The organism is Mesorhizobium sp. M0904 (genome assembly GCF_040319475.1).
Lineage (GTDB): Bacteria > Pseudomonadota > Alphaproteobacteria > Rhizobiales > Rhizobiaceae > Mesorhizobium.
The window spans coordinates 1-54,229 of the sequence record NZ_JAMYOC010000018.1 but is presented as its reverse complement, the minus strand read 5'-3'; the positions used below and the strand labels follow the sequence as shown (position 1 = coordinate 54,229).

Genomic DNA, 54,229 nt, shown 5'->3' with positions numbered 1-54,229 from the left:
CATGCCGCCGAAGAGGCGGCCAAAGCTGCCCGGCCCAACCTCTTCCGCAAGCCGGAGCTCGACGAAATGGGCGCCGACGGCGCCGTGCCGGTCAAGAAGCCGCTGTTCGCGAAACCTTCGCTGGACGATATGGGACCTGGGACCGACATGCCGACGCCGTCAGGCGCGGTCTCCCGTTCGCTGTTCAAGAAACAGTCGGCGCAGGAAGCGCACGGTTCGGATTTCGGTATACCGGGTGAACCGACCAAGCCGCTGTTCAGGAAGAACTCACTGGACGAGATGACGGTGCGGCGGACCGAGAAGCCGGTCGAGGGAAAAGCGCCGGCGAAACCACAGCCAATCTCTCCCCTCGTGGGGGAGATGCCAAGTGGTGGCAAAGAGGGCAGGGCAGAGGGGGGCGCGAAGGAACACGACGTTTCCGCCAAACCCATTGTCCGTCAGCGCGCCGGCATCGGCTCCTACGAAGATCCCGCCGACTCTCGCCGCGAAAAGCGCCGCCCCGGCAAAACTGGTCGGCCGGGACGGTAGAGAGCTTCCCTTCTCCCCTTGGGAGAAGGTGGATCGGCGCGCAGCGCCGAGACGGTTGAGGGTGTTGGACGGAGCGCCGTCGATGCCAAGCTGGAACACCCCTCATCCGACCGAGCTTCGCTCGGCCACCTTCTCCCACCAAGCAAGGGGAGAAGGGGGAGCCTAGCCACTTGCCATGGGCCCTACCCTTGGTGTAGCCAGTTTCTACAACTTGAACGTCTTGAAAGGAGGGCTGCGTGTTATTTTCTCACCACCGTCAGCGCGGCCCTGTCTCTGCCCTGCGAGCTTGCTTGCAGGGCTGATCAGAGACGGTCCGGGTTCTTCTTCCCGCTTCGATTTTTTTGGTCTGCCCTTCGTGGTGCTGCAACGCTGAGCCTGATTGCCAGCCTGCGCACCGTCAAAGTGCATTGAACCGGAGCTCACTCCGGCCAGACCAGAGAAATCGATATGGCCCTGATCAGCCTCAAGTCCCTCGGCGTCACCATGAGTGCGCCGCTCTTCTCCAACCTCGACCTCAGCATCGGCACCGGCGACCGGCTCGGCATCGTCGCCGCCAATGGTCGCGGCAAATCCACTTTGTTGAGGTGCCTGACAGGCGAGTTCGAAGCCACCACAGGCGACATCACCCGCACGCGTGGCCTGCGCGTCGGCTATGTCGAGCAAATCATCCCCGCAGCGCTCGCCGGGCGCAGCTTTCATGAAGTCGTGGCCGACGTCTTGCCGGCCGAGCAGGCCGAAAGCGAACAATGGCGCGTCGATGTGGTCCTCGATTCACTCGATGTGCCGCAGCCGATGCGCGAGCGGCCGATGCGAGCCTTGAGCGGTGGTTGGCAAAGGCTGGCGCTGATCGCCCGCGTCTGGGTCACCGACCCCGACGTCCTGCTTCTCGACGAGCCGACCAACCATCTCGACCTCGGCAAGATCAGCCAGCTCGAAACCTGGTTGAACGCGCTGTCGCGCGAGGTGCCGGTGGTGATCGCCAGCCATGACAGGGCGTTCCTCGACGCCACGACCAACCGCACGCTGTTCCTGCGTCCCGAACAATCGCCGGTGTTTTCGCTGCCCTATTCGCGGGCGAGGCTTGCGCTGGACGAGGTCGACGCCTCGACCGAACGCAAGTTCCAGCGCGACATGAAAGTGGCGCAGCAGCTGCGCCGGCAAGCGGCCAAGCTCAACAATATCGGCATCAATTCCGGCTGCGACCTTTTGACGGTCAAGACCAAGCAGCTCAACCAGCGGGCAGAGCGCCTGGAAGACGCGGCAGCGCCGGCGCACCGCGAAAGATCGGCGGGCACGATCAAGCTCGCCAATCGCGGCAGCCATGCCAAGGTGCTGATCACGCTCGACGATCTGGTGGTCGCAACGCCTGACGGCACGGTTCTGTTCGGCACCGGCAAGCGCCATATCTGCCAAGGCGACCGCATTGTCCTGCTCGGCCGTAACGGCGTCGGCAAATCACGGCTGATCGGCCTGATCCGGAACGCCATCGTCGAGCCGGAAACGGTGGCGCAAAGCCTGAAGGTGACGCCGTCGACGGTGCTCGGCTATAGCGACCAGGCGCTGTCGGGCATCGGCGGCGATGACACGCCGCTGGCGATGGTCGCGCGCAGATTCGATGTGGGTGAGCAGCGCGCCCGCTCGCTGCTGGCGGGCGCCGGCGTCAGCATCGACATGCAGGAGCGCAGGATCGGCGTGCTGTCCGGTGGGCAAAAGGCGCGGCTGATGATGCTGGCGCTGAGGCTCGCCAATCCCAATTTCTACCTGCTCGACGAGCCGACCAACCACCTCGACATCGACGGCCAGGAAGCGCTGGAAGCGGAATTGCTGGAACGTCAGGCGAGCTGCCTGCTCGCCTCGCACGACCGCTCCTTCATCCGCGCGGTTGGCAACCGCTTCTGGCTGATCGAGAAACGGCGGCTGACCGAGGCCGACAGCCCGGAGGAGTTCTTCCAGGAGGTTGCCGAAGCGGGCGGTTAAAAAATTGCGGAAAAAAATTCCGGCGCTCTGTCGGATGATGATCGCATGCCACGTCCTTGGGACGCCGACACGGTGATGCCGGCGCCAATCGAGGAGAAAGCATCATGTCTATTCTGTCATCCATAGGTCACGCCGTGACCCGTTACTCGGCGGCTCGCGCCCGTTATCGCAGCGAACGAGCCATCCTTTCATTGCCGATCGAGCTGCGCAAAGATATTGGCTGGCCGGAAATCGTCGTCGACGCGCAAAACAGCCCGCGGATTCGCATCGAAGGTTGAAAGGTGGCAGTTGGCCGTCGCGGCAGACGCCATTTCGAATCCAAAAAACCATCGGCCGTGTAGGATCGTCGCCGTTCCGTTCGTCCTGTGGTTCGCAAAGGCAAACCAGACGCAAAGAGGAGCATGACATGAATGACCAGCCGCAGACCCAGCCCGCCGCCAAAGTGCTTGGTGGATTGACGCCCTACCTTCAGCTGGACGGCGCTTTCAAAGCCGCAGAATTTTACCAAAAGGCCTTCGGTGCCGAGCAGGTTTTTGCCTATCCGCCGGATGAGCAGGGCCGCACCATGCATATCCATCTCCACATCAACGGTTCGACCCTGATGCTTTCCGACTTCTATCCCGAGCATGGAATGGCCGCTGTGAAGCCGCAGGGCTACACCATGCAGCTCCATCTCGGCAGCGATGACATCGACGCCTGGTGGAAGCGGGCCATCGAGGCGGGCTGCAAGGAAGTCATGCCATTGCAGGTGATGTTCTGGGGCGACCGCTGGGGCAATATGCGTGATCCGTTCGGCGTCGAATGGGCAATGAACGCAGCGGTGAAAGCAGCTTAACATCCAACACAGGCTGTGTCTGAAATCACCTCTCCCCGCTCTAAAGGGAGAGGAAAACGATCACATGGAGGAAGTCAGATGTCCTATGTCGACGGTTTCGTACTGGCCGTGCCCAAGGCAAATCTCGATGCCTACAAGAAAATGGCGCAGACGGCCGGCGCCGTCTGGAAGGAGCATGGCGCGTTGGCCTATGTCGAATGCATTGGCGACGACGTACCCTATGGCGAGCTCACCTCGTTCCCGCGCGCCGTGCAGGCCAAGGAAGACGAGGTCGTCGTCTTCTCCTGGGTCGTCTATGAATCCAGGCAGCATCGTGATGCGGTGATGGCCAAGGTGATGGCCGATCCGCGCCTCAAGCCGGACTGGGAGACCATGCCGTTCGACGGCAAGCGCATGATCTTTGGCGGTTTTCAGCCCTTCATCGAGCTGTAGGCGCCCCTCGATCAAGTTTATTGAGCAGCGGCTTCAGCCGGTCGCCATAGCGCTTCCACAGATCGACCGAGCCCTGATACATCGGCTGGCGCACTTGCGCGGCCGACGCGGTGCGCACCGGCCGGTCGGTCTGGTGAAACGACAGCACGGCGTCGTCCCATGGGAGGCCGAGATGGGCGATCAGCGCCCGCGACTGGCCTTCCTGGTCGGCGACGAAATCCTCGTAGCGAACGTCGTGCACGACATCAGGCAGCACGGCGTGCCAGTGCGCCATGATATCGGTGTAGAGGTTGTGGAAATCGGCGAGCTCGTCGAGATCGTAGCCGTAGCGATGGCTGTCGCCGCGAAAGTGCACCTTGTAGATCGACAGGCAGGTCGCCGCCGCATCGCGCGCGCAATGGATGATCTTGGCCTTCGGCAGCATCATATGGATGAAGCCGACCAAGAGGAAGTTGCCGGGCATCTTGTCTGTGACGTGCCGAAAACCTGGATAGCGGGCGCGCAGCATGTCGAGATACGCCTGGCCGGCCTCAGCATAGGCCTTGTCGGGCATGTCGGCGATGCCCCAGGGAAAGCCGCCCTTCATGCTGAGCGGAAACTGCTTACCGACCGCCGTCTTCAATATGCTGAGCTCGCCGGCGCCAAAGACCTGCGGATGGCTGGCGATGATCTGCTCGACCAGCGTGGTGCCGGATCGCGGCATGCCGACAACGAAGATCGGCGTGTCGTCGGCGATCCCGCCCGGCCTGTGTTTTTCAAAAAAGGTCTTGTCGAATACGGCCTTCATCGCCTCGAACTCGCCGCGCGTCTTGCCGGCGTCGTAGTCGATGCCCTGGCGGCGGATCGCGTTGCCTTCGGCGAAATAGTCGAAAGCGCGGCCATAATCCCTGAGGTCGTCGTTGGCCTTGCCGAGGCCGAAGGAAAGCTGCATGCGCGCCAGGCTGCCTTGCGGCGCCTTGGCGTGCTCCGCCTCCATACGGGCAAGCTCGGCGTCGCGCTCCTTCTGGCGCTTGACCTGGGTGAGCATCAGCCAGGCCCTGGCCATGCCGGGGTCCACGGCCAGCGCCTGCCTGAAAAGATCCGCAGCCTCGTCGAGATTGCCCTTTTCCATCAGCCCGACGCCCAGGCCGTGCAAAAGATCGGCATCCTTCGGCCGGATCGTCAGCGCCTCGCGAAAAACAGCCAGTGCTTCATCCAGCCGGCCCGCTTCCTGCAGCGTTTCGGCAAGCCCGACGCGGGCGCGGACATGGAACGGGTTGCGGCCGATCGTGCCGCGATAAATATCTTCGGCGCCTTCGAATTGGCCGAGCTGCTTCAGCGACGAGCCGAGATTGTCGCGCGCCGCCAACTGGTCCGGCCGAATCGCCACCACCTTGCGGAAGAGATCGGCGGCGGCCGCTACCCGGCCGAGGTCGCGCAGCACGGTGCCGAGATTGTTGAGGAAATCCGGATTGTTCGGCTGCAGACGCACCGATTGTTCGATCAGCGCCAGCCCCTCGGCGCTGCGCCCGGTCTGGTGCAGCAGAAGCCCGAGGAAATGCGCAGCAGCGGGGTGGTTGGCCTTTTGCGCCAGCACCTGACGGTAAAGCGCCTCGGCTTCCTGCCGGCGCCCCGCCTGGTGCAGCTGCAGCGCCCGCTGCACGTGCTGGTCGAGCCCCAGCGGCGGCTGTCCGCCTGAGCCGTAACGTGTGCCTGCCGGTTGTCTCGGATCTCTGTTGATGGGAAACCTGCCGTGTTGTCCGCCTGCCGCGATCTAGGCCATCGCTGCGGCACGTGCAAGAGCAGACGGCGGTCGCTACGAAGCAAACCTCCGAACCCGGGGAACTTACCGAAAGTCGGCCGGCGTCAGCACATACATGTTCTTGCGGCCGTGCGAGTAGGCTTCGCGCGCAATATCGTGGATCGACGAACGCTTGGCGTCGAAAGCACTGAGGAATTCGGCTTCGGCTCCGCTTGCAGCCGGGTTTACCGTCGAAAGTGCCGTAACCTCGATAAAGAACGGGACTTCGAACATGCCATCATGCCCGACGAAACGAACGCGCTTGGCTGCAGCGTCGTAGGACCGGCTGGGATTGGGAAAATTGAGTGTCATGGCTTGCGCGTCAAATCAGGCGGTTGCTTTCGGCAAGCTGGCGCGCCCGCCGCACCGTGCCGTCGGTGTCGGCAATCCTTCGCCTTGCCGCCTCGTCGCTTCTTATCGTGAGGCGCGGCGATATGACCTTTGTCGGCTTGACGACAGGATCGACTGCAACTGTCGGGACATTCGCTGTTCTTACGGAACTCATGACTCTATTCCCTTCATACCTAAATAAACACAAATGCCGGAGGAACTCTTCCGGAACTTCTCCAAACAATTTTTGAGATGCCCGGCACAGTATCATCGTTTCGCAAATAACCATAGAAAAGTAATTTTACGTTGGTAGCGGCAAAAAGCCGGAATCTTCTTGAATAAGCCGCATTTTCAGAATATTGGTATGGAACCGTTTTTGGGCCGTGCTTGGTCCCCTCGCGGCGTCAGGGGTTCTCGGCCCGCCAAAACTCATTCAAATCGCCGATACCCGATACCGCAATGCGGGCCCCGTTTTCAGGGCCAGGCCGGAAAGAAACTTCAAGGCACAAGAATGTCTGCCCGCACCACTCATTCCATCGCGCATTTCGCGGCACCTTTCGTGCTTGGCGGGCTAGATGGCGTGCAGCCGGCCGGCGACTATGACATCGACCACGACGAGGAACTGATCGACGGCATGTCGTGGCTTGCCTGGCGGCGCGTCGCCACTTTCATCCATCTGCCGTCAAGGACGGTGAAAAGCCCGACCAGCCAGCTTGTCGCCGTCGACCACGCCGAACTCGAAGCAGCGCTTCAGCACGATCAGGAGAATGCTACATGATCCGCTTCCAGCAGAGTGCGCGGCGCACGGATACGCCGTCGCATATCTTCACCGTCGGCCAGACCGTCCGCATGAAGAGCCGCATCGGCCTTGTCCAAAAGACCGCGGAGCTGTTCCAGATCAAGAGCCGGCTGCCGGTCAAGGACGGCTCGCCGCAATACCGCATCCGCAGCGAGCAGGAGACCTACGAGCGGGTCACCACGGAAGACAATCTCGAACCGGTCGACAACCCGGCCGGCTGAGCGATAGCACTCTTACCACCACGCACGAGGGATCAGAAATGGCCAAGGGTCAACAGCGAAGCAACCGCGAGACACGCAAGCCCAAGAAGGACAAGGTGGCTGCAAAGCCGGCCTCGCCATTCGGCTCGGCGGTCAAGCAGGCGGAGACCGGTACGAAACCCAAGTCCAAAGGCTAGGGTCGATCACAGACAATCTGCTGGAGGCGTGCTTGAATTTCGTCATCGAGTTCTACCGCTCGCGCGATGCCGACGAAGCGACACTCGACCGGGTGTCGTTGGAGGCGCCGAACCTGCGCGCCGCCCTGCAAGGCGCCGCCACGCTGCTTCACACGTTGATGATGCCGCAGATCCCCGATCGCCTGCGCATCTCCAACGAGGACGGCGCCGAGCTCTACGTCGGCCCCGCCGATGGTGCCTATCCGGACGAACAGTGAGGCCGGTGCGCTAGCACGGCCCATCATCGACGACCCTATAATCAGCCGCGCGGGCCTCGCATTCATTGGGGAACGTGCGCAGTTCGCCATGGCGACGGGCACAGACCGGGCGGTATTCGCGGGTACAGAATGTCTGCCCCCCGCCGCCACCACCGCGACGGCACTCGCCTTCACGGATGATGCGGTATCCGGCGCGTTCGGCAAGGCAGGCGTTGGCGAAGGTCTGGCGGTCGCCGCCGCGCCTGGCGCAGACCGGGTCATATTGCCTGGTGCAGAATTGCGGTCCCGGCCGTGGCGGGCGCGGCCCCGGCCCCTCATCGACCACGACGGTGCAGGCCGCGAGAATTGCCGACAGGAACAGGATGGAAAAACCCTGCCGCGAGAAGATTGCCGCAAGAAACCGCATGAATGTTCCCTCCCTCGAAGCTCGTGCCTGCACAAATGGTGCCTGCGTCCGGCCGATCCTCGTCATTCCGCCGCCAAATGCAACCCCTGTTTGCAACGGGCGGCATGGCCAACCAAGGCGGTATGCCGGCGCAAAGGCAAAACAGCACCGGCCCTGCTTGCTGGACCATGCCTGGGCTGCGTCTGGCCGATGACCGCGCGGAGAACCGGGACTATCGGTGCGATGCGTCGGGATGCGCCTGTTGGGCCGCCCGCGGCTCTATCTTGCAAGCATCACGTTTCCGTGCGATAAATTTTGTGTTCGGGCATTTGCGACCCGGAGAGCGGAACGTTTTGGACGACCTTTCCCCGATACTGTGAATCTCTGACAGCCCCGTTTTCGGCGGGGGGTTTTACCATGCGCCAATGCATGACTGCCGAAGCAACCACCGGGACTTGCCCACGGCGCCAGGCGGCGGGCGGAACCACCAAGACTGACACGGGTGAAGGAGTTTCCCCAATGGCCCAGACCGGCACCGTTAAATTCTTCAACGCTACCAAAGGCTTCGGCTTTATCACGCCCGATGGCGGCGCCAAGGATGTGTTCGTCCACATCTCGGCGATCGAGGCTTCCGGGCTGCGCACGCTCGTCGACGGTCAGAAGGTCACCTTCGATGTCGAGCCCGACCGTATGGGCAAGGGTCCGAAAGCGGTCAATCTCCGCGCCGCCTGAACGGCGGCGTGCCGCGCGTCCTTTCGGGTGTGAGGATGCTGCAAGGCTTTGGTGTGACGTGAATTTTATAAAGGCGCGGCGGTTTTCGTCGCGCCTTTTGTGTTCTGGGATGCTTGCCGGCACCGCAAAACTTTCTCTTGCCGATGGCACTAAAATAAAGGACAAATTTCCGTCCGGGCATTTGCCGGCCCGAGACTGGACTTGTGGGATCAAAGGAGCTTCCCATGCCGCAGACCGGCACCGTCAAATTCTTCAATCACGCCAAGGGCTTCGGCTTCATCACGCCGGACGACGGGGCAAAGGATGTCTTCGTCCATATTTCGGCCGTGCAGGCGTCGGGTCTTCCCGGTCTTGAGGATGGGCAGAAAGTGACATTCGACACCGAGCCGGACAAGCGCGGCAAGGGTCCGAAAGCCGTCAACCTGTCGATCGGCTGAACCGGCCCTGAACAGAATGGACGTGGGCCGGTCTGGCCTGCGGTGTTTGCCGCACGCTTGAATCGCCCGGTTGGATGAACCCGCCTGGCCAAATTTCGTTCAGCCCCCGTTCAGCCACGGTCCCATATTAATCTTCGTTAAAGCCGGACCGCATCCCCCGAAAACGACCCGGGCCGGCACGAAGGAGACCGACATGAACCGAATTTTCAAGACTGCCATCCTGTCCGCCGCGGTCGTTGCGACCACGCTTGCGACCTTGCCCGCGGCCAGTGCCGATGAATGGCACCATCACCGCCGGCACCACGGCAACGGCGACGCCGTTGCGGCAGGCGTGCTCGGCCTTGCGGCCGGTGCCCTGATCGGCGGTGCGCTCGCCAGCCCGCAGCCCCGCTATTACGACCCGGCCTATGATGATGAATACTACCGGCCTGCCCCGGTGCGCCGTTATTACGTGCAGCCGCGAGTGGCCTATGCCGAAAGCTATGCGGAGCCCTGGACCCGCGGCTGGTACGAATACTGCTCGGACCGCTACCGGAGCTTCAACGCGCGTACCGGCACGTTCACAGGCTATGACGGCGAACAGCATTTCTGCACCGCCAATTAACGGAGGCAGTTTCCTGCCGGAAAAAAGCGCGGTCGCACAGGCCGCGCTTTTTTGTTTCCGGCAAGCGGCTTCAGATCAGGAACGGATTGCTCCGCCGCTCCTCCCCAAAACGGCCGCCGGGACCGTGGCCGCAGATGAAGCCGATGTCGTCGCCCAACGGCAAAAGCTTCTCCTTGATCGAGGCGATCAGCGCGGCGTGGTCGCCGCCCGGCAGGTCGGTGCGGCCGACCGAACCGCGGAACAGCACGTCGCCGACATGCGCGAACTTCGCCGCCCGGTCATAGTAGACGACGTGGCCCGGTGCGTGGCCCGGACAATGGAGCACCTCGAACACGTGTGAGCCGAACGAAACGGTCTCGCCTTCGGCAAGGAACCGGTCGGGGACACAGTTGCGCACGGGATCGGTGATGCCGTAGCGCTTCGCCTGGTTCTCGAGATTGGCGAGCAGCGGCCGGTCGGCGGCATGCGGGCCGATGATCTCGATACCGAGCGCCTCCTTCAGCTCCATGGCCCCGCCGGCATGGTCGATATGGCCATGCGTGATCCAGATCGCGCCGGCAGTGATTGCATTGTCCTCGAGCGCCGCCAGCACCTTGTCGATGTCGCCGCCCGGATCGACGACAACGCCTTGCCTGTCGTCCATGTCGAAGAGAATGGTGCAGTTCTGCTGGAACGGCGTGACCGGCACGATGCCGGCGTTGAGCTGACCCATATTCGTCCTTTCACGCGGTCGGAGCGCTGCGCGCCCCCTCGAACGCGTCAGGAAAGCCCTAACCTTACCCTGATGTAGAGACACACGCGAACGGCGTCCACCGCTCCACAAACGGCAAACGGCAAACGGCAAACGGAAAAACGCAAAACGGAAAACGGAAAACGGAAAACGGAAAACGAAATGGGCGGCCGAAGCCGCCCATTTAAACCCTGAAACGTCAAAGCTTATTTCTTCATCGCGTTCATGACCGCACCGATGATGCCGGTCAGGATGGCGCCGCCGCCGGCACCGCCAACGATATTTGAAATGTTCAACGCGCTGCCTGCCCCTGCCGCCGTGGCCGCGGCTGTCGGATCGACCGCACCACCCAGCAGACTGTTGAGGATGGCCGCACCGCCGACGCCGCCAACAGCGCCGCCAAGGATTTTGGTAAGCTGCCCCATCGCCGCCGTCTTGATAGCCGCGCCAACCGCCTGACCACCGATGATACCCGTAATCACCTGAATAATGATCGGAAGAAGCGTGTTCATATCCATATTTCCAGTCCCTCCATAGCTGCCAGCCTCCCGGGCCGACCCCATCATGAGACGCCGAATTGTGTGAAAGTCAAATGCAGAAGCGCTTAAATAAAAAGGGCGGCCCGAAAACCGCCCTTACTAGTTAAAAAAGCTGTGACTTTCGTTATTCTGCTGCGATTGCGTGCTTCGGCTGAACGGCCGCAGAATAGTCATTCATCAGCGTCTTGGCGATTTCGCCGACCTCGAATCGGTATGGACCGATCTCCGAAACCGGCGTCACCTCGGCTGCCGTCCCGGTGAGGAAGCACTGCTGGAAGCCTTCAAGCTCTTCCGGCATGATGGCGCGCTCGATCACCTCCAAACCGCGGTCCTTGGCAAGGCCGATGACCGTGCGGCGGGTGATGCCGTCGAGGAAGCAATCGGGCTTGGGCGTATAGATCTTGCCGTCCTTGACGAAGAAGATGTTGGCGCCTGTCGCTTCCGCCACCTGGCCCCGCCAGTCGAGCATCATAGCGTCGGCATAGCCCTTGGCCTCGGCGGCATGCTTGGACATGGTGCAGATCATATAGAGGCCGGCCGCCTTCGATTTCGACGGTGCGGTGCGCGGGTCGGGGCGGCGCCATTCGGCCATGTCGAGGCGGATGCCCTTGAGCTTCTGCGCCGGGTCGAAATAGCTCGGCCACTGCCAGATGGCGATGGCGCAGTTGATCCGACTGTTCTGTGCGGAAACGCCCATCTGTTCGCTGCCGCGCCACGCGATCGGCCGGACATAGGCGTCCTGGAAACCTTGCTTCTTCAACAGCGTACGGCAGGCGTCGTCGATCTCGGCGACCGAGTAGGGTATCTTGAAGCCAAGCAGGCGCGCCGATTCATGCAGGCGTTCGGTGTGGTCGGTCAGCTTGAAAATTTCGCCCCCATAAGCGCGCTCGCCCTCGAATACCGCGCTGGCGTAGTGCAGCCCGTGGGTCAAGACGTGGATCTTGGCGTCGGCCCATTTGACGAATTCGCCGTTCATCCAGATAAAGCCGTCCAGTTGGTCGAAGGGAACGGATGCCATGGTAACCTCCCGCGGGCGGCAGCCCGCACAGTGTCGTTGCGTGTTTCGCCTCGGCCGCTGCGGACGGCCATTGTCTCAAAGCGTAGGCGGATATTTAAGGTCTGGCAAACTCAGGAAGTTCCGGAAAAAACGGCTTCGCTTGCCTTTTCGTTCGCAATCCGCCGAAAAGCTTGCCAAAAATTACCATCGCGCGGAAAATACGTCAATAGTGCTGACATAATTTCCTGCTTCACACGGAGAAAAGATGACGAGCCACGCAGCCGCGGAGCCGATCAGGACGGCGATCACCGACGAGGACGGCATCGATTTCGCCATCATCGAGTTGTTCTTCTTCGCCTATCGCGACTTTACCTCCGATCCGGACCAGATCCTGGCCGATTACGGTTTTGGCCGCGCCCATCATCGGGTGTTGCATTTCGTCAATCGCCGGCCCGGCCTGACGGTCGCCGAGCTCCTCGACGTGCTCAAGATCACCAAGCAGAGCCTGGCGCGCGTGCTCAAGCAACTGATTGACACCGACCATATCGTGCAATTGCAGGGCCCCCGCGACCGCCGCCAGCGCGAGCTTTATCCGACGGCCAAGGGCCGTGCGCTGGCGCTGGCGCTGGCGCGGCCACAGTCGCGCCGCATCCATGCTGCATTGGAAGATTCCGGAGCCACCGAACGCGCCGTTATCGAACGGTTCCTTGAAGCGATGGTCAATCCGGAACTAAGGGCGCAGATCGACATTGTGCCCGCAAAGATGTCAGGGAAAAGCCATGGAGACCATTGAGAGGGTTGATCATCCGACAGCACCGGAAGACGACGCGCCGCATCTGCTGGTGGTCGACGACGACACCCGAATCCGCAATCTTCTGAAACAGTATCTGACCGAAAACGGTTTTCGCGTCACCGTCGCCGGAAATTCCGGCGAGGCGCGGCGCAAGCTCGCCGGCCTCGACTTCGATCTGATCGTGCTCGACGTCATGATGCCGGGTGAAAGCGGCGTCGATCTCACCAAGGCGCTGCGGGCGGAGAAAAACGTACCGATCCTGATGCTCACCGCACTGTCCGAAACCGACAGCCGGATCACCGGGCTCGAGGCCGGCGCCGACGACTATCTGCCTAAACCGTTCGACCCGCGTGAGCTGATCCTGCGTATCAACAATATCCTGCGCCGCGGCGGCCCCGCGACGACGCCCAAGGTCGAACAGCTGGTCTTCGGTCCCTATACGTTCCAGATCGCCAGGCGTGAGCTGAAGCGCGGCGGAGAGGCGCTCAAGCTGACCGACCGCGAGCAGGAAATCCTGGCGATCTTCGCTGCCCGTGCCGGCGAGACGATACCGCGGCATGAGCTTGTCGGCGACGAATCCGAGGTCGGCGAGCGCACGATCGACGTCCAGATCAACCGGCTGCGCCGCAAGATCGAACGCGATCCGTCCAATCCGGTCTGGCTGCAGACCGTGCGCGGTATTGGGTATCGGCTCAGCGTGGAATAGAATGCCGCCGACAGCGGACCTTGCCGTGTCCCGGTGAGCGAAAAGACGAATGGCGACCACGCACCTCGAACGGCCGGGAGATGGCGGCTTCAGCGCCCGCGCGACGCGGGCGCTGAAGGCCGTGCCGCGCGCCTGGAACCGTTTCTGGCGCCTGGTGTCGCTTTACATGCCGAAGCGGCTCTATGCCCGCTCGCTGATCATCGTCATAGCGCCAATGATCATGCTGCAGTCGGTCGTCGCCTTTGTCTTCATGGAGCGCCATTGGCAGACCGTGACGCAACGCCTGTCACAGGCCACGGTGCGCGACATCGCCGCCATCATCGACCTGATAGAGACCTATCCGCATGACGCCGACTACGCGAACATCATCCGCATCGCCCAGGATCGCATGCAGCTGAAGGTCGACCTCCTCCCCCCCGACCCGCTGCCGCCACCCGGGCCAAAGCCGTTCTTCTCGATCCTCGACGAGATCCTTTCGTCCGAGATCACCCGCCAGATCAACCGTCCGTTCTGGATCGATACGGTCGGCAATTCCAATATCGTCGAGGTCCGCGTCCAGCTTGAGAACAAGGTGCTGCGGGTCTTCGTGCGCCGCAGCCAGGCCTATGCGTCGAACACCCATATTTTCCTGATCTGGATGGTCGGCACCTCGCTGGTGCTGCTGATGATCGCCATTCCCTTCCTGCGCAACCAGATCCGGCCGATTCTGACGCTGGCCGAGGCGGCCGAGAGCTTTGGCAAAGGCCGGCCGATGCCGCGCGATTTTCGCCCGCGCGGCGCCGAGGAAGTCCGCCGCGCCGGCTTTGCCTTCATCCAGATGCGCGAACGCATCGAACGCCAGCTCGAGCAGCGCACCGCCATGCTGAGCGGCGTCAGCCACGATCTGAGGACCATCCTCACCCGCTTCAAGCTGCAATTGGCACTGGCCGGGACCAAGGCGGCCGACACCCAGGCACTCGACCAGGACATCGACGACATGCAGTCGATGCTGGAAGGTTACCTTGCCTTTGCACGCGGCGAAGCATCGGAAGATGCCGGCCGGTTCGACCTCGAAGCCTTCTTCGACAAGCTTCGCGAGGAAGCCGCGCTCCGCAAGCGCAAGCTGTCGACCGTACTTACCGGCGATCCGCACGTCCACGTGCGCCCCAATGCCTTTGCCCGGCTGCTCTCCAATGTCGTCGGCAATGCATTCCGCTATGCCAAGACGGTGGAGATCAACGCCAATCATGGACGCGGTTCGCTGCTCGTCACCATCGACGACGACGGTCCGGGCATTCCGCCCGAAAAGCGGGAGGATGTATTCAAGCCGTTCGTGCGGCTCGACGAGGCCCGCAACCTCGACGCCAGCGGCACCGGCCTTGGCCTCTCCATCGCACGCGACATTGCCCGCAGCCATGGCGGCGACATCGTCCTCGAACGCAGCCCGCTCGGCGGCTTGCGGGCGGTGATCAAGGTTCCGGCTTGACGGCAGCGAGACCCGGCCTTCATTCGCCCGTCATGAAACCATGGTGAAGAGCGCCAATGAAGCGCGCGATCCTGATTGATTCGGCCCTGCGGCCTCATTTCGACCCCGCGCCTGCCCGGGTGCGCCGGTGCGACGCCAGAGCTGCGGCGTGGTCGCCGCTCAGGCATCGCGGCAAGCCAATCAAGCTTGCCGCCAAGGGACCGCCATGCGCATCCTGATGGTCACCGACGCCTGGCGCCCGCAAGTCAACGGCGTCGTCCACACGCTGGAGCGCCTCTCGGAGACCCTGAAATCCTTCGATGTCGAGACGGATTTCCTGACGCCCAACATCTTTCGCACCCTGCCTCTGCCGACCTATCCCGATATCAGGCTGGCGCTGACGACGCCGCACCGCGTGGCGCGGCTGATCGAGGCGCGCAAGGTGGACCACGTTCATATCGTCACCGAAGGACCGCTCGGCATTATGGCCCGGCGCTACTGCCGCAACGCCGGCCGCCCGTTCACGACCAGCTATCACACACGTTTTCCGGAATATCTGAGCGCACGCCTGCCGGTGCCTGAAGCATGGGCCTATCGCTGGCTGCGCGATTTCCATAATTCAGGACAGGGCACGCTGGTCGCCACCCAGTCGCTTGCCGACGATCTTGCGGCGCGCGGCTTCACCAAGCTCCGGCCGTGGACGCGCGGCGTCGACACCGATCATTTTCGGCCGGATAAAAGAAAGGACCTGGGATTTCCCGGACCGATCTTCCTCTGCGTCGGCCGCGTCGCGATCGAAAAGAACCTGCCGGCCTTTCTCGACCTCGACCTGCCGGGCAGCAAGGTGGTCGTAGGCGAAGGGCCGGAATTGGCGAAGCTGAAGGCCAGATATCCCGATACCCATTTCCTCGGCCATCGTCCGAATGACGAGCTGGCCGAGATCTACGCCTCGGCCGATGCCTTCGTCTTCCCCAGCCGCACCGACACATTCGGCAACGTCATCATCGAGGCGCTGGCCAGTGGCACGCCGGTCGCAGCCTATCCCGTCACCGGACCGATCGACATCGTCGGAGACGGCATCGGCGGCGCGGTATCGGACGACCTGCGGCAAGCAGCGCTCGCCGCCCTTCACGTCGACCGCGCCGAGGCGCGGCAACGCGCGATGCGCTACAGCTGGAAGGCCTGCGCGGAAATGTTCATGGAAACGGTTGAAGAGGCGCTGGGCACCACGCGTAAACTGGCTGCGTGAGCAACAGCGCAGCTAGAACAACCTGCCTCCGTCCGGCACCTTGCGCTCGATCGCGCCAAGCACGACGGCGCCCTCTTCATCGGGAAAGCCTAGCGTCAGCACTTCCGACATGAATGGCCCGATCTGGCGCGGCGGGAAATTGACTACAGCGAACACCTGCCGGCCGATCAGGGTTTCGGGCGTATAGTATTTTGTGATCTGGGCCGAGGATTTCTTCACCCCGATCTCGGGACCAAAATCGATTTTCAACTTAATCGCCGGCTTGCGCGCCTCGGGAAAAGGCTCGGCCTCTACGATCGTGCCGGCGCGGATGTCGATACGGTCGAAATTGGCAAAGCTGATCTCGGGTTTTCGCGTGTTGCTCGAACTCATCGACGGTCAGGCGTTTCCGTAGGTTTCGAACAGCACGCCGGCCAACGCATCCTTGGCCGAAGTCCCCGACCAGACGACGAACTGGAACGCCTGGAAATAGCATTCGCAGGCTTCCAGCGCCGACGACAGCAGCACCTCGACCTGCTGGCTTGACGGCTCGACCCCACCGGCCAGCAGCAGCGACTGGCGGAACATGATGGCGCCTTCCTGCTCCCAGAGATCGAAATGGCCAAACAGCATCTGCTCGTTGATCAGCGAAAGCAGCCGCATCACCTCGAGCGCGCGCGCCTCCGGGACTTTGATGTCGAAGGCGCAGGCCAGGTGCAGCGCCTCGTAGTCCTCCATCCAGGAGAATGAAACGTGGTAGTCGGTCCAGCTCCCGGCAACCGAAATCGAGATCTCGTCGTCGCCGGCCCGTTCGAAGGACCAGTCGTTGTTGTGCGCCACCTGCTCGATAACATCCACCGGATGGATTTCGCGGGAGAATTCGAGTTCGAGAAGTTCCATGAAATGCTTCCTGTCGTTCTGGGAGCGCCACCACACGCTCCGCGGGAGAGGCACACTCGAACAATTCTGCCTAGAACTCGGACGGCCAGGACTTCGTCAACGCAAAGACCCCGGACCGGACCCCACCGCCCGGCGCATGACCCTGCTCCGAATCATGCAACAAATTCAGTCTATTGATCGGGAGTCGCGTGACCAGCCAAATTTTTCGCACTGCGTCATTCGCATGTGGAAAGGCGATGTCACAAAGATTCACGCAGTACCGGTAAGCGATTCACGACAAAGCGCTTTTTACGATCCGGCTTTGTGGAAAAGTTTAACGATTTATTTCTGATTATTTTTTTGCACGCGGCTTTGCCGCAGCCACAGGCGCTGCTTGACCGGTCAATTCGGCAAGCCTGGCCTCGAGCGCCTCGATGCGAGCGGCGAGCCGGATGTTTTCTTCCCTGGCCTTCGCCGCCATGTCGCGAGCAGCGTCGAATTCCTCGCGCTGCACCACGTCCATGGAGTTGAGTATGCGCTCGGCCTGGCCCCTGAAGGCGGTCTCCACCTCGCGCCGCACGCCCTGCGCGGCACCGGCTGCATCGGTCATCAGCTTGGCGAATTCATCGAGAATGCGGTTCGGTCCGGTCGCCATGGCAAATCCTCGCTTGGTTGAATTGACGTAGTGGCGCACCATTCGGAATGCAAGCATATGCTTGCCTTGACCGCGCCAAAAGCCTGCCGCATGGTCCGCGCCCGAACCTGATTGGAACCCGGAGACCCTGTTGAGCGAATATTTGCTGCCGCTGGCCGCCCTGCCCTTTCCCAACATCGACCCGGTCATCGTCCGGATCGGACCACTGGCGGTGCATTGGTACGGCGTCGGCTATATCGTCGGCATTCTGTTCGCCTGGTGGTATGCCAAACGCCTCGTCACCAACCCCAAACTTTGGCCCGACGGCATCCTGCCGATGAAGCCCATCGACCTCGACGACTTCATCGTCTGGGCAGCCATCGGTGTGGTGCTCGGCGGACGCACCGGCTACGTGCTGTTCTACGACCTGCCGCGCTACATTGCCAATCCGCTCGATATCGTCGCCGTCTGGCAGGGCGGCATGTCGTTTCATGGCGGCCTACTCGGCGTCATTCTCGCCATGACGCTGTTTTCCTGGTCTCGCGGCATCCGCACATGGTCGCTGTTCGACGTGGTTGCCGCCGGCGTGCCGGTAGGGCTTGGCCTCGTTCGCCTGGCAAACTTCATCAATTCCGAACTATGGGGCCGGCCGACCGACGTGCCATGGGCATTCGAATTCCCCAATGGCGGCCCATTTGCACGCCATCCGAGCCAGATCTATGAGGCGCTGCTCGAAGGCTTGGTGCTGTTCCTGGTCCTGCGCTTCCTCACCCATTCCAGGCTCAAGCTGAAGACGCCGCGCTTAGTCGGCGGCGCCTTCATCGCCGGCTATGGCGCCTCGCGCATCTTCGTCGAATTCTTCCGCGAGCCCGACCAGCAGCTTGGCTACCTCCTTGGCACGAGCTGGCTGACCATGGGAATGGTGCTGTCACTGCCGATGGTGCTGGCCGGCATCTGGGCGATGGCTACAGCCAAGCCGGTGACAAAACCGCAGCCGGCATGACGCGGCTGAAGACCCGCATCGCCGAGCTGATCGGTGCGGTAGGACCGATCCCCATCAGCGAATACATGGCGCTCTGCCTGTTCGATCCGCAGGACGGCTATTATACGACACGCGAGCCGTTTGGCGCCGCCGGCGACTTCGTCACCGCGCCGGAGATCAGCCAGATGTTTGGCGAGCTGGTCGCCATCTGGCTCTACCAGGCGTGGCTGGCGATCGACCGGCCGACGCCGGTCGCCATCGCCGAAATCGGCCCCGGCCGCGGCACGCTGATGAGAGATATGCTGCGCACGCTTTCGCGGCTCGATCCGACGCTTACCGCCAGCGCATCGTTCGCCTTGATCGAGGCCAGTCCGCGGTTGACCGAGGTCCAGAAACGGACGCTTGCCGGGACGTCGGCCACCATCGCCTGGCATGAGGCCGTCGACACGCTGCCGCAGGGGCCGCTTCTGATTGTTGGTAACGAGCTGTTTGACGCCGTGCCCATCCGCCAGTTCGTCCGCGCTGGAGCCGGCTGGAGCGAACGGATGATCGGTCTCGACGACGCGAACCGGCTGCGCTTTTTCGTCGGCGCCGGCTCGCTTGACCCGATGCTGCTGCCGGAGGGTGCCGAGAATGCGACGCAAGGTGCCATCGTCGAGGTGGCGCCAGCCCGCGCCGCCCTGATGGCGGCCATCGCCGGGCGACTTGCCGGATTTGGCGGAGCCGGCCTGTTTCTCGACTACGGTCATCTCCAGCCCGGGATCGGCGACACCTTGCAGGCCTTGCGCAAGCACGGTCATGAGGACGTGCTGGCCAATCCGGGGCAGGCCGATCTCACAGCCCATGTCGATTTCGCTCCCCTCGCGGCAACCGTTCGGGCACACGGCCTCGATGCCCACCTCTCAACGCAAGGTGAATTCCTGCTCAAGATGGGGCTTCTCGAACGGGCTGGCCGGCTCGGCGCCAACGCCGATGAGGCAGCTCGCGAAAAGATCGCGGCCGACGTCGAGCGCCTCGCCGGCCCGCAGGCCATGGGCGAACTCTTCAAGGTGCTTGCCGTCCTCCCTGCCGGCATTGCCGTTCCGCCGTTTCCAAGCACGGATTGACTTTTCGCTGCCGCCTCTCTCACTCTCCCGTCTCCGACTAGCGCCCGACATCAACTTCGCCAGCCTTCAACCGACCAGCCTTCAACTGCGCCCCTTCAACTCGCTTGACGAAATCGCCCATACGGACAACAAAGCCGCCATGCTGAATCAGACCAAACCGGATCCCGTTCGGTCGCCCTTGCTGGAAACGGCGCAAGGCATCCGCCACGGCTACTTCACGCGAGTCGGCGGCATTTCCAGCGGCATCTACCGGGGCCTCAACATCGGGGCCGGTTCGAACGATGACCAGACGCTGGTGCGCGAAAATCGCCGCCGGGTCGCCGAATGGATGGGCGTGCCCGCAAACCATCTGCTGACCGCTCACCAGGTTCATTCGCCGGACGTCGTCATTGCCAGGGAGCCTTTTGCCGGCGAGCGGCCCAAGGCCGACGCCATTGTCACCGACCGGCCGGGCATTGCCGTCGGTGCCTCGACCGCCGACTGCGGACCGGTCCTCTTCGCCGACGCCGAGGCGCGCATTATCGGCGCCGCCCATGCCGGCTGGAAAGGCGCTTTCACCGGAGTGCTGGAAAACACCATCGCGGCAATGGAAAGCCTCGGCGCCCGGCGCGACTGCATCGTCGCAGTGCTCGGTCCTTCGATCGGCCCACGGAATTACGAAGTCGGACCGGAATTCGTCGCCCGTTTCGTCGACGCCGATACCGGCAATGCTCGCTATTTCGCGCCTTCAGCAAATGCCGGACACGCGATGTTCGATCTCAACCGCTACACGGTCGACCGGCTGACCAAGGCTGGCGTCAACGCCGAAGGACTTGGCCGCTGCACCTATGCCGAGGAAGAGCTTTTCTACTCCTATCGGCGCAGCACGCATCGCAACGAGCCCGACTACGGGCGGCAGGTTTCGGCAATCGTTTTGGAGGCTGACTGATGGCGCTGCATTTCGAACGCTCGGAATTCGACGCGCGGCGCGATCGACTAATGATCGAGATCGCCGAAAAGAAGCTCGACGCCGTCCTGCTGTTTGCCCAGGAAAGCATGTATTGGCTAACCGGCTACGATACCTTCGGCTTCTGCTTTTTCCAGTGCCTGGTGGTCAAGGCCGACGGCTCGATGGTGCTGCTGACGCGTTCGGCCGACTTGCGCCAGGCGCGCCACACCTCGATCATCGACAACATCGTTTTGTGGACGGACCGCAACGGCGCCAATCCGGCGGTAGACCTGCGCAACCTGCTCAACGAACTCGACCTGCTCGGTGCCCGCATCGGCGTCGAATACGACACCCACGGCCTGACCGCCTATAATGGCCGGCGCCTCGACGAGCAGTTGCAGACCTTCGGGCAGATCGCGGATGCCTCCGGCATTGTCAGCCGGCTACGGCTGTTCAAGAGCCCGGCAGAAATCGCCAAGGCGGAAAAAGCCGCAAATCTGGCCGACGACGCGCTGGACGCAGCACTGCCGCTGATCAAGCAGGGCGGCGATGAGGCGCTGATCCTCGCCGCCATGCAAGGTGCCATCTTTGCCGGCGGCGGCGATTATCCGGCCAACGAGTTCATCATCGGCTCCGGCGTCGACGCCCTGCTTTGCCGCTACAAAGCCGGCCGCCGCAAGCTCACCAAGAACGACCAGCTGACGCTCGAATGGGCCGGTGTCTTCCACCACTACCATGCGGCAATGATGCGCACGGTGTTGACCGGCAAGGTATCGAAACGCCACCAGGAATTGTTCGATGCCGCCCGCGCCGCGCTACTTGCAGTCGAGAAGGCGATGACGCCCGGTAATACGTTCGGCGACGTGTTCGACGCCCATGCCCGCACCCTCGAAGCCCACAATTTGACCAAGCACCGGCTTAATGCCTGCGGCTATTCGCTCGGCGCCCGCTTCACCCCGTCCTGGATGGATATGCCGATGTTCTATCAGGGTAATCCCGAACCGATTGCGCCGAACATGACGCTGTTCGCCCATATGATCATCATGGACTCCGAAACCGAAACCGCGATGACGCTTGGCCGCACCTATCTGACGACCGAATCCCAGCCGAAGCCGCTGTCCCGCCATGATCTCGACTTGATCGTGCAGTGAATCCATAATGCAAAGAGTGTGAGGGGCGTTCATCGCCAAGGAGTTTTCAGGCTAATGAGACGATCGCATGTGACGACCGTGTCATTGCTCGTGGCGCTGGCGCTGGCGGCCTGCACCAATGCGAAGGACGTTCTCGAACCGTCGGCCATTGCCCCGCAATCGACGCAATCGCTCTCCGGAGCCGGAAGTGCCGCAACGCCCCCCGCAACTCCGGCTCGGCCTGCCGGCACCGCGCAAACTGCAGATACAGCGCAGCCTTCGGCTGCAGTAGCCGTGCCGCCCGCCAAAAGCGCGGCTGCCATTGCGCGGACCCGGCTGCAGGTGGCGCCGATCGTCGGCGCCTCGGTAGAAGCCGCGACACCGCTGACCACCGAGCTTCAGACACGCGCCAGGCAGCGCGGCATCACCTTGGCCGGCAGCACCGACCAGACCCCAACGCATGTGCTCAAGGGCTATTTCTCGACCATGACGGAAGGCAAGGACACCACCGTCATCTACGTCTGGGACATCTATGACCCGGCCGGCAACCGGCTGCATCGCATCAACGGCCAGCAGAAGGCGCCCTCTGTTGGCGGCGGCGAAGGCTGGGCGGCGGTCGCCCCGGCGACCATGCAGGCAATTGCCGACCAGACAATCGACCAGTTCGCCACCTGGCTTGGCGGCGGCGCCGGCTGACCTGGAGCATGATTTCCGAAAATGGAATCCGGTTTTCGGAAGAGATCATGCTCAGACTGAAAGATAGAGCTATCCCCGATTCCGTCGGCATCGCAGTGGACCTATCGCCGCATCGTCAAGCCGTAAGCGTTTATTGAGATTAGCCGGCGGATTCCCATTCACGACGCTTGCAATACCGGCGCGGGCCGCTAAAAGCCCGACTAAGAGGCTGGAGTGCTATCGGAGTCTCTCAATCCTTCGCCAGGAACGGTGCATGAAGCTCTTCGCGGGCAATTCCAACAGGGTGCTGGCCGAATCAGTCGCCCGCTACCTCAACATTCCGCTGGGCAAGGCCAGCGTCAGGCGCTTCGCCGACCAGGAAATCTTCGTCGAGATCCAGGAGAATGTGCGTGGCGAGGACGTCTTCATCCTGCAGTCCACCTCGTTCCCGACCAACGATCATCTGATGGAACTGCTCATCATGATCGACGCCTTCATGCGCTCTTCGGCCAAGCGCATCACTGCGGTTATTCCTTATTTCGGCTATGCCAGGCAGGATCGCCGTGCCTCGGGCCGCACACCGATCTCGGCCAAACTGGTCGCCAACATGATCACGAGGGCGGGCGTCGACCGGGTGCTGACCCTGGATCTCCATGCCGGCCAGATTCAAGGCTTCTTCGACATCCCGACCGACAATCTGTTTTCCGTGCCGGTCATGGCCCGCGACGTAAAGGCGAAATACAAGCAGCTTGCCAATGTCATGGTGGTTTCGCCGGATGTCGGCGGCGTGGTCCGCGCCCGCGCGCTCGCCAAGCGCATCGATGCCCAGCTCGCCATCGTCGACAAGCGCCGCGAGCGCCCCGGCGAATCGGAAGTCATGAACGTCATCGGTGACGTGCGCGGCAAGGATTGCCTCTTGATCGACGACATCATCGATTCGGGCGGAACACTGTGCAATGCAGCCGATGCGCTGCTTGCCGACGGCGCCACCAGCGTCACCGCCTATACTACCCATGGCGTTTTGTCCGGGGGCGCCATCGCCCGCATCGGCGCCTCGAAACTGCAGGAACTGGTCATCACCGATTCCATCCAGCCGACCCAGGCAGTGCTCGACGCCGCCAATATCCGCGTCATCTCCATCGCCGAACTGATGGGCGAAGCGATCTCACGCACGGCGACCGAGGAATCGGTGTCGAGCCTGTTCGATTAATGCATGTCCGCGCAAAACTGTGCAGCGGTTTTGCGATAACGACATGCATGAAAACAAGAATCCAAAGCGCGTCGCATGAGGCCGGTCGAACGCTACGCGCTTCAGGGCTGCGACTCAGGCCGAGCCGGACCGCTTATTCGCCGCACCTTCGCCAGCATCACGGGCGCCCCGCATGTAACCGCGTGGCGAGGCTCCCAGCATGCGCTTGAACATGGTGATGAACGCCGGCACGCTGTCATAGCCGAGATCGAGCGCCACCCTTGTGATCGGCTCGCCGTCGGCCAGCCGTGGCAGCGCCGCGAACAGGCAGGCCTGCTGACGCCAGGTCGACAGCGACAATCCCGTCTGGCGGTGGAACGCGCGGGTGAAAGAGCGGCGACTCATGCCAACGATAGCGGCCCATTGGTCGATCGTCGCATGCGGTGACGGTGCCGAGACGAAGCGCCGGCACAGCGTCGCCAGCCTTGCATCGGACGGGAACGGCAGGCCGAGCGGCCGTTCCGGCAGGTTCGGGATTTCGTGCAGCAGGAGCTTCATGATCAGTCCGCCCCGGCCCTCCAGCTCGGCGCCCTGCGGCAGCTTTTCCGATTCCACGATCAGGCTGTGCATCAGGTCGGTGATGCCCACGACACGCAACCCGTCCGGTAGGCCGGGAATGGCCTCCGGCATCACATAGACGGACCGCATGCTGACGTCGCCCAGCATCTCGACGGAATGTTCGGTGCCGGCGGGGATCCACATCGCGTGGTCCGGAGGCACCATCCAGCGCCCATGCCGCGTCGTTACCAGCACGACCCCGACCAGCGCGTGCAGCAACTGGCTGCGGCTGTGATGGTGCCGTGGCACATGGTAGCCGTCCGGATATTCGGTCGGCAGCGCCACTGCCGGCCCTACGGCCTGCTCCAGCCATTGCCAGCGACGCTCATGCAGCAGCCCGAGATCAGCGTCGCCCGCCTTGAACATTTCCTTGCCATGCGGCATCAGCTATGGCCCACTTGCGAAACTATTGGACCAAACCACGAAAGAAGTCGCGTGACAAGCGACGTATAAGGCAGGCGGCCCCATAAGACCGCGTGCGGAAGTGCCCGCCAAAAAGACCACGGAGCATGCCTTGACAGATACCACAGCAATCGCCGAGGGCGAGCCGGCAGCGGCCGGCCACATCTCAGCTCAGGCGACGGCCTTCACCGTCATCCTGGCGGTGAGCTTCTGTCATTGCATCAACGACATCATGCAGTCGCTGCTGTCGGCGATCTATCCGCTGCTGAAGGCCAATTACGGTCTCGATTTCTGGCAGATCGGCCTCTTGACTTTCACTTTCCAGGTGACGGCATCCTTGCTGCAGCCGGTGATCGGCACGATCACCGACAAGCGGCCGATGCCTTATTCGCTGCCCTACGGCATGGCCTCCTCGTTGATCGGACTGGTCGTGCTGGCCTACCCCGGACACTATTTCCTGCTCCTCATCGGCGCCTCGCTGATCGGTATCGGCTCGGCGATCTTCCATCCGGAATCCTCGCGCATCGCCCGCTTCGCCTCCGGCGGCCGGTTCGGTCTTGCGCAGTCGCTGTTCCAGGTCGGCGGCAATTTCGGCCAGGCTATGGGGCCGCTGCTGGCAGCCTTCATCGTCGTGCCCTTCGGCCAGACCAGCATCGCCTGGTTCGCCGGCGGCTCGCTGATCGGCATCATCGTGCTGTGGCAGGTCGGCGGCTGGTACAGCCGGCTGCGTGCCGCGCAGGGCGCCCGCAAGGCGGCAAGCTTCGTCTCGCCCTTCCCGCGCCGCAAGGTGATGGGAGCGCTGCTGGTGCTGACGCTGCTGGTACTGACCAAGAACGCCTATATTTCCAGCCTTGCCAGCTACTACACCTTCTATTCCATTCATAAGTTCGGTGTTTCGGTGCAGATGTCGCAAGTCATGCTGTTCCTGTTCCTCGGCGCCTCTGCCCTGGGCATCCTGCTCGGCGGCCCGTTCGGCGACCGCTACGGGCAGAAGGCGATGATCTGGTTCTCGATCGTCGGCGTGCTGCCCTTCACGCTGGCCCTGCCCTACGCCAATTTCGAGTGGACGATGGTTCTCACCGTGCTGATCGGCCTGATCCTGTCCTCGGCCTTCTCGAACATCGTCGTCTTCGCCCAGGAACTGGTGCCCGGCCGCGTCGGCATGATCGCCGGCATCTTCTTCGGCTTCGCCTTCGGCATGGGCGGCATCGCCGCCGCCGTGCTTGGCGTCGTCGCCGACCTGAAAGGCATCGATTTCGTCTTCCAGGTCTGCTCGTATTTGCCGCTGCTCGGGCTACTGACGGTCCTCCTGCCTAACATGAAGGCAGCGACGAAGCTGGAGGCGGCGGCCAGCTAAACGTCAGTTCATCTTTCGGAATTGATAGGAGGGCGTGGCAGTTGCCGCGCCCTTGATGATTCTTTCACCATACGCCGGGTGAAAAGCCTGTTAGAGAGGGTCACCCCTGAAGGCAAAATTGTGGTCAGCAACGCTTCCAAGTTGAACATATCGGGCTTACCCCTGATGCTGCGCAGCGCTCCGCGCCAGGAAAGGCAATTCGCTTATGTCCAGACTAAAAGGCAAGGCCGCATTGATTACCGGCGGCACCAGCGGCATCGGCCTAGTGACGGCACAACGTTTCATCGAGGAAGGTGCGCGCGTCGCTATCACCGGAACCAATGCGAGCCGTCTCGAGGAGGCGCGCACCACCCTCGGCAGTGACGTACTTGTCATTGCCGCTGACGCCGGAGATGCCGCTGCCCAGAACGACATAGCGCGGCGGATCGAGGAAACCTTCGGCAAGCTCGACATTCTCTTCCTCAATGCCGGTATCGCCGACCTGCGCCCGCTTGGCGACTGGACCGAGGCCGCGTTTAACAGGAGCATCGATGTCGACCTCAAGGGGCCCTACTTCCTGGTCAAGGCGCTCGTTCCGCTGTTTTCGAACCCGTCGTCGATCATCCTCAGCGGCTCGGTCAACGCACATATGGGAATGGCTGGAACGCACGTCTATGCGCTGGCCAAGGCCGGCATGATTTCGCTCGCCCGGACGCTCTCGGGCGAACTGATAGAACGGGGTATTCGCGCCAATGTGATCAGCCCGGGTCCGATCGACACGCCGCTAAACGACAAACTTGGGCTGGCCCCCGAAGCGGCGAAGGCGCGCGCGAAAGCTGTGGTCGGCCTAGTGCCTGCCCGTCGTTTCGGAACCGCCGAGGAAATTGCCAATGCAGTGGTTTTTCTTGCTTCGGACGAATGCCCGTTCATGGTCGGAGCGGAAATGCTGATCGATGGCGGCTTGAGCATCGCCTGACATCGGCACGACGTGACAAAAAAAGACACTCGCCAGAAGGCAGTTTTTTGTCACGTTCTTAAAGGCCTGAAGAAGGCCAGCAGGTCGGCGCTGATGACACCGGCATGGGTGATCGCCATGCCATGGGAAACCCTTGTAGACCTGCCTGCCATGACCTTGCCTGCCATGACTTGCACCCTTTCCCGCCTTCGGCTATAGAGCCGCCACCCGCGTAGACACCCTTGGAGGCAACGCGGCGGAAGGCTGCCTTCCCTTGTGATCCCGAACAAAGGTCCGCTTGCTTATGCGGCTGCCGCTTTCGGATATGCAGGCCCGGCGGCTTTCGACGTTTACGGCCCAGCCACGCTGGCCGCGAACGCTCCAGAACAACGCGAAAGGAAATGCCATGAGCCACGATACTTACGAGCTCAAGGCCGAAGCGCGCGAACAGGTCGGTAAGGGGTCCGCCCGTGCAGTTCGCCGCAACGGTAAAGTGCCTGCAGTGATTTACGGCGACAAGCAGCCTCCCCTGGCGATTGCGCTGACCTATAAGGACGTCTATTACAAGATCCATGGCGGCGGGTTTCTGACCACGGTCGCCACGATCGATGTCGACGGCAACAAGATCCAGGTTTTGCCCAAGGATTTTCAGCTCGACCCGGTCAAGGATTTTCCGGTCCACGTCGATTTCCTGCGCATCGGCAAGGACACCGAAGTCAATGTCGACGTGCCCGTGCACTTCATCAATGAAGACAAGTCGCCCGGCATCAAGCGCGGCGGCGTGCTCAACATCGTGCGCCACGAGGTCGAGTTCCATTGCCCGGCCAATGCGATCCCGGATTTCATCACCATCGATCTCACCGGCACCGATATCGGCGATTCCATCCACATTTCGGCCGTCACCTTGCCGGCCGGCGTCAAGCCGGTGATCTCCGACCGCGACTTCACCATCGCGACCATTGCCGGCTCCTCGGCGATGAAGCCGGAGGCAGCGGAAGAGACGACTGAAGCGGCTGCGCCCGAAGCGGCTCCTGCCGCCGAAGAGAAGTAACCCCTTCCCGCCCGGAGGCGACGATGCTTGTCTTTACGGGCCTCGGCAATCCGGGCGCGAAATACGCCAACAACCGGCACAATGTCGGCTTCATGGCGGCGGACGCGATTGCCCGCCGCCATTCTTTTTCGCCCTGGTCGAAGAAATTCCAGGGTCTGATCGCCGAAGGCATGCTTGCCGGCGAAAAGGTGATCCTGATCAAGCCGCAGACCTTCATGAACCTGTCCGGCCAGTCGGTCGGCGAAGCCTTGCGCTTCTATAAGCTCGGCCCTTCGGCGCTGACTGTCTTTTATGACGAGATCGACCTTGCTGCCGGCAAGGTGCGTGTCAAGGTCGGTGGCGGTTCCGGCGGCCACAACGGTATCCGCTCGCTCGACCAGCACGTCGGCAAGGATTTTCGCCGTGTGCGCATCGGCGTCGGCCACCCCGGCGTCAAGGAAATGGTGCATGGCCATGTGCTCGGCGATTTCGCCAAGGCCGACCGCGAATGGCTGGACGTGCTGCTCGACGCAATCGCCGACGGTGCCGGATTGCTTGCCGAGGGCGACGACAATTCCTTCATGAACCGCGTGACGCTGGCCTTGCGCGACAAGCTCACGCCGACGGGCGACGACGACCGCCCGCCGCCCAAGGCGCCAAAGGCACAAAGCCACGTCCGCCAGGCGCGGCCGCAGCAGCCGGCGGCCAAGCTGCCCGAAACCGGCCCGATGGCGGCCATGCTGAAGAAGCTTTTTGGCGGCAAGGACTGAGCCATGGCGCCGTCAGCGCCGCGGGCATGAGTGCTCAGGGCTTGACGATCATCGGCGCTTTCGCCCATAGCCCTGATCAAATTCGATTTCCCGATAGGACCAGACAAAAATGGGTTTCAAATGCGGCATCGTTGGCTTGCCCAATGTCGGCAAGTCGACGCTCTTCAATGCGTTGACCAGAACGGCGGCGGCACAGGCCGCCAATTATCCGTTCTGCACCATCGAACCGAACACCGGCGAGGTGGCGGTGCCCGACCCGCGCCTGCAGAAGATCGCCGCGATCGGCAAGTCGAAGGAGATCATCCCGACCCGCATCTCGTTCGTCGACATTGCCGGCCTGGTGCGTGGCGCCTCGAAAGGCGAAGGGCTTGGCAACCAATTCCTCGCCAACATCCGTGAGGTCGACGCCATCGTCCATGTGTTGCGCTGCTTCGAGGATGACGACATTACCCATGTCGAGGGCCGCATCGATCCTGTCGCCGATGCCGAGACCGTCGAGACCGAATTGATGCTTGCCGATCTCGACAGCCTCGAGCGCCGCATCGTGCAGATCCGCAAGCGTGCCGCCGGCAAGGACAAGGAAGCAGCGACCGTACTTCCGATGATGGAAGCGGCGCTCGAACTGCTGCAGGCCGGCAAGCCCGCCCGCATCCTGCTCAACGGCATCTCGGGTGAGGATCTGCGCATCCTGCAGGGGCTGAATCTCTTGACCTCACACCCGGTGCTTTACGTCTGCAACGTCGCGGAAGCCGACGCCGCCACCGGCAACGCGCATACCAGGGCGGTCGAGAAGATGGCCGCCGCGCAAGGTGCCCGCACTGTCGTGATCTCAGCGGCGATCGAGGCCGAAGTCGCCCAGCTCTCGGACGAAGAGGAAATGGAATTCCTGGCAACGCTCGGCCTGGACGAACCCGGCCTGAACAAGGTGATCCGCGCCGGCTACGAGCTTTTGCAGCTCATCACCTATTTCACCGTCGGCCCCAAGGAGACGCGCGCCTGGACCGTGCACAAGGGTGCCAAGGCGCCGCAAGCGGCAGGCGTCATCCACACCGATTTCGAGCGCGGCTTCATCCGCGCCCAGACCATCGCCTATGACGACTTCGTCAGGCTGGGCGGCGAAGTAGCGGCCAAGGAGGCCGGCAAGGCGCGCGACGAAGGCAAGGAGTATGTCGTCCAGGACGGCGACATCATGCTGTTCAAATTCAACACCTGACCCGGCGAGACCCGCCCGGCCTCCACAATGGCTGTTGCTCGGTCACAACGTCATAACAGGCATCGCGGCGGCGTCTTGCCGCTGCTTGACGGCACGTCACGCCCGGTCTAAGGGGCCTCTGCGCTGGTCTCGAGCCTCACATGGCCATGTCAGTGCGATCTGAGTGACGCGCCCCTTCCGAACGAAACCCTCTTTAGCAACAGCAAGGGAGACCGGCGATGATCAAGGCCTTCGTCGTCGACAATGATCGCCTGCGCCTTGTCGACGATCTCCTGCAAAACAGCGATGCTGTCGTCTGGGTCGACCTTCTCAGCCCGACAAAGGAAGAAGAGACCACGATCGAGACCTGGCTCGGCATTGCCGTTCCGACCCGGGAAGAGATGGAGGAGATCGAGATCTCGAGCCGTCTCTACGTCGAGGACGGCGCCTACTTCATGACCGCCATTCTGCCGGCTCAGACCGAACTGGATGATCCCTTGATGTCGCCGGTCACCTTCGTGCTCGCCGGCAGTAGGCTGATCACCGTGCGTTACCACGAGCCGAAGGCGTTCAAGACCTTTCCGCTGCGTGCCGAGAAGGTGGCGACCGGCTGCACCAGCGGCGACACCATCCTGATTGGCCTGCTGGAGGCGATCGTCGACCGCCTCGCCGACATTCTGGAGCGCGCCGGCCGCGACGTCGAGGCGATCTCGCGCGACATCTTCGAGGCACGCTCGACCAAGGTTTCCAAGCGCAACCGTGACTTCCAGGAACTGTTGAAAGGCATTGGCCGCAAGGAGGACCTCGCCTCCTCAGTCCGCGACAGCCTGATCTCGCTGCAGCGCCTTGCCGGCTTCCTCGCCCATGCCTCCACTCAGACCAAGATGAGCAAGGATACCCGCGCCCGCATCAAAACGTTGTCGCGCGACGTGCTGTCGCTTGCCGACCACGCCACCTTCCTGTCGCAGAAGATCAGCTTCCTGCTCGACGCGACGCTGGGCATGATCTCGATCGAGCAGAACGCCATCATCAAGATCTTCTCCGTCGCCGCTGTCATCTTCCTGCCGCCGACGCTTGTCGCTTCAATCTACGGCATGAATTTCGACATCATCCCTGAGCTCAAATGGCACTTTGGCTATCCCTTCGCCATCGGCATGATGGTGCTTTCGGCAATCCTGCCCTTCTGGTATTTCCGCCGTCGCGGCTGGCTATAGGGTCGTCAATGCGCGCTACGGCTTGGGCACAGCAGGCTGGCGCACCAGAAATTGCTTGACCAAATGCCGCCCTGCCTGCATCCGGGAGCCGACGCGTAGCGATTGTACAATCCTGAACAGGATTTCCAGACCATGACCACAAAGACCTGGGCTTATGAGGATTTTGTCGAGGGCGCTTCGCTCGACCTCGGCACCAAGCTGGTAAGCGCCGCCGAAATCATAGAATTCGCCGACGAGTTCGATGCCCAGCTGATGCATCTCGACGAGGCCGCGGGCAAGGCCAGCATCCTCGGCGGGCTGGCGGCTTCGGGCTGGCACACCTGCGCCATGTTCATGCGCATGCTGTGCGATGCCTTCCTGCTCGACTCGACCTCCCAGGGCGCGCCAGGCGTCGACCAGGTCAAATGGAAACGGCCGGTCCTGGCCGGTGACCTGTTGAGCGGCAGCACCACCGTCCTTGCCAAGCGACTGTCCAGATCGAAGCCCCGCCTTGGCCTGGTGACCATGCGCAGCGAGTTGTTCAACCAGCGCGGCGAAGGTGTTTTCGAGCTCGAAAACACCGTCATGTTCCTCACCCGCGAGGGCAGTGCGTGAGCCTCGACGAATTCTTCTGCATCGGTATCACCGTCACGCTCGGTTCACATCGATTCGAACCGGAGGCGATCAAGGCGTTCGCCCGCAAATACGACCCGCAGATATTCCATGTCGACGAAGAGGCGGCGAGGAACAGCATATTCGGCGGGCTCTGCGCCTCGGGCTGGCACACCGCCGCCACCTGGATGAAATTGAACCTCCAGGCTGGCATGGAGGCAGAGGTCGCCCGCTGGCCCGGCCCCGGGCCGGTGCCGGAATTCGGTCCCTCGCCCGGCTTCAAGAATCTCAAATGGCCCAAACCTGTCTATGCCGGGGAAACCGTGACTTTCACCCGCACCGCGCTGGCCCATCGCCCCATCGCCTCGCGACCGGGCTGGCGGCTGCTGACGCTCCGCTCGGAGGCCTTCGATTCGACCGGCGACAAGGTCATCGAATTCGAAAGTGCCGTGCTGGTGAAGGTGGAGTGAGCGGAGTTCTTCCCCTCTCCCACAGGAAAGAAGGAAGAAACGCTCAATGCCCCTCAAACCCGATCAGCGTCCTCACCGGTACGCCGAGCGCCTCTAACCTCTCTCGGCCGCCAAGGTCCGGCAGGTCGATGACGAAGCAGGCGGCGAGGATATCGGCGCCGATCTGCCGCAATAGCTTGACGGCCGCCTCGGCCGTGCCGCCGGTGGCGATCAAATCGTCGACGAGGATTACCTTCTCGCCTGGAGAAACACCGTCCTTGTGCATCTCCATCTCGTCCAGCCCGTATTCCAGGCTGTAGGCGACCCGCACTGTCTCGTAAGGCAGCTTGCCTTTTTTACGGATCGGCACGAAGCCGGCCGAGAGCTGGTGGGCGATGGCGCCGCCGAGGATGAAGCCGCGCGCCTCGATGCCGGCGATCTTGTCGATCTTCAGGCCGGCATAGGGATGCACCAGTTCGTCGATGGCGCGGCGGAAGGCCCGCGCATTGCCGAGCAGCGTGGTGATGTCGCGAAACAGGATGCCCGGCTTGGGATAATCCGGAATGGTGCGGATCGCGGCAAGCAGCGTCTCTTCGAGCGAGGATTTCATCGAGCGGCTCTCCGGGCTATTCAGATTCGGCTGAAAGGCGTGAAAGGAATGGGCCAATCGTAACCCGGCGCCGCCAAGTCCGGCTACCGCCATGTGATGCCTGACGGAAAATTGTCCGGCAAAGGGCCTTGCTCAGCGTCGGCTACGATCAATCGACATGCCTGCAATGAAAAGGGCGCCTTTCGACGCCCTCGCATTCTCGTATATCGCAGGGCTCAGTGCGCCACGCCGGCCCACACCTTGCGCTTGGTCAGGTAGACCAGCGCACCGAACAGCAGCAGGAAGACCAGCACGCGAAAGCCGGTCTTCTTGCGGTCCTCGAGGTGCGGCTCGGCCGCCCACATCAGAAAGGCCGACACGTCGCGCGAATACTGGTCGACCGTCTGCGGCGCGCCGTCATCATAGGTAACCTGGCCGTCGGAGAGCGGCTTCGGCATCTTCAGCGACACGCCGGACAGGAAGTACGGATTGTAGTGCGTGCCTTCCGGTATGACCATGCCAGCCGGCGGCTGCTGGTCGTAGCCGGTCAGCAGCGAGTGGATGTAGTCGGGGCCGCCCTGCGCATATTGCGTAAAGATGTCGAACACGAAGCGCGGGAAGCCGCGCTCGACGCCGCGCGCCTTGGCCAGCAGCGACATGTCGGGCGGTGCTGCGCCGCCATTTGCCGCCGCCGCCGCTTCGACATTGGCGAATGGCGCCGGGAAATGGTCGGACGGCTTGCCGGGACGGTCGAACATGTCGCCGGCATCGTTCGGGCCGTCATGGATCGTATATTCGGCCGCCAGCGTCTTGATCTGCGCATCCGAATAGCCAAGGCCTTCCAGCGTACGGAACGCCACCAAATTCATCGAATGGCAGGCCGAGCAGACTTCCTTGTAGACCTTCAGTCCGCGCTGCAGCTGGGCCTTGTCGTAGGTGCCGAATGGCCCGGCGAAGCTCCAGTCCATTTCCTTCGGTTCGTGTATCGGGAAATGCGTCGGCGCCGCCTCATTGTGCGCCTCTTCCTGGGCGCTGGCTCCAGTGCTTGCGGCACCCATGCCCGCGGCCACAAGGCCAAGCAGCGCCAGCGAGGAGAGAATCTTTTTCATGCCAATTCCCCTTGAGATTCTCTGACGCGCTGTCATCGTCTCGAGCATGACCTTGTCCGAGTACCGGTTTCCACTTTTCGGGATCATGCTCAGCCCTTGGTTTCCGGCGCGGTCGTGGCACCGGCCGGATGTCCGCCGCCGCCCTTGTTCTTCTCGAGCACCGCCTCGGTAATCGAATTCGGCAGCCGCCGCGGCTTTTCGATCAGCCCGAGCACCGGCAGCGCTACCAGGAAGAAGGCGAAATAGAACAGCGTCGCCATCTGCGCCATGAATACATAGCTGCCCTCGGCCGGCTGCGAGCCCAGCCAGCCGAGCAGGATGGCGTCGGCCACGAACAGCCAGAAGAACAGCTTGTACCAGGGCCGGTAGACTGCCGAGCGCACCTTCGAGGTGTCGAGCCACGGCACCAGGAACAGCATGACAATCGCGCCGAACATGCAGAGCACGCCCCCGAGCTTGGAGTTGATAGGCCCGATATTGAAGGTGATGGCGCGCAGGATCGCGTAGAACGGCAGGAAGTACCATTCCGGCACGATGTGGGCCGGCGTCTTCAGCGGGTTGGCCACGGTGTAATTGTCGGGATGGCCGAGATAATTCGGCAGGTAGAACACGAAATAGGCGAAGGCGAACAGGAACACGATCATGCCGAACCCGTCCTTTATGGTCGCGTAAGGCGTGAAGGCGAGCGTGTCGGTCTTCGATTTGACCTCGATGCCGGTCGGATTGTTCTGGCCGACGACGTGAAGCGCCCAGATGTGCAGCACGACGACGCCGGCAATCATGAACGGCAAAAGGTAGTGCAGCGCAAAGAAGCGGTTCAGCGTCGGATTGTCGACCGCGAAGCCACCGAGGAGAAGCTGCTGGATCCAGTCGCCGACCAGCGGAATGGCGGTGAAGAAGCCGGTGATGACGGTGGCGCCCCAGAAGCTCATCTGGCCCCAGGGCAGCACATAGCCCATGAACCCGGTCGCCATCATCAGCAGGTAGATGATGCAGCCGAGGATCCACAGCAGCTCACGCGGCGCCTTGTAGGAGCCGTAGTAGAGGCCACGGAAAATATGGATGTAGACGGCGACGAAGAAGAACGACGCGCCGTTGGAATGGAGATAGCGCAGCAGCCAGCCCGAATTCACGTCGCGCATGATCTTCTCGACTGAATCGAAGGCGAGAGTGCTGTCGGCTGCATAGTGCATGGCCAGCACGATACCGGTCAGGATCTGCGCCGCCAGCATAAGCGCAAGGATGCCGCCGAAGGTCCAGGCATAGTTCAGGTTGCGCGGCACCGGATAGGCGATGAAGCTGTCATAGACCAGCCGCGGCAGCGGCATGCGCGAATCGAACCAGCGTCCGATGCCGGACTTGGGCGTATAGGTCGAGTGTCCCTCGCTCATGGAAATATCCCCTGCCTCAGCCGATACGGATCTTGGTGTCAGAAACGAATTGGAACACCGGTACCGCCATGTTCTCCGGCGCCGGCCCCTTCCGGATGCGGCCGGCGGTATCGTATACGGAACCGTGGCATGGGCAGAACCAGCCGCCGAAATCGCCTTCCTGGCCGAGCGGGATGCAGCCGAGATGGGTGCAGACCTGGACCATCACCATCCAGGCTTCCTTGCCCGGCGTGGTTCGATTGGCGTCGGTTGCCGGCGCATCGGCCGGCAGGTTGGCATTGCGGGCGATTGGGTCCTTGAGTTCGGCGAGATTGACCGCCTCGGCGTCCTTCATCTCTTTTTCGGTGCGGTTGCGTACGACCACCGGCTTGCCGCGCCACTTCACGACGAGCGACATTCCTGGCGTCAGCGACGAGACGTCGACCTCGACCGAGGCAAGCGCCAGCGTCGAGGCATCCGGACGCATCTGGTCGATGAACGGCCAAGCAACGGCGCCCGCGCCGACCACCGCGGCCATGCCGGTGGCGACGTAGAGAAAATCACGACGGTTGGGATCCTGGGTGTCGGTTGCGCTCACGGGTGCCTGATCCTTTCGCCTCTTCCGTGCCGGCGGCCGAGCTTGTTCCCCGCTCAATCGCGCCGGCCCGACAGCGCATGGCGAACAGGCTAGCGAATTCCTCCGGCATTTGGGACTTGGGTTTATGCGTGAAGCCTGTTTTTGTCCAGACGGGCGAAGGCACAAGGGCAGATTGTCGCGGGGACATAGTTTGCCCAGCTGAACGATTGGAAAACAGCAGCAAAACCAAACGGCTGCGTTCACCTCGACAGCGGACGCTCGCCCGGTTTATCCTCGCCCCATGGCGCATGTCATCGACCGCGACAAATGGGCCAAAGCGCCCGACCAGTTGCCCGACCACTGGCAAGGCGAGTTGCAATGCGGGCCTTACGGCTCCAACAGTTGCCTGATCTTTAACTACCTGCCGGAGACCGGCGGCGGCCCGAGGCTGCACAGCCATCCCTATTGCGAGATTTTCATCATCCGAACCGGGACCGGTCTGTTCACCGTCGGCGACCGGCAGATCGAGGCCACAGCCGGCCAGATCCTGGTCGTACCGCCGAACACGCCGCACAAATTCACCAATCTCGGGCCAGGCCCGCTGGAAACCACCGACATACACGAGAACGGCAGCTTCATCACCGAGTGGCTGGAATAACACTTTCCAAACCAGTTCCGGTTCGGATCATGCGCTGGCGCCGAGCCTGGCCAGCACGGCCTTGGGAATATTGTATTCCCGGATCACCGCGTCGTGCTTGCGCAGGCCGCAGAGTTCACGCTGGATGAAATACCCGTGCACTGCTTCGGCTGCATCCCTGAGCAGCCGGGCACGGTCGACACTGTCGCAATTCTCGCGCAGCCTCGTCAATGTTTCCTCGACGCGCCGGCCGGCGCGGCCGAGCGCGGCCGCCTTCTCGCCGAGGATTTCATGGCCAAGCAGGTCCAACGCGCTCTCCTGCGCGCCGGACCGTCCGAAATTCGATGGCATTCTCACCGCCATGGTCTACTCCGGTTTTTAGAAACTACTCCGCCGGCCGGGTCTCGGCCAGCGCGCTCTCCTCGTTGAACAGGAAGCCGCCGGACTGCCGCTTCCACAGCCTGGCATAGAGCCCGTCGAGCCCGACCAGCTCGTCATGCGTGCCTTGCTCGACGATGCGGCCCTCGTCGAGCACCACAAGCCGGTCGAGTGCCGCAATGGTCGACAGCCGATGCGCGATGGCGATGACCGTCTTGCCTTCCATCAGCCTTGCCAGATTTTCCTGGATCGCCGCCTCGATGTCGGAATCGAGCGCCGAGGTCGCTTCGTCGAGCACCAGGATCGGTGCATCCTTGAGGAAGACGCGGGCGATCGCCACGCGCTGGCGCTGGCCGCCGGAGAGCTTGACGCCGCGCTCGCCGACATAGGCCTCGTAGCCGATACGATCGCGATTGTCGCGCAGACCGAGGATGAACTCGTGCGCCTCGGCCTTCTTCGCTGCCGCGACCACCTCGGCGTCGGTCGCTTCCGGCATGCCGAGCTTGATGTTGTCGCGCAGCGAGCGGTGGAAAAGTGCCGTATCCTGGCTGACGACGCCGATATTGGCGCGCAGCGAATTCTGCGTGACCGTGGAGACGTCCTGCCCGTCAATGGTGATCTTGCCGCTCTCGAGGTCGTAGAGGCGCAGGATCAGATTGACCAAGGTTGTCTTGCCGGCGCCGGACGGGCCGACCAGGCCGACCTTTTCGCCCGGCCGCACGACGAGGTCGATGCCGTTGAGCACGCCGGACCCCTTGCCGTAGTGGAACTCGACATTGCTGACATCGATGCGCCCGCCGCCGACGACAAGCTCTTTCGCGTCCGGCGCATCGGTCAGGCCGAGCGGCTGTGAGATCAGCGCCTTGGAGTTCTCCAGCACGCCGAGGTTACGCAAGATGCCGTTGAGCTGCATCATCAGCCGGCCGAGCAGCATGTTCAGCCGCAGCACCAAAGACAGCGTGAAGGCCACGGCGCCGACTGTGATCGAACCCTCGACCCAGAGATAAACGGCAAAGCAGGCGATCGCCGTGATCATGATGCCCGACAGCATCGTCAGCGCCATGCGCACGCCTGTCAGCCGGCGGGTGAACGGGCGCAGCGCGTCGAGATAGATGTCGAAGCCGTTCCTGATGTAATGGTCGTCGCCATCGGCCGAGAACAGTTTCAGCGTCTGCACGTTCGAATAGGAATCGACAAGGCGGCCGGTGATCATCGAGCCGGCTTCGGCGGTGGCTTCGGCATGTTTGCGGATTGCCGGCAAATAGCGCCTGGCCAGCAAGCCGAAGGCGGTAATCCAGATCACCACCAGCACCGCCAGCCGTAGATCGAGCCCGGCGACCAGCGCCAGCGTCGTCACCGTATAGACGACCATGAACCAGACGACCTCGATGAAGCTTTCCATCAGATCGCCGGTCGCCTGTCCCGCCTGCCAGACCTTGGTCGCGATACGCCCGGCAAAGTCGTTCTGGAAGAAGGCGTAGGATTGGCGCGAGACATGGCGATGCGCCTGCCAGCGCACCAGATTATAGAAACCCGGCGTGATCGTCTGCTCGTCGACCAGCGCCGACAGACCGACGACAATGGTGCGGATGACCAGCACCACCGCGATCATGAAGACAAGTTCCGGGCCGGCGGCAGTCCACAGCGCGTGCCAGCTGCGTTCGCCGGGAAGCTGGTCGAGGATGTCGACCAGCCGCCCGACGAAATAGAACAGTCCGGCTTCGACCAGCGGCGCGATGCCGCCGATCACCAGCATGGCGAAGAAGGCGATCTTCGCCTGCCCGACGTAATGCCAGAGGAAACCCCTGACGCCGGCAGGTGGCCGAAGGTCCGCGGGCTCCCGGAATGGATAGACCCAGTTCTCGAACCAGCGGTACATGGCAGTCATCATTCGGCGGCTTCACCCTTGGCGATTGCATCGTTGGCGGCCGCATCGTTGGCAGAAGGCGCGTCGTCGAGCAGGAATCCGCCCGACTGACGGTGCCAGAGCTGGGCGTAGAGCCCGCCTTTGGCAACGAGTTCCTCATGCGAACCTTCCTCGATGACTCGGCCCTTGTCCATGACCACGAGCCGGTCCATGGCCGCGATCGTCGACAGCCGGTGCGCAATGGCGATGACGGTCTTGCCTTGCATCAGTTTGTAGAGATTCTCCTGGATGGCCGCCTCGGCCTCGGAATCGAGGGCGGAGGTCGCCTCGTCGAGAATGAGGATCGGCGCGTCCTTCAGCATGACACGGGCTATGGCGATGCGTTGCCGCTGGCCGCCGGACAATTTGACGCCGCGATCGCCGACATGCGCGTCGAAACCCTTGCGGCCGTTCGAATCCGACAAGCCGGCAATGAAATCCAGCGCCTCGGCGCGCCGCGCCGCCTCGAGCAGCATCTCGTTGCTGGCGTCCGGCCGGCCATAGAGGATGTTCTCGCGTACCGAGCGATGCAGCAGCGAGGTGTCCTGCGTGACCATGCCGATCTGGGCCCGCAGCGAGTCCTGCGTCACTGCCGCAATGTCCTGGCCGTCGATCAGGACCTTGCCGCTTTCGAGGTCGTAGAAGCGCAACAGAAGATTGACCAGCGTCGACTTGCCGGCACCCGATCGACCGACGATGCCGACCTTCTCGCCCGGCTTCACCGTCAGCGACAAGCTTTCGATCACACCCTTCTGCTTGCCGTAGTGGAAGCGGATGTCCTCAAAACGGATCTCGCCCTTGGTCACGGCAATATCCTTGGCGCCAGGCCGGTCTTCGACGAGGCGCGGCAGCGAGATCGAGGCGATGCCGTCCTGCACCGTGCCGATATTCTCGAACAGCGTGGACATCTCCCACATGATCCATTGCGACATGCCCCAGAGCCGCAGCACGAGGCCGATGACCAGGGCGACAGCGCCGATCGTCACGGCTTGGCCGAGCCACAGCCATAGCGAGATTGAGGCGACCGAAAACAACAGCAGCGAATTCAGGACATAGAGCAGGCCGTAGAGTTGCGTCACCAACCGCATCGATCGGTAAACGGTGTCGAGAAAGCCGGCCATACCGTCCTTGGCGAAGGATGCCTCGCGCCGCGCATGCGAGAACAGCTTGACCGTCTGAATATTGGAGTAGCTGTCGACGACACGGCCAGTCATGGTCGAGCGCGCATTGGCCTGCTCCTCGCCGACCTTGCCCAGTCGCGGGATGAAATAGCGCAACAGCAGGACATAGCCGGCAAGCCAGACGGCAAGCGGCGCAGCCAGCCGCCAGTCTGCCGAGCCGACAATGAACAGCATGCCGAGAAAATAGACGACGATATAATTGAGCACATCGATGAGCTTGATCACGCACTCGCGCACGGCGAGCGCTGTCTGCATCAGCTTGGTCGCGATGCGCCCGGCAAACTCGTCCTGATAGAAGCTCATCGACTGCTTGAGCAGGTAACGATGCACCTGCCAGCGGATACGCATCGGATAATTACCCATCAGCGTCTGCTGGTTGAGCAGCGAATGGAACCAGACCGTTGCCGGCAGCGCGAAAACCACGATGAAGGCCATGCCGGCCAGCTTCAAGCCTTCGGTCTGCAGGAACGTCTCGCGATTCTGTCCGGACAGCCAGTCGACGATCCGGCCCATGAAGCCGAACATCCACACCTCGGCAAGGGCGATGGCTGTCACCAGTACCGCATCGAGAGCGATGTAGGGCCATGCGCCGCGCGTGTAATGCACGCAGAAGGCGATCAGTGTCCGCGGCGGCTCGACCGGCTCCTTGGCAGGGAACGGATCGAGCCTTTTTTCAAACCAGCTAAACATAGTGATGCTCACAATTTCCCGCTCACGCGGCACGCGAACGGACGAGGTGCCCAGACCGCATGGCGTCAAGGACCGGCGATACGGTATCGTCCGCCTCGCCGGCCCTGCTTCGCGCTATATAGGTTGTCGCGGGCCTTTCGCCGACAGTCTCGCTTGACGATGCTGACGACGTTTTGACAATCCGGATTTTCGCGCCGGTTTTTGCACCAGGCCGGATCAGCCTGATGATCCGGCGCACCAGCGACGGCCGGCTATAGTCCGGAACGGCGCGCGAGAAATCGACGTCCGGCAGCATGCCGCGATGCGGACGCCGGCGGGTCTCGGCGTGAACCGCCGACGAGTAGGTCTCGCCGATCAAAAGTGCCCAGGTCGCAGTCTTGCGCTCGTGCAGGCTTCTTGAGCCGGGTATTCTACAGGGATCGAACATCGGTCCGTCCTCCACTTGAAGATGCAGATAGAAGGGTGAGCCAACCCAGGCCGCGGGCATGCGCGGTGCGGCAAAGGTGACATCGCTCGAATTGTGTTCAGGCGGGGCGTTCAGCCCCTTGCACAGCTTGAAAAACATCGCAGGATTCCTTCAAAGGCCGAAAAAGGTTTCGGCGGGAATCGGTGCGATCAGAAGTCTAGAAGGTTAGGAGAATCGTCGTACCGAAACCGCCGTCGGGCTGGTAAGCCCACGAGAGAGGTGGTGGATGTGCATGGCCATCATGAATTACCCCTCCATCGGTTCGGGTTGACAATGCTGGCCGTATAACCGACTTCGCAGAAAATGACCACCCGCCAGTCCAGGAATTTCCAAAACCGCGAGAGCTCTGTGGCTGATCTGCCACTTATTAGAAAGACGCGGAAATGAACGACCGTCTCCGCATTGCGCTCTACCAGCCTGATATCGCCGGCAACACCGGGACAATCCTGCGCTTCGCCGCTTGCCTCGGTCTCGGCGTCGACATCATCGAACCGGCGGGCTTCCCGCTCGGTGACCGGGCGCTGAAACGGGCCGGCATGGACTACCTCGAAATGGCGGCGCTCACCCGGCATGTCGACTGGCACGCCTTCGAGGACTGGCGCAAGCTTGCCAAGCGGCGGCTGGTGCTGCTGTCGACCAAAGCAGCTGCCGCCTACACGGATTTCGCCTTTGCCGGCGACGACATTCTCCTGTTCGGCCGCGAATCCGCAGGCGTGCCGGATGCCGTCCACGAGGCGGCGGATGCGTGCCTGACCATCCCGATGCAGCCCGGAGCGCGCAGCATCAACGTCGCGCTTTCCGTTGCGATGGTGGCGGGCGAGGCGATCCGGCAGCTTCGCTAGGACGTGAACGCGATCGCCGGCCGCAGCGACCAAGGCATCGTCCTCACGCAACACTGCGTCCTCTCCGGTCATTCTAATCCAGACGCCCATCGCCATCCCCTGCCGTTTGCATCTTCGAGGCTTCTTCGCTACAAGCTCAACTTAACTTGAGGTCAAGCGGAAAATCGGAGATGGCTGCGGCAACGGAATTGACGGTCGGCCAAGTGGGGACGCGCAGTGGCGTGGCGGTGTCGGTGCTGCATTTCTACGAAGCGCGCGGGCTGATCCGCAGCCACCGCACATCAGGCAACCAACGGCGTTACGGCCGCGACGTGCTGCGACGTGTGGCGATCATCAAGGTAGCAGGAGGTCGGCATTTCGCTGGCCGAGATCGGCACAGCCCTTCGATCGCTGCCCGAAGGACGAACGCCGACCCGCGAGGATTGGAACCTGCTTTCGACGGCTTGGCGCGACGAGCTCGATCAGAAGATTAGTCAGCTCAAGAAGCTGCGCGACGGGTTGACCGACTGTATCGGCTGCGGCTGCATGTCGATCGACAAATGTCCGCTGCGGAATAAGAGCGACCGGCTGAGCATCCGAGGGCCGGGCGCGAGACGCTTGCTGATCGAGCGTTAATCCGCCGCCGGCAGCCGCCTGATTGTGAATTCGATGACGTCGCCCGGCCGCTCGAACCAGCTCTCGATCTCGGTCCAATAGGCCTGCTTGGGAAAGCGCTCGAACCATTCCTTCGCCTTGAGACGAGCGTCGGAGCGCGGCAGCACGAAGGTCTCGCGCAGGAAGCCGTCGCGCGGCATGCGCGCGTTCTCGGCGCGTGAACGGTCGAGCCTCTTCTTCAGACCATCCAGCGGCGGTCTTGCCGGGGTGCGCACGAAAGAACTCCATTCACACTTGACCCTTGCACCTAAGAGATTAGGGATCGCGGCCAGAAAAGACGAGTCATTTGTCGGGGCACGCCCCGCAACCGGAGACAGGATTTGCAACGACCCGAGATACCGGCGGGGCTGCCAGCCGACATCGAACAGAAGAAGACGAAGGTACGGCTGTGGTTCGAGACGTTGCGCGAGCGCATCTGCGCCAGCTTCGAGCAGATCGAGCAGGACCTGCGGGGGCCGCAGGCCAGTTGGTCGCCCGGTCGCTTCGAAAAGACGCCGTGGCAACGCGATGCCGGCAAGGGCGGCGGCGGCATCATGTCGATGATGCACGGCCGCGTCTTCGAGAAGGTTGGCGTCCACACCTCGACCGTCCATGGCGAGTTCTCGCCCGAATTCAGGAAGCAGATGCCGGGCGCCGAAGAGGACCCGTCCTTCTGGGCGAGCGGCATTTCGCTGATCGCCCATCCGTGGAACCCCAACGTGCCGGCCGTGCATATGAACACGCGCATGGTCGTCACCTCGCGCCAGTGGTTCGGCGGCGGCGCCGACCTGACACCGGTGCTCGACCGCCGCCGCAGCCAGGACGACCCCGACACGATCGCCTTCCACAGGGCTATGCAATTTGCCTGCGATAAGAACGCGGCGATCGCCGACCACGCGAAATTCAAGGCCTGGTGCGACGAGTACTTCTATCTGCCACACCGCAACGAGCCGCGCGGTACCGGCGGTATCTTCTTCGATTGGCTGCATTCGGATGAGGACAAAGGCGGCTGGGACGCCGATTTCAACTTCGTCCAGGACGTCGGGCGATCTTTTCTCGTCGTCTACGGGCATCTGGTGCGCGCCAACTTCAATGACAACTGGACCGATGGCGACCGTGACGAGCAGCTCATCCGCCGCGGCCGTTATGTCGAATTCAACTTGCTTCACGATCGCGGCACCATCTTCGGGCTGAAGACCGGCGGCAATGTCGCCTCGATCCTGTCCAGCCTGCCGCCAGAAGTGAAATGGCCGTAAAATCTCGGTGAGCACGAGGTGAGCCGCAATCGGGTCCAAATCCCCGAAATTTGACGGCGAATGTGGCGCAAGGCGTGCCAAAAAATATCTTTTTCGTCTAATATACCATTGTAAAGATTGGGCTATTTGTCGCGTGGGGCCGGGAAACGCCGGCGGTTCTTTACTCCCGAGAGCCGCGACCCGACGTGACCGGACGGCCCATGATTGAATGGGGCACCTTTCCCAAGCGGTGCCCGCATTTTCCAGGAGAGCATGCCATGCGCAAGCTTATTATGACTGCAGCCGCCGCTGCCGTTCTCGCCTCTGGTACTGCCGCATTCGCTGCGGTCAAGCACACCACCGGCACGATCAGAAGCTTTGATGGAACGGCGATGAGCCTGGTTCTGGATAACGGAGCCACCTTTACGTTGCCCCAGACCTTCAAGGATCCTGGCCTGAAGGTCGGCGAAAAGGTCCGCGTCACGTGGGATATGAACGGCAAGGATAAAATTGCCGAGGCAGTCAAGATCGTGAAGTGATGTCCTGCCCGCTGGAGCAAGACGAGGTCTTACTCCTGGGCAGCGTAAGAGGGCGGAGCAGCGATGCTCCGCCTTTTCGCAACCCGATCACCGCGTGTCGGCTTGGACGCACGGCACTCTAAGGCAACCAAAACCATTCGATCGTGTTATGCTAACCTGGCCAGCGTGTAGCCCGGATACCGGACGCGGTTTCCGGATCGCGCAATCAAAGGTCTGGAGCTTCCGTGTCAGTGCGCGGTGCTCCAAGGAGGAGATGAGGAGAAGCCGATGAAGGAATTCCATTGCGGGTCGCTCGTACCCGGCTGCGAGTGGCACACACGCGCCGAGGAGGAGGCTGAGGTCATGCGCCGTGCCGTCGAGCATCTGCGCGAGACGCATGGCGAGACGGTGATTCGCGAGACGATGATCGAGGCGATCCGCTCGCGCATCGAAAAGGTCCGCGACGCAGCGTGACGGTCAGGATTCGAGTGCCTCTGCGGCGCGCTTGAGCAGCGCGCCGCGATCGAGAGCAAAACCGGACTCGACCCATTCCTTTTCGAGGTTCTTCAACGTTGCACCAAGCTTTGGCCCCGGTGACGCGCCAAGTGTCGTCAGATCGGCGCCCTTGAGCGGAAAAACAGGGTTTTGCCATTTTTCGGCGAAGGCAAGCAGGCGCGAGAAGCCGCCGGCTTCGAGCAGTGCGTCACTGTCTTCGACTGCGCGGGCTCGAGCGGAAGCAAGCAACAGCCGCAACCGATCGACAAAGCCTTGGCGGTCGCCAAAATAAAGCCCTTTCGCCAACTCTCCTTCGGTCGTTTTCGGATCGACGGCAGCCGTGATCGCCCAATTCCGCAGACGGCTTGCCTCGCTCACGGAAAGCCTCAATCTCTCGGCAAGCGTCTTCATGCGCGCGGCATCCGGCGGCACGACGGCTTCCAGCCTGAGCAGCGGGTCCGGCGCCCAGGCCAGGTCCTTCTCCGTCTTGGTCAGCCCGTGAATGGCATCGATGCCCCATTTCTCGCTTTCCGGCAAAACGGCGGTCAGAACGCCGGCTTGGCGCATCCACAGCAGCGCCCGCGACGGATCCGGCGCCGACAGCAATTTCTTCAATTCCCACCAGACGCGCTCGACCGAGAGCTGGTCGAGGCCCTGCTTCAGCCGGGCGCAAGCCTTTAACCCTTCGGCATCCGGCCTGCCGTCGCCATACCAGGCGAAGAAACGGAAGAAACGCAGGATGCGCAGATAATCCTCGCGGATACGCGCTTCCGGATCGCCGATGAAGCGCAGCCGCCGCGCCTCGATATCGGCGATACCGCCGACCAGATCGACGACCGTTCCATCGGCTTCCGCATAGAGTGCATTGATGGTGAAATCGCGCCGCTCAGCGTCGGCTTTCCAGTCGCGGCCGAACGACACTTTGGCGCGCCGGCCGTCGGTTTCGATATCGGCACGCAGCGTGGTGACCTCGTAGGCCTTGCCCTGGGCGACCGCGGTGACCGTCCCATGCTCTATGCCGGTCGGCACCGTCTTGAAGCCCGCCGCCTCGGCACGCCGGATGGTTTCCTCGGGGACCGTTGTGGTGGCGATATCGATGTCGGCGACCGGCTGGCCGATGAGCGCGTTGCGCACCGCACCGCCGGCGACACGCGCCTCCTCGCCGCCGTCGGTGAGCGCGGCGAGCAGGCGCTGCAAGTGGCTTTCGCCGAGCCAGCCGGCCTTGCCAGCAATCGACACAGGATTGCTCACGAATAGAGCCTTTCATAGAGCGTTCGGATGATGCCCGCAGTGACGCCCCAGATGCGCTGGCCGCCATAGGGCATCTCGTAAAAGAACCATTCGAGGTCGTTCCACATGCGACTGTCTCTGGTGTGGTTGGCGGGGTCCATCAGAAAACCCAGCGGCACCTCGAAGACAGCATCGACTTCGTCGGAATTCAGCGTCAGGCTGAAACCGGGCCGCACAATCCCGAGCACCGGGGCGATGCGATAGCCGCTGCCGGAAACGTAGTCCGGCAGACGGCCGATGATCTCGATGTAATCCCTATCGAGACCTATCTCCTCGAATGTCTCGCGCAACGCCGCCGCTTCCGGGCTCGCATCGGTTGGATCGACGGTGCCACCGGGGAAAGCAACCTGCCCCGAATGGTTGCGCAGCTTCTCCGCCCGCCTGGTCAAAAGGACCGTGGCTTCATGGCCATGGTCGACCACCGGGATCAGAACGGCGGCATCGCGCAGCGCCTTGGCCAGCTTTAGCCTGGGATGGCCCGGATTGAAGCGGTGGTCGCCAAAATCGTCGCCGGCATGCGCCAGCGGCTGCGCCGCGACGCGCTGGCGAAACTCGGCAGCGGAAAACGCCAACTGCGTCACCTGATCCATCATAGGCGGTCCATCATGCGCTCAGCCGTTTCAGTTTCTCAGCCGGCATGATTGGATAGACCTCGCCTTTGGAACGGACGGCAAACATCGTCTTGCCACTGATGTCGATCTCTTCGCCGTGCTCGACCAGCTCGTACATCACCGGCCGTGCCACCAGCGCCTCCAGCCGCCCGCGCACCAGCACATAGGGCTTCAGGCCACCTGTCTCGTCCTCATCGACGAAGCGCAGCGGGTGTCCCACCCCAGCCTCGACCACGTCGCCGACATTGGTGCGAAAGGTGATGATTTGTCCGTCGCCCGCGCCAGACACGTCCATCTCGACGGCAATGAAGGGCGCATCGGCGACGCGGATGCCAACCTTTTCCACCGGCGTCACCAGGTAGGTCCTGCCGTCCTCGTCCTTACGCAGCACCGAGGAAAAAAGCTGCACCAGCGGCATCCGGCCGATCGGCGTTCCCAGATAGAACCAGGTGCCGTCCTGCTTGATTTCCATGTCGAGATCGCCGCAAAACGCCGGATTCCAGCGTTCCACCGGCGCCGGCCCCTTGCCGGCGCGCGTCGCGCGCGAGACCAGCGCTTGCAGCCCGCGCGCCTCGGTCGCGGCCGTCAGGCTCTCTTCACGATTGTCTGCGGCTTCCGTCATGGTCACGAAATAGTCACTGTTGTTCCGCTTGTCAGCCTAAGTCTGTGATTTAAATTCAAAGACAGGCGCCCTGCGAGGCCGAATCGCGGCATTCTGCGGCACCCACTGTGCCAAGCGGTATTTCCAACCAGAAGGATCGATGCTGCATGAGCGTGATGATCAAGGAAAGCCCGATCAGCGAAAAGGACATGGTGGCGCAGGCCGAGAAAGCGCTGGCCGACATTTCGAGGGTTCGCAACGGCGTCGGCCGGGTCATCTTCGGCCAGGAAAGCGTCGTCGAGCGCACGCTCGTCGCATTGCTGGCCGGCGGCCATGCACTGCTGGTCGGCGTGCCCGGCCTAGCCAAGACCAAGCTGGTCGAAACGCTGGGCATCGTGCTCGGCCTCGATTCACGCCGTATCCAGTTCACGCCCGACCTGATGCCGTCCGACATTCTCGGCTCAGAGGTGATGGAGCAGGATGAATTCGGCAAGCGTTCGTTCCGCTTCATTTCCGGGCCGATCTTCGCGCAACTGCTGATGGCCGACGAGATCAACCGCGCCTCACCGCGTACCCAGTCGGCGCTGCTGCAGTCGATGCAGGAATACCACGTCACCATTGCCGGCGTGCGCCACGACTTGCCGTCACCGTTCCATGTTCTGGCGACACAGAACCCGCTGGAGCAGGAAGGCACCTATCCGCTGCCCGAGGCACAGCTCGACCGCTTCCTGATGCAGGTCGACATCCTCTACCCCGAGATCGAGGCGGAGCGCCGCATCCTGCTGGAAACCACCGGTATCGAGGATGCCAAGGCTGAAAACGTGCTGCAGCCGGCGCGGCTGAAGGACATCCAGACGCTCATCCGCCGCATGCCGGTGCCGGAAAGCGTCGTCGAGGCGATCCTCAAGCTGGTGCGCTCTGCGCGTCCCGGCCAGGGCAACGCCGATACCGACAAGCACGTCGCCTGGGGCCCAGGCCCGCGCGCCAGTCAGGCGCTGACGCTGTGCACCCGCGCCCGCGCCCTCTATGACGGCCGGCTGGCGCCGTCGGTCGACGACGTCCGCGCACTGGCCGAGCCGGTGCTGCAGCACCGCATGGCGCTGACCTTCGCCGCCCGCGCCGAGGGCACCACGGTTCGCGACGTCGTGGCGAAGCTCGCGAAAGGGATTTGATGGCGCGCATCGGTGAAGCGCAGGCACCGGCAGCGACGCGCGATGCGCTCGCCAGAGGCCGGTTGCGGGCTTCGTTGGTGCCGGACCTGCTGGTCGAGGCGCGCCGCATCGTCAACACGGTAATTGCCGGCTGGCACGGCCGCCGCAAGCGTGGCATCGGCGAGAATTTCTGGCAGTTCCGGCCCTATGTCGAAGGCGATTCCTCGCGCATTGACTGGCGCCGTTCCGCCCGCGACGACCACACCTATGTCCGCGACCGTGAATGGGAGGCCGCCCACACGGTGTGGCTGTGGGCCGACCCCTCGCCTTCCATGCTCTACAAATCGACCGGAGCCGGCGTTTCCAAGGAATCGCGCGCCCTTGTGCTGGCGCTGGCCATGGCCGAGCTTTTGTCGCGCAGCGGCGAGCGCATTGCCTGGCCCGGCCTGACCGACCCGTTCACCGCCCGCAATGGCGCCGAGCGCATCGCGGCGCAACTGATGCACGCCGGCGACCTGCCGGCAAAGCCCGACCTGTCCGGCATTCGCCGCTTCTGCGACATCGTCCTCGTCAGCGATTTCCTCGACCCGGTCGAGGACACCATGGCCTGGCTGGACGTGCTCGCCCGCCACGGCGTACGCGCACACCTGATCGAGGTCGCCGATCCGGCCGAGGAAAGCTTCCCCTATGCCGGGCGCACCGAATTCACCGATCCTGAGACCGGCGACAAGCTGACCGCCGGCCGTGCCGAAATGCTGGGCGAGGACTATCGCCTGCTTTATGCCGCCCGCCGCCAGGAACTGGCCGCCTGGTGCAAACGGCTTGGCTGGAGCTTTACCGTGAATCATACCGATCGCCTTGCCTCCGAGGCGCTGGTGCGCATCCATATGGCGATGACCGCCGAGGGCAGCTTTGCCGGGAGGGCCCGCGCATGAGTTGGCTGCCGCTCTCCTTTGGGGCGCCGATGGTGCTGTGGGGCCTGCTGGCGCTGCCGGTGATCTGGTGGCTTCTGCGGCTCACCCCGCCCAGGCCGCAAACCGAGGTGTTTCCGCCGCTCAGGATTCTCGCCCGCGTGTTGAGGCGCGAAGAAACGCCGCGGCAGAGCCCTTGGTGGCTGACGCTGCTCAGGCTGCTGATGGCCGCGCTTGTCGTGGCGGCACTTGCCGAACCCGTCTTCAACCCGCGCGAAAAGCTGCCCGCCGAGGGCGCCGCCCTGGCGCTGGTGATCGACAATGACTGGGCAAGTGCCGCCGACTGGGGCAAGCGGGTCGCCACCGCCGAGCGGCTGATCGCCGATGCCAATTCGAATGGCGTGCCGGTGCTCATCGCTTTCACCGCCGAGAAGCCGAATGCCGAGATCGGTCCCTTCGATGCCGCTGCCGCGCTCGACCGGCTGCGCGCGGCAAAGCCGCGGCCGATCCCGACCGACCGCCCCGCCGTCTACGCCCGCGTCGCGTCAGCCCTGGAGTCGCTGCCGGGCGCCAGCGTCGCAGTGCTCGCCGATGGCTTGGCGGCGCAAGGCGACGAAACCGCCTTCAACACGTTGTTGTCAAAGAACGCGGCACGTATTGTCTGGGCCGTCTCCGACCGGCTGTCGCTGACCGGCCTGACCGGCGCCGACAACCAGGTCGACGGCTTCGCCCTGACCGCCATCCGCGCACCGGGCGACCCGGCACCTGCACAGGTGACGGCCGGCGCGTTCGACGACAAGGGCCGCCGCATTGCCGACGCGACGCTTACCTTTGCCCCGGGCGGAACCACCGCGACCGGCACGATGGCGGTGCCGTTCGAACTGCGCAACGACTTCGCCTACATCGCGCTCGATGGCGAGCGCCAGGCCGGTGCCGTCCGCGTGCTCGATGAGAGCTCAAAGCGCCGCCGCGTCGGGCTGCTGTCGCAGTCCGAGGCCGATCAGGCGCAACCGCTGCTGTCGCCGCTCTACTACATCCGCCGCGCCCTGCAGCCCTTCGCCGATCTCGTCGAGCCGTCGAGCGTCGATCTCGCCGACGCCATTCCGCAACTGCTCGACCAGAAACCGGCGATGATCGTCATGGCGGATGTCGGCACCATTCCGGAACAGGCGCGGCAGAGGCTGGTCGACTGGGTCGACAAGGGCGGCACACTGGTGCGTTTTGCCGGTTCGCGGCTGGCCGCTGCCGGCAATGACGACGATCTGCTGCCGGTCCGGCTGCGCACCGGCGAGCGATCGCTTGGCGGCGCGCTGTCATGGACGGCGCCGCAGCCGGTCACCGAATTCCCGAAAACCGGTCCCTTCGCCGACCTCGCGCCGCCCACCGAGGTCACCGTTACTAGGCAGGTGCTGGCCGAGCCGACGCCCGACATTGTCGAGCGCACCTGGGCCACGCTTGCCGACGGCACGCCGCTGGTGACCGGGATGAAGAAGGACAAGGGCACCCTCGTACTGTTCCACGTCACCCCCGAGGCGACGTGGTCCAATCTGCCGATCTCCGGCAGCTTCGTCGAGATGCTGCGGCGCATCGTGCAATTGTCGCGCAACCAGGGCTCGGCGGTCGCCAATGCCGAGGCAGCCGCCACGTCGCTGGCACCCTATCGCATGATCGCCGCCGACGGCACGCTGGTGCCGCCGACGCCGGATGCCAGGCCTCTGGTGCCCGGCGCCGGCCCGCTGCCGGTGACGCTGGAAAACCCGCCCGGCCTCTACGGCTCCGAGACAGGAGTGTTCGCTCACAATCTGCTCGGTGGCGACAGCGCATTCACGCCGCTGGCCCGGCCTGGAATCACGGTGCCGGTCACCACCATCCAGTATGCCTTCGACGAGCAGCGCAACCTCAAAGGTCCGCTTGTCACGGCCGCCCTGGTGCTGATGGTGCTCGACACGCTTGCCGTATTCTGGATGGGCGGCCTGTTGTCGCGCCGGCCGCGCCGTGCCGGCGCTGCGGCGACGGCAGCCGTCCTGCTGATTGCGCTCTGCGCCTTGATTGGCCACGCGGACGTCGCGCGTGCCGACGACGCCAAACCGGGAGATACGGAGGCGATCGGGGACATTTCAAAGACCCGGATCGCCTACGTGCTGACCGGCGAGCCGGGTGTCGATTCGATCAGCCGCGCCGGGCTCGAAGGGCTGACCCGCTTTCTTATCGAAAAAACCGCGCTCGAACCCGGAGCACCCGCCGGCGTCGACATCTCGAAGGACGAACTGTCCTTCTACCCGCTGATCTACTGGCCGATCGATCCCTCGGCCCCGATGCCGAGCGAGGCCGCCATCGCCCGCATCGACGCCTATATGCAGCAGGGCGGAACGGTCTTGTTCGACACCCGTGACCAGTTCGCCAACGGCATTGGTGCGGATTCGACCAGCCCGGCTACGGAGCGGCTGCGCGACATCCTCGGCAACCTCAACGTGCCACCGCTGGAACCGGTGCCGTCGGACCACGTGCTGACCAAATCCTTCTACATTCTTCCGGAGTTTCCTGGCCGTTTTGCCGGCAGCCCGCTTTGGGTCGAGGCATCGCTCGAAGCCAGCAACACCGAGAACCGCCCGGTGCGCACCGGCGACGGCGTTTCGCCAATCATGATCACCGCCAATGATTTCGCCGGCGCCTGGGCGGTCGACGAGAATGGCGACCCGCTATTGCCGACGGTGCCTTCGGATCCGATGCAGCGCATCTATGCGCTGCGCGCCGGCGTCAACATCATGATGTACATGCTGACCGGCAACTACAAATCCGATCAGGTGCACGTCCCGGTGCTGCTCGAACGGCTGGGGCAGTAGACCATGAACTGGTCGCTCTCCTTCGAACCGCTCATCACCTGGCCGCTGCTCGCAGTGGTCCTGGTGCCGCTGCTGCTGGCGCTGGCCGGCCTTTGGTTTCGCCAGCGCGGTGCGATTTTCCGCCTGGCAGCCCTGATTGCCCTGGCTGCGGCGCTGCTCAATCCGGTGTTCCTCGACGAAGAGCGCGAGCCGCTGAAAAGCATCGTCGCCGTCGTCGTCGACCGCAGCCAGAGCCAGGATATCGGCGACCGCACCAAGCAGACCGACGCGGCGTTAGCCGGGCTTCAGCAGCGTCTCGGCCGCTTCAAGCAGTTCGACGTTCGTGTCGTCGAAGCCGGCAAGGCCGAAGCCGCCGACGAGCGCACCGAGACGCGGTTGTTTTCCTCGCTCGAAAATGCTTTCCGCGACGTGCCGCCATCGCGCATCGGCGGCGCCATCATGATCACCGATGGCGAGGTGCATGACGCGCCGTCCGGCACACCCGACTTCAATGCCCCGCTGCATGCGCTGATTACCGGCAACGAGCATGAAAGGGACCGTCGCATTCGCTTCGAGAATGCGCCGCGCTTCGGCCTCGTCGGCAAGCCGCTCGACATGACCTATCGCGTCATCGCCACCAACAACGACACCGGCCCGGTCGATGTCCGCGTATCGGTCAATGGCGAGCAGGTATCGGTCGAGCACGCCAACATCGGCCAGGCGATGCCGCTGCAGGTGACCATTCCCAGTGCCGGGCGCAACATTGTCGAACTCGCCATCAACCACGAGCCGGGCGAACTCACCGACACCAACAACCGCGCCATCGCGCTGATCGACGGTATTCGCGAAAATCTGCGGGTACTGCTCGTTTCCGGTGAACCGCATGCGGGCGAGCGCACCTGGCGCAATTTGCTGAAATCCGACGCTTCGGTGGACCTCGTGCACTTCACCATCCTGCGCCCGCCGGAAAAGCAGGACGGCACGCCGATCAACGAATTGTCGCTGATCGCCTTCCCGACGCGCGAGCTGTTTGTTGAGAAGATCAAGGATTTCGACCTGATCATCTTCGACCGCTATCAGCACCGCGACGTACTGCCGATCCTCTATTACGACTATATCTCCGAATATGTCGAAAAGGGCGGCGCGCTGCTGATCGCGGCAGGCCCCGAATATGCCGGCGAAAGCTCGATCGCCCGCACGCCGCTGATATCGGCGCTGCCGGCAATGCCGACCGGCGAGGTCATCGACAAGGCCTTCTATCCGCGCCTCACCGATACCGGCCAGCGTCATCCGGTAACGCGCGGGCTCGACGGCTCCGCGACCGAGCCGCCGCACTGGAGCCGCTGGTTCCGCACCATCGGGGTCGAGAACCCCGAGGGCGAGGTGGTGATGAAGGGCGCCGACAACCGGCCGCTGCTGCTGCTCGATCGCAAGGGCGAAGGCCGCGTCGGCATGCTTCTGTCCGACCAGGGCTGGCTGTGGGCGCGCGGCTTCGAGGGCGGTGGCCCCCACGTCCAGCTCTACCGGCGCATCGCCCACTGGCTGATGAAGGAGCCCGAACTCGAGGAAGAGCGGCTGACCGCCGACGGCCGCGGCATGGTGCTGGAAATCCGCCGCCAGACAATGAGCGACGACCCCGGCCCGGCGCAAGTCATCACGCCATCCGGCAAGGCACTGATCGTCAGGCTCGAGAAATCCGAACCAGGTGTCTTCCTCGGCAGCGTCGAGACCAGCGAAATCGGTCTCTACCAGGTCGGCAATGGCGACCTGACGGCATTGGCCCATGTCGGGCCGGTCAACGCCCCGGAATTCACCGATGTGGTCTCCACCGAGAACCGGCTGAAACCACCGGCTGAGGCAACCGGCGGCAGCGTTCGCCGGCTGGCGCCGGCCTCGGCACTTGGCAATCTCACCAGCATGGTCACGCTGCCCTCGATCGTTCCAGTCCGCTCCTCGGGAGCGGCTTCCGGCAATGACTGGATCGGCCTGCGCACCACCGACGACAGCGTGCTCAAGGCCGTCTCGCGCGTGCCGCTGTTCGGTGGCTTCCTCGGACTCGGCCTGCTGCTTTTGGCGATGGGCTCTATGTGGTACCGCGAAGGGCGGTAGCGGCACCGTCCTTCCTTCTCCCCTTGTGGGCCTGTTGCGCAGTAACCGGGGATGTTTGGATGGGGCGGGATCGCAGGGATTTCGCTCGTCTTTGTGAG

The 54,229-nt window shown here is 62.9% G+C and carries 64 protein-coding genes (1 of these 64 cut by a window edge); 41 read left to right on the top strand and 23 right to left on the bottom strand.

Features of this window, described 5'->3' with window-relative positions; translation table 11 throughout:
* The 5 genes from uvrB to NKH80_RS19610 form a co-directional block, all read left to right on the top strand.
* A protein-coding gene (gene uvrB / locus NKH80_RS19630) for an excinuclease ABC subunit UvrB (protein ID WP_352993020.1) crosses the window boundary here: on the top strand, positions 1–528 show its 3' end. It extends 2,787 nt beyond the left edge of the window; 528 of the gene's 3,315 nt are visible here — the last part of the coding sequence; the start codon falls outside the window, past its left edge; its stop codon occupies positions 526–528.
* A gap of 447 nt (positions 529–975) precedes the next feature.
* Complete coding sequence (locus NKH80_RS19625; protein WP_352993018.1) at positions 976–2,505, top strand: ABC-F family ATP-binding cassette domain-containing protein; 1,530 nt, start codon at positions 976–978, stop codon at positions 2,503–2,505.
* A 104-nt stretch (positions 2,506–2,609) separates the two neighbouring features.
* Entirely contained in the window at positions 2,610–2,783 is a 174-nt protein-coding gene (locus NKH80_RS19620; RefSeq protein ID WP_023719167.1) for a hypothetical protein, read from the top strand.
* 128 nt (positions 2,784–2,911) lie between these two features.
* Positions 2,912–3,340, top strand: a complete 429-nt coding sequence (locus NKH80_RS19615) for a VOC family protein (RefSeq protein ID WP_352993098.1) — start codon at positions 2,912–2,914, stop codon at positions 3,338–3,340.
* Between the two features lie 78 nt (positions 3,341–3,418).
* Positions 3,419–3,772, top strand: a complete 354-nt coding sequence (locus NKH80_RS19610) for a DUF1428 domain-containing protein (protein ID WP_254819213.1) — start codon at positions 3,419–3,421, stop codon at positions 3,770–3,772.
* Here the strand turns inward: NKH80_RS19610 and NKH80_RS19605 are convergent.
* From NKH80_RS19605 to NKH80_RS19595, 3 genes are all read right to left on the bottom strand, one after another.
* Positions 3,759–5,414, bottom strand: coding sequence for a tetratricopeptide repeat-containing sulfotransferase family protein (locus NKH80_RS19605; RefSeq protein WP_352993016.1), 1,656 nt, complete (start codon positions 5,412–5,414; stop codon positions 3,759–3,761). The two genes, NKH80_RS19610 and NKH80_RS19605, sit on opposite strands and share 14 nt — an antisense overlap.
* A gap of 183 nt (positions 5,415–5,597) precedes the next feature.
* The gene (locus NKH80_RS19600) at positions 5,598–5,864 is read right to left on the bottom strand and encodes a DUF1488 family protein (RefSeq protein WP_254819211.1); all 267 of its coding nucleotides are present in this window, start codon (positions 5,862–5,864) and stop codon (positions 5,598–5,600) included.
* Between the two features lie 10 nt (positions 5,865–5,874).
* Entirely contained in the window at positions 5,875–6,057 is a 183-nt protein-coding gene (locus NKH80_RS19595; protein WP_352477934.1) for a hypothetical protein, read from the bottom strand.
* 336 nt (positions 6,058–6,393) lie between these two features.
* On the opposite strand from NKH80_RS19595, the gene NKH80_RS19590 reads away from it, so the two are divergent.
* Genes NKH80_RS19590 through NKH80_RS19575 form a run of 4 tightly spaced genes read left to right on the top strand, consistent with a single transcriptional unit; the run spans position 6,394 to position 7,335 of the window.
* A complete protein-coding gene (locus NKH80_RS19590; RefSeq protein ID WP_352993014.1) occupies positions 6,394–6,660 on the top strand; it encodes a hypothetical protein in 267 nt (88 codons plus the stop codon).
* Positions 6,657–6,902, top strand: coding sequence for a hypothetical protein (locus NKH80_RS19585; RefSeq protein WP_254819208.1), 246 nt, complete (start codon positions 6,657–6,659; stop codon positions 6,900–6,902). Before NKH80_RS19590 ends, NKH80_RS19585 begins: the two co-directional genes overlap by 4 nt.
* Positions 6,903–6,940: 38 nt before the next feature.
* Positions 6,941–7,078, top strand: a complete 138-nt coding sequence (locus tag NKH80_RS19580; protein ID WP_254819207.1) for a hypothetical protein — start codon at positions 6,941–6,943, stop codon at positions 7,076–7,078.
* A 32-nt stretch (positions 7,079–7,110) separates the two neighbouring features.
* Complete coding sequence (locus NKH80_RS19575; RefSeq protein ID WP_254819206.1) at positions 7,111–7,335, top strand: hypothetical protein; 225 nt, start codon at positions 7,111–7,113, stop codon at positions 7,333–7,335.
* A 10-nt stretch (positions 7,336–7,345) separates the two neighbouring features.
* Here the strand turns inward: NKH80_RS19575 and NKH80_RS19570 are convergent, their stop codons facing one another.
* A complete protein-coding gene (locus NKH80_RS19570; protein ID WP_352687865.1) occupies positions 7,346–7,741 on the bottom strand; it encodes a Kazal-type serine protease inhibitor family protein in 396 nt (131 codons plus the stop codon).
* A gap of 498 nt (positions 7,742–8,239) precedes the next feature.
* On the opposite strand from NKH80_RS19570, the gene NKH80_RS19565 reads away from it, so the two are divergent.
* The 3 genes from NKH80_RS19565 (at position 8,240) to NKH80_RS19555 (ending at position 9,493) form a co-directional block, all read left to right on the top strand.
* Positions 8,240–8,452, top strand: a complete 213-nt coding sequence (locus NKH80_RS19565; protein WP_006202520.1) for a cold-shock protein — start codon at positions 8,240–8,242, stop codon at positions 8,450–8,452.
* 224 nt (positions 8,453–8,676) lie between these two features.
* Positions 8,677–8,889, top strand: a complete 213-nt coding sequence (locus NKH80_RS19560; protein ID WP_006202521.1) for a cold-shock protein — start codon at positions 8,677–8,679, stop codon at positions 8,887–8,889.
* A gap of 193 nt (positions 8,890–9,082) precedes the next feature.
* Positions 9,083–9,493 (top strand): BA14K family protein, encoded by a 411-nt coding sequence (locus NKH80_RS19555; RefSeq protein ID WP_352879034.1) that lies wholly within the window; start codon positions 9,083–9,085, stop codon positions 9,491–9,493.
* A gap of 70 nt (positions 9,494–9,563) precedes the next feature.
* Here the strand turns inward: NKH80_RS19555 and NKH80_RS19550 are convergent, their stop codons facing one another.
* From NKH80_RS19550 to NKH80_RS19540, 3 genes are all read right to left on the bottom strand, one after another.
* A complete protein-coding gene (locus tag NKH80_RS19550; protein ID WP_352687869.1) occupies positions 9,564–10,205 on the bottom strand; it encodes an MBL fold metallo-hydrolase in 642 nt (213 codons plus the stop codon).
* Between the two features lie 224 nt (positions 10,206–10,429).
* Positions 10,430–10,741: a hypothetical protein gene (locus NKH80_RS19545; RefSeq protein WP_254819202.1), complete on the bottom strand. Its 312-nt coding sequence runs from the start codon at positions 10,739–10,741 to the stop codon at positions 10,430–10,432.
* A gap of 145 nt (positions 10,742–10,886) precedes the next feature.
* Positions 10,887–11,780, bottom strand: a complete 894-nt coding sequence (locus NKH80_RS19540; RefSeq protein WP_352879037.1) for a branched-chain amino acid aminotransferase — start codon at positions 11,778–11,780, stop codon at positions 10,887–10,889.
* A 244-nt stretch (positions 11,781–12,024) separates the two neighbouring features.
* Between NKH80_RS19540 and NKH80_RS19535 the strand changes: the two genes are divergently transcribed.
* The 4 genes from NKH80_RS19535 to NKH80_RS19520 all read left to right on the top strand — a co-directional run bounded on the left by NKH80_RS19535 (position 12,025) and on the right by NKH80_RS19520 (position 15,951).
* Positions 12,025–12,552: a MarR family winged helix-turn-helix transcriptional regulator gene (locus NKH80_RS19535; RefSeq protein WP_023719182.1), complete on the top strand. Its 528-nt coding sequence runs from the start codon at positions 12,025–12,027 to the stop codon at positions 12,550–12,552.
* On the top strand, positions 12,539–13,258 hold the full coding sequence (locus tag NKH80_RS19530) for a response regulator (protein WP_023678415.1): 720 nt from the start codon (positions 12,539–12,541) through the stop codon (positions 13,256–13,258). The genes NKH80_RS19535 and NKH80_RS19530 overlap by 14 nt, the downstream gene beginning before the upstream one ends.
* A gap of 49 nt (positions 13,259–13,307) precedes the next feature.
* Positions 13,308–14,723, top strand: a complete 1,416-nt coding sequence (locus NKH80_RS19525) for an ATP-binding protein (protein ID WP_352993011.1) — start codon at positions 13,308–13,310, stop codon at positions 14,721–14,723.
* A 205-nt stretch (positions 14,724–14,928) separates the two neighbouring features.
* Positions 14,929–15,951, top strand: a complete 1,023-nt coding sequence (locus NKH80_RS19520; protein ID WP_352993009.1) for a glycosyltransferase family 4 protein — start codon at positions 14,929–14,931, stop codon at positions 15,949–15,951.
* A gap of 12 nt (positions 15,952–15,963) precedes the next feature.
* Here NKH80_RS19520 and NKH80_RS19515 read toward each other — a convergent pair whose 3' ends face one another.
* From NKH80_RS19515 to NKH80_RS19505, 3 genes are all read right to left on the bottom strand, one after another.
* Positions 15,964–16,323, bottom strand: coding sequence for a tRNA-binding protein (locus tag NKH80_RS19515; protein ID WP_352737733.1), 360 nt, complete (start codon positions 16,321–16,323; stop codon positions 15,964–15,966).
* A gap of 6 nt (positions 16,324–16,329) precedes the next feature.
* On the bottom strand, positions 16,330–16,830 hold the full coding sequence (locus NKH80_RS19510; protein WP_023678420.1) for a type III secretion system chaperone family protein: 501 nt from the start codon (positions 16,828–16,830) through the stop codon (positions 16,330–16,332).
* 331 nt (positions 16,831–17,161) lie between these two features.
* On the bottom strand, positions 17,162–17,464 hold the full coding sequence (locus NKH80_RS19505) for an accessory factor UbiK family protein (protein ID WP_352508124.1): 303 nt from the start codon (positions 17,462–17,464) through the stop codon (positions 17,162–17,164).
* A 130-nt stretch (positions 17,465–17,594) separates the two neighbouring features.
* Between NKH80_RS19505 and lgt the strand changes: the two genes are divergently transcribed.
* From lgt to NKH80_RS19475, 6 genes are all read left to right on the top strand, one after another.
* Positions 17,595–18,446, top strand: a complete 852-nt coding sequence (gene lgt, locus NKH80_RS19500) for a prolipoprotein diacylglyceryl transferase (RefSeq protein WP_352993007.1) — start codon at positions 17,595–17,597, stop codon at positions 18,444–18,446.
* Positions 18,443–19,531, top strand: a complete 1,089-nt coding sequence (locus tag NKH80_RS19495; RefSeq protein ID WP_352508126.1) for a class I SAM-dependent methyltransferase — start codon at positions 18,443–18,445, stop codon at positions 19,529–19,531. The genes lgt and NKH80_RS19495 overlap by 4 nt, the downstream gene beginning before the upstream one ends.
* A gap of 139 nt (positions 19,532–19,670) precedes the next feature.
* Positions 19,671–20,459, top strand: a complete 789-nt coding sequence (pgeF, locus tag NKH80_RS19490; protein ID WP_352881661.1) for a peptidoglycan editing factor PgeF — start codon at positions 19,671–19,673, stop codon at positions 20,457–20,459.
* Positions 20,459–21,610 carry a M24 family metallopeptidase gene (locus NKH80_RS19485; RefSeq protein ID WP_023678425.1) on the top strand — a complete coding sequence of 384 codons (1,152 nt, stop codon included), beginning with the start codon at positions 20,459–20,461 and terminating at the stop codon, positions 21,608–21,610. Before pgeF ends, NKH80_RS19485 begins: the two co-directional genes overlap by 1 nt.
* Before the next feature lie 54 nt (positions 21,611–21,664).
* A complete protein-coding gene (locus NKH80_RS19480) occupies positions 21,665–22,285 on the top strand; it encodes a hypothetical protein (protein ID WP_352881667.1) in 621 nt (206 codons plus the stop codon).
* 253 nt (positions 22,286–22,538) lie between these two features.
* Entirely contained in the window at positions 22,539–23,474 is a 936-nt protein-coding gene (locus NKH80_RS19475) for a ribose-phosphate pyrophosphokinase (protein WP_254819191.1), read from the top strand.
* Positions 23,475–23,588: 114 nt separating this feature from the next.
* On the opposite strand, the gene NKH80_RS19470 is transcribed toward NKH80_RS19475, so the two are convergent.
* Positions 23,589–24,455 (bottom strand): AraC family transcriptional regulator, encoded by an 867-nt coding sequence (locus NKH80_RS19470; protein WP_352508131.1) that lies wholly within the window; start codon positions 24,453–24,455, stop codon positions 23,589–23,591.
* A gap of 130 nt (positions 24,456–24,585) precedes the next feature.
* Here NKH80_RS19470 and NKH80_RS19465 point away from each other — a divergent pair, with 130 nt between their 5' ends.
* The 8 genes from NKH80_RS19465 (at position 24,586) to NKH80_RS19430 (ending at position 32,031) form a co-directional block, all read left to right on the top strand.
* Positions 24,586–25,830, top strand: coding sequence for an MFS transporter (locus tag NKH80_RS19465; RefSeq protein WP_352993004.1), 1,245 nt, complete (start codon positions 24,586–24,588; stop codon positions 25,828–25,830).
* 205 nt (positions 25,831–26,035) lie between these two features.
* Positions 26,036–26,785: an SDR family oxidoreductase gene (locus NKH80_RS19460; RefSeq protein ID WP_352822074.1), complete on the top strand. Its 750-nt coding sequence runs from the start codon at positions 26,036–26,038 to the stop codon at positions 26,783–26,785.
* A 385-nt stretch (positions 26,786–27,170) separates the two neighbouring features.
* Positions 27,171–27,815 (top strand): 50S ribosomal protein L25/general stress protein Ctc, encoded by a 645-nt coding sequence (locus tag NKH80_RS19455; RefSeq protein WP_352993002.1) that lies wholly within the window; start codon positions 27,171–27,173, stop codon positions 27,813–27,815.
* A 23-nt stretch (positions 27,816–27,838) separates the two neighbouring features.
* On the top strand, positions 27,839–28,564 hold the full coding sequence (gene pth, locus NKH80_RS19450) for an aminoacyl-tRNA hydrolase (RefSeq protein WP_352822071.1): 726 nt from the start codon (positions 27,839–27,841) through the stop codon (positions 28,562–28,564).
* Positions 28,565–28,673: 109 nt separating this feature from the next.
* Entirely contained in the window at positions 28,674–29,777 is a 1,104-nt protein-coding gene (gene ychF, locus NKH80_RS19445; RefSeq protein ID WP_352822068.1) for a redox-regulated ATPase YchF, read from the top strand.
* Between the two features lie 218 nt (positions 29,778–29,995).
* Positions 29,996–30,970: a magnesium/cobalt transporter CorA gene (gene corA / locus NKH80_RS19440; protein WP_352477971.1), complete on the top strand. Its 975-nt coding sequence runs from the start codon at positions 29,996–29,998 to the stop codon at positions 30,968–30,970.
* A gap of 132 nt (positions 30,971–31,102) precedes the next feature.
* Positions 31,103–31,564: a MaoC family dehydratase gene (locus tag NKH80_RS19435; RefSeq protein WP_352822065.1), complete on the top strand. Its 462-nt coding sequence runs from the start codon at positions 31,103–31,105 to the stop codon at positions 31,562–31,564.
* Positions 31,561–32,031: a MaoC family dehydratase gene (locus NKH80_RS19430; RefSeq protein ID WP_352687887.1), complete on the top strand. Its 471-nt coding sequence runs from the start codon at positions 31,561–31,563 to the stop codon at positions 32,029–32,031. Before NKH80_RS19435 ends, NKH80_RS19430 begins: the two co-directional genes overlap by 4 nt.
* Positions 32,032–32,074: 43 nt before the next feature.
* Here NKH80_RS19430 and NKH80_RS19425 read toward each other — a convergent pair whose 3' ends face one another.
* From NKH80_RS19425 to petA, 4 genes are all read right to left on the bottom strand, one after another.
* Positions 32,075–32,620 carry an adenine phosphoribosyltransferase gene (locus tag NKH80_RS19425; protein WP_254819181.1) on the bottom strand — a complete coding sequence of 182 codons (546 nt, stop codon included), beginning with the start codon at positions 32,618–32,620 and terminating at the stop codon, positions 32,075–32,077.
* 215 nt (positions 32,621–32,835) lie between these two features.
* Positions 32,836–33,708: a cytochrome c1 gene (locus NKH80_RS19420; protein WP_352822062.1), complete on the bottom strand. Its 873-nt coding sequence runs from the start codon at positions 33,706–33,708 to the stop codon at positions 32,836–32,838.
* A gap of 89 nt (positions 33,709–33,797) precedes the next feature.
* Positions 33,798–35,099 (bottom strand): cytochrome b, encoded by a 1,302-nt coding sequence (locus tag NKH80_RS19415; RefSeq protein WP_352822059.1) that lies wholly within the window; start codon positions 35,097–35,099, stop codon positions 33,798–33,800.
* Positions 35,100–35,115: 16 nt separating this feature from the next.
* On the bottom strand, positions 35,116–35,676 hold the full coding sequence (gene petA, locus NKH80_RS19410; protein ID WP_352477980.1) for a ubiquinol-cytochrome c reductase iron-sulfur subunit: 561 nt from the start codon (positions 35,674–35,676) through the stop codon (positions 35,116–35,118).
* Positions 35,677–35,956: 280 nt separating this feature from the next.
* Here petA and NKH80_RS19405 point away from each other — a divergent pair, with 280 nt between their 5' ends.
* The gene (locus NKH80_RS19405; protein WP_352822056.1) at positions 35,957–36,313 is read left to right on the top strand and encodes a cupin domain-containing protein; all 357 of its coding nucleotides are present in this window, start codon (positions 35,957–35,959) and stop codon (positions 36,311–36,313) included.
* 27 nt (positions 36,314–36,340) lie between these two features.
* Here the strand turns inward: NKH80_RS19405 and NKH80_RS19400 are convergent, their stop codons facing one another.
* From NKH80_RS19400 to NKH80_RS19385, 4 genes are read right to left on the bottom strand one after another with little or no spacing between them, the layout of a single operon-like run.
* Positions 36,341–36,655 carry a DUF6665 family protein gene (locus NKH80_RS19400; RefSeq protein WP_023679480.1) on the bottom strand — a complete coding sequence of 105 codons (315 nt, stop codon included), beginning with the start codon at positions 36,653–36,655 and terminating at the stop codon, positions 36,341–36,343.
* A 22-nt stretch (positions 36,656–36,677) separates the two neighbouring features.
* Entirely contained in the window at positions 36,678–38,561 is a 1,884-nt protein-coding gene (locus NKH80_RS19395; RefSeq protein ID WP_352992997.1) for an ABC transporter ATP-binding protein, read from the bottom strand.
* Positions 38,558–40,447, bottom strand: a complete 1,890-nt coding sequence (locus tag NKH80_RS19390) for an ABC transporter ATP-binding protein (protein WP_352992995.1) — start codon at positions 40,445–40,447, stop codon at positions 38,558–38,560. The genes NKH80_RS19395 and NKH80_RS19390 overlap by 4 nt, the downstream gene beginning before the upstream one ends.
* 22 nt (positions 40,448–40,469) lie before the next feature.
* Positions 40,470–41,012 (bottom strand): hypothetical protein, encoded by a 543-nt coding sequence (locus tag NKH80_RS19385; RefSeq protein WP_352992992.1) that lies wholly within the window; start codon positions 41,010–41,012, stop codon positions 40,470–40,472.
* Positions 41,013–41,296: 284 nt separating this feature from the next.
* Here NKH80_RS19385 and NKH80_RS19380 point away from each other — a divergent pair, with 284 nt between their 5' ends.
* The 3 genes from NKH80_RS19380 to NKH80_RS30135 all read left to right on the top strand — a co-directional run bounded on the left by NKH80_RS19380 (position 41,297) and on the right by NKH80_RS30135 (position 42,370).
* Entirely contained in the window at positions 41,297–41,755 is a 459-nt protein-coding gene (locus NKH80_RS19380; RefSeq protein WP_352992990.1) for a tRNA (cytidine(34)-2'-O)-methyltransferase, read from the top strand.
* Between the two features lie 170 nt (positions 41,756–41,925).
* Entirely contained in the window at positions 41,926–42,228 is a 303-nt protein-coding gene (locus NKH80_RS19375) for a MerR family DNA-binding transcriptional regulator (RefSeq protein WP_502900974.1), read from the top strand.
* The gene (locus tag NKH80_RS30135) at positions 42,110–42,370 is read left to right on the top strand and encodes a MerR family DNA-binding protein (RefSeq protein ID WP_502900975.1); all 261 of its coding nucleotides are present in this window, start codon (positions 42,110–42,112) and stop codon (positions 42,368–42,370) included. Before NKH80_RS19375 ends, NKH80_RS30135 begins: the two co-directional genes overlap by 119 nt.
* On the opposite strand, the gene NKH80_RS19370 is transcribed toward NKH80_RS30135, so the two are convergent.
* Complete coding sequence (locus NKH80_RS19370) at positions 42,367–42,624, bottom strand: hypothetical protein (protein WP_023679487.1); 258 nt, start codon at positions 42,622–42,624, stop codon at positions 42,367–42,369. The genes NKH80_RS30135 and NKH80_RS19370 overlap by 4 nt on opposite strands.
* Before the next feature lie 105 nt (positions 42,625–42,729).
* Between NKH80_RS19370 and hemF the strand changes: the two genes are divergently transcribed.
* From hemF to NKH80_RS19355, 3 genes are all read left to right on the top strand, one after another.
* On the top strand, positions 42,730–43,644 hold the full coding sequence (hemF, locus tag NKH80_RS19365; RefSeq protein WP_352992988.1) for an oxygen-dependent coproporphyrinogen oxidase: 915 nt from the start codon (positions 42,730–42,732) through the stop codon (positions 43,642–43,644).
* 257 nt (positions 43,645–43,901) lie between these two features.
* A complete protein-coding gene (locus tag NKH80_RS19360) occupies positions 43,902–44,162 on the top strand; it encodes a DUF1344 domain-containing protein (RefSeq protein WP_352992986.1) in 261 nt (86 codons plus the stop codon).
* Between the two features lie 267 nt (positions 44,163–44,429).
* Positions 44,430–44,615 (top strand): DUF1059 domain-containing protein, encoded by a 186-nt coding sequence (locus tag NKH80_RS19355; RefSeq protein ID WP_023679490.1) that lies wholly within the window; start codon positions 44,430–44,432, stop codon positions 44,613–44,615.
* Positions 44,616–44,618: 3 nt separating this feature from the next.
* On the opposite strand, the gene NKH80_RS19350 is transcribed toward NKH80_RS19355, so the two are convergent.
* From NKH80_RS19350 to NKH80_RS19340, 3 genes are read right to left on the bottom strand one after another with little or no spacing between them, the layout of a single operon-like run.
* Positions 44,619–45,887, bottom strand: a complete 1,269-nt coding sequence (locus NKH80_RS19350; RefSeq protein ID WP_352737723.1) for a CCA tRNA nucleotidyltransferase — start codon at positions 45,885–45,887, stop codon at positions 44,619–44,621.
* Positions 45,884–46,516, bottom strand: coding sequence for a CoA pyrophosphatase (locus NKH80_RS19345; protein ID WP_352687909.1), 633 nt, complete (start codon positions 46,514–46,516; stop codon positions 45,884–45,886). Before NKH80_RS19345 ends, NKH80_RS19350 begins: the two co-directional genes overlap by 4 nt.
* A 13-nt stretch (positions 46,517–46,529) precedes the next feature.
* Positions 46,530–47,159, bottom strand: a complete 630-nt coding sequence (locus NKH80_RS19340; RefSeq protein ID WP_352687911.1) for a DUF1285 domain-containing protein — start codon at positions 47,157–47,159, stop codon at positions 46,530–46,532.
* Between the two features lie 146 nt (positions 47,160–47,305).
* Between NKH80_RS19340 and NKH80_RS19335 the strand changes: the two genes are divergently transcribed.
* From NKH80_RS19335 to NKH80_RS19320, 4 genes are read left to right on the top strand one after another with little or no spacing between them, the layout of a single operon-like run.
* Positions 47,306–48,310, top strand: a complete 1,005-nt coding sequence (locus NKH80_RS19335) for an AAA family ATPase (protein WP_254819166.1) — start codon at positions 47,306–47,308, stop codon at positions 48,308–48,310.
* Positions 48,310–49,224 (top strand): DUF58 domain-containing protein, encoded by a 915-nt coding sequence (locus tag NKH80_RS19330; protein WP_352737722.1) that lies wholly within the window; start codon positions 48,310–48,312, stop codon positions 49,222–49,224. The genes NKH80_RS19335 and NKH80_RS19330 overlap by 1 nt, the downstream gene beginning before the upstream one ends.
* Complete coding sequence (locus NKH80_RS19325) at positions 49,221–52,043, top strand: DUF4159 domain-containing protein (protein ID WP_352992984.1); 2,823 nt, start codon at positions 49,221–49,223, stop codon at positions 52,041–52,043. The genes NKH80_RS19330 and NKH80_RS19325 overlap by 4 nt, the downstream gene beginning before the upstream one ends.
* A gap of 3 nt (positions 52,044–52,046) precedes the next feature.
* Complete coding sequence (locus NKH80_RS19320; protein ID WP_352992982.1) at positions 52,047–54,131, top strand: hypothetical protein; 2,085 nt, start codon at positions 52,047–52,049, stop codon at positions 54,129–54,131.
* The last annotated feature ends 98 nt before the right edge of the window (positions 54,132–54,229 follow it).

Bases quoted from the DNA above. Each gene is read 5' to 3' on its own strand.
- NKH80_RS19625 (WP_352993018.1), top strand. From the start codon at position 976: ATGGCCCTGATCAGCCTCAAGTCCCTCGGCGTCACCATGAGTGCGCCG.
- NKH80_RS19620 (WP_023719167.1), top strand. From the start codon at position 2,610: ATGTCTATTCTGTCATCCATAGGTCACGCCGTGACCCGTTACTCGGCG.
- NKH80_RS19615 (WP_352993098.1), top strand. From the start codon at position 2,912: ATGAATGACCAGCCGCAGACCCAGCCCGCCGCCAAAGTGCTTGGTGGA.
- NKH80_RS19610 (WP_254819213.1), top strand. From the start codon at position 3,419: ATGTCCTATGTCGACGGTTTCGTACTGGCCGTGCCCAAGGCAAATCTC.
- NKH80_RS19600 (WP_254819211.1), bottom strand. From the start codon at position 5,864: ATGACACTCAATTTTCCCAATCCCAGCCGGTCCTACGACGCTGCAGCC.
- NKH80_RS19595 (WP_352477934.1), bottom strand. From the start codon at position 6,057: ATGAGTTCCGTAAGAACAGCGAATGTCCCGACAGTTGCAGTCGATCCT.
- NKH80_RS19590 (WP_352993014.1), top strand. From the start codon at position 6,394: ATGTCTGCCCGCACCACTCATTCCATCGCGCATTTCGCGGCACCTTTC.
- NKH80_RS19585 (WP_254819208.1), top strand. From the start codon at position 6,657: ATGATCCGCTTCCAGCAGAGTGCGCGGCGCACGGATACGCCGTCGCAT.
- NKH80_RS19580 (WP_254819207.1), top strand. From the start codon at position 6,941: ATGGCCAAGGGTCAACAGCGAAGCAACCGCGAGACACGCAAGCCCAAG.
- NKH80_RS19570 (WP_352687865.1), bottom strand. From the start codon at position 7,741: ATGCGGTTTCTTGCGGCAATCTTCTCGCGGCAGGGTTTTTCCATCCTG.
- NKH80_RS19565 (WP_006202520.1), top strand. From the start codon at position 8,240: ATGGCCCAGACCGGCACCGTTAAATTCTTCAACGCTACCAAAGGCTTC.
- NKH80_RS19560 (WP_006202521.1), top strand. From the start codon at position 8,677: ATGCCGCAGACCGGCACCGTCAAATTCTTCAATCACGCCAAGGGCTTC.
- NKH80_RS19555 (WP_352879034.1), top strand. From the start codon at position 9,083: ATGAACCGAATTTTCAAGACTGCCATCCTGTCCGCCGCGGTCGTTGCG.
- NKH80_RS19550 (WP_352687869.1), bottom strand. From the start codon at position 10,205: ATGGGTCAGCTCAACGCCGGCATCGTGCCGGTCACGCCGTTCCAGCAG.
- NKH80_RS19545 (WP_254819202.1), bottom strand. From the start codon at position 10,741: ATGGATATGAACACGCTTCTTCCGATCATTATTCAGGTGATTACGGGT.
- NKH80_RS19540 (WP_352879037.1), bottom strand. From the start codon at position 11,780: ATGGCATCCGTTCCCTTCGACCAACTGGACGGCTTTATCTGGATGAAC.
- NKH80_RS19535 (WP_023719182.1), top strand. From the start codon at position 12,025: ATGACGAGCCACGCAGCCGCGGAGCCGATCAGGACGGCGATCACCGAC.
- NKH80_RS19530 (WP_023678415.1), top strand. From the start codon at position 12,539: ATGGAGACCATTGAGAGGGTTGATCATCCGACAGCACCGGAAGACGAC.
- NKH80_RS19525 (WP_352993011.1), top strand. From the start codon at position 13,308: ATGGCGACCACGCACCTCGAACGGCCGGGAGATGGCGGCTTCAGCGCC.
- NKH80_RS19520 (WP_352993009.1), top strand. From the start codon at position 14,929: ATGCGCATCCTGATGGTCACCGACGCCTGGCGCCCGCAAGTCAACGGC.
- NKH80_RS19515 (WP_352737733.1), bottom strand. From the start codon at position 16,323: ATGAGTTCGAGCAACACGCGAAAACCCGAGATCAGCTTTGCCAATTTC.
- NKH80_RS19510 (WP_023678420.1), bottom strand. From the start codon at position 16,830: ATGGAACTTCTCGAACTCGAATTCTCCCGCGAAATCCATCCGGTGGAT.
- NKH80_RS19505 (WP_352508124.1), bottom strand. From the start codon at position 17,464: ATGGCGACCGGACCGAACCGCATTCTCGATGAATTCGCCAAGCTGATG.
- NKH80_RS19495 (WP_352508126.1), top strand. From the start codon at position 18,443: ATGACGCGGCTGAAGACCCGCATCGCCGAGCTGATCGGTGCGGTAGGA.
- pgeF (WP_352881661.1), top strand. From the start codon at position 19,671: ATGCTGAATCAGACCAAACCGGATCCCGTTCGGTCGCCCTTGCTGGAA.
- NKH80_RS19485 (WP_023678425.1), top strand. From the start codon at position 20,459: ATGGCGCTGCATTTCGAACGCTCGGAATTCGACGCGCGGCGCGATCGA.
- NKH80_RS19480 (WP_352881667.1), top strand. From the start codon at position 21,665: ATGAGACGATCGCATGTGACGACCGTGTCATTGCTCGTGGCGCTGGCG.
- NKH80_RS19475 (WP_254819191.1), top strand. From the start codon at position 22,539: ATGAAGCTCTTCGCGGGCAATTCCAACAGGGTGCTGGCCGAATCAGTC.
- NKH80_RS19470 (WP_352508131.1), bottom strand. From the start codon at position 24,455: ATGCCGCATGGCAAGGAAATGTTCAAGGCGGGCGACGCTGATCTCGGG.
- NKH80_RS19460 (WP_352822074.1), top strand. From the start codon at position 26,036: ATGTCCAGACTAAAAGGCAAGGCCGCATTGATTACCGGCGGCACCAGC.
- NKH80_RS19455 (WP_352993002.1), top strand. From the start codon at position 27,171: ATGAGCCACGATACTTACGAGCTCAAGGCCGAAGCGCGCGAACAGGTC.
- pth (WP_352822071.1), top strand. From the start codon at position 27,839: ATGCTTGTCTTTACGGGCCTCGGCAATCCGGGCGCGAAATACGCCAAC.
- ychF (WP_352822068.1), top strand. From the start codon at position 28,674: ATGGGTTTCAAATGCGGCATCGTTGGCTTGCCCAATGTCGGCAAGTCG.
- corA (WP_352477971.1), top strand. From the start codon at position 29,996: ATGATCAAGGCCTTCGTCGTCGACAATGATCGCCTGCGCCTTGTCGAC.
- NKH80_RS19435 (WP_352822065.1), top strand. From the start codon at position 31,103: ATGACCACAAAGACCTGGGCTTATGAGGATTTTGTCGAGGGCGCTTCG.
- NKH80_RS19425 (WP_254819181.1), bottom strand. From the start codon at position 32,620: ATGAAATCCTCGCTCGAAGAGACGCTGCTTGCCGCGATCCGCACCATT.
- NKH80_RS19420 (WP_352822062.1), bottom strand. From the start codon at position 33,708: ATGAAAAAGATTCTCTCCTCGCTGGCGCTGCTTGGCCTTGTGGCCGCG.
- NKH80_RS19415 (WP_352822059.1), bottom strand. From the start codon at position 35,099: ATGAGCGAGGGACACTCGACCTATACGCCCAAGTCCGGCATCGGACGC.
- NKH80_RS19405 (WP_352822056.1), top strand. From the start codon at position 35,957: ATGGCGCATGTCATCGACCGCGACAAATGGGCCAAAGCGCCCGACCAG.
- NKH80_RS19400 (WP_023679480.1), bottom strand. From the start codon at position 36,655: ATGGCGGTGAGAATGCCATCGAATTTCGGACGGTCCGGCGCGCAGGAG.
- NKH80_RS19395 (WP_352992997.1), bottom strand. From the start codon at position 38,561: ATGATGACTGCCATGTACCGCTGGTTCGAGAACTGGGTCTATCCATTC.
- NKH80_RS19390 (WP_352992995.1), bottom strand. From the start codon at position 40,447: ATGTTTAGCTGGTTTGAAAAAAGGCTCGATCCGTTCCCTGCCAAGGAG.
- NKH80_RS19385 (WP_352992992.1), bottom strand. From the start codon at position 41,012: ATGTTTTTCAAGCTGTGCAAGGGGCTGAACGCCCCGCCTGAACACAAT.
- NKH80_RS19380 (WP_352992990.1), top strand. From the start codon at position 41,297: ATGAACGACCGTCTCCGCATTGCGCTCTACCAGCCTGATATCGCCGGC.
- NKH80_RS19375 (WP_502900974.1), top strand. From the start codon at position 41,926: ATGGCTGCGGCAACGGAATTGACGGTCGGCCAAGTGGGGACGCGCAGT.
- NKH80_RS19360 (WP_352992986.1), top strand. From the start codon at position 43,902: ATGCGCAAGCTTATTATGACTGCAGCCGCCGCTGCCGTTCTCGCCTCT.
- NKH80_RS19355 (WP_023679490.1), top strand. From the start codon at position 44,430: ATGAAGGAATTCCATTGCGGGTCGCTCGTACCCGGCTGCGAGTGGCAC.
- NKH80_RS19345 (WP_352687909.1), bottom strand. From the start codon at position 46,516: ATGGATCAGGTGACGCAGTTGGCGTTTTCCGCTGCCGAGTTTCGCCAG.
- NKH80_RS19340 (WP_352687911.1), bottom strand. From the start codon at position 47,159: ATGACGGAAGCCGCAGACAATCGTGAAGAGAGCCTGACGGCCGCGACC.
- NKH80_RS19335 (WP_254819166.1), top strand. From the start codon at position 47,306: ATGAGCGTGATGATCAAGGAAAGCCCGATCAGCGAAAAGGACATGGTG.
- NKH80_RS19330 (WP_352737722.1), top strand. From the start codon at position 48,310: ATGGCGCGCATCGGTGAAGCGCAGGCACCGGCAGCGACGCGCGATGCG.
- NKH80_RS19325 (WP_352992984.1), top strand. From the start codon at position 49,221: ATGAGTTGGCTGCCGCTCTCCTTTGGGGCGCCGATGGTGCTGTGGGGC.
- NKH80_RS19320 (WP_352992982.1), top strand. From the start codon at position 52,047: ATGAACTGGTCGCTCTCCTTCGAACCGCTCATCACCTGGCCGCTGCTC.